Genomic DNA, 57671 nt, shown 5'->3' with positions numbered 1-57671 from the left:
TTGCAAAGGCATTAATAGGAAAAGAAGTAGGGGATGAGGTTGAAGTTAATCTTCCGGGAGGAATTAAAGCATATGAAATAGATAAAATATGTTATGAAGATATCTGCTTTAGTTAATGAAAAATTGAAAATGTAAAATGAGGGAAAAATATGGTTTTAAAAGTTAAGAAATTGAGTAATGAAGCAATAATTCCTGAATACAAAAGCGAAGAGGCAGCCGGATTTGATTTGCATTCTGTTGAAGATATTATAATAAAGCCTGGAGAGAGAAGATTAATAAAAACCGCTCTGGCGTTTGAAATAGAAAGAGGATATGAAATTCAAATCAGGCCAAGGAGCGGGCTGGCGTATAAGCACGGAATTACGGTTTTAAATACACCTGGCACCATCGATTCTGATTACAGAGGAGAGATAAAAGTTTTGCTTATAAATTTAAGTGATGAAGAATTTAAAATAAAAAAAGGTGAAAGAATGGCACAGGCTGTAGTTGCACCGGTGGTTCAGGCTAAAATAGTTGAAGTTGATGATTTAAATGATACAAAAAGAGGCAGTGGCGGATTTGGAAGCACGGGAAAATAAAATGGAGAATGAATAATGGATAATGCAAAATTAAGTAAAGAATATATTTTAAGAAAGCTTGATAAAATTAAACCTGTTTTAAGAAAGAAATATTCAGTAAAAAAAATAGGTATTTTTGGAAGTTTTGCAAATGAAAATTTTAGAAAAGATAGTGATATAGATTTTTATGTTGAATTTGAAGAAAAAAACTTTGATAATGTAACTGGAGTTCTTTTGTTTTTAGAAAAGTTTTTCAAAAAAAAGATTGATATAGTTTATCCTCATAAAAACGCTAAATTTTTAGAAAATATTAAAAAAGAAGTAATTTATGGATAAATCTGATACAAATAAACTTTTAGATTTTATTCTTGAGAGTATTAGGCATATTAGATTTAGATTTCAGCCTATTTCTTGTAGTGATGATTTTTTAAAAAATGAAGAAAATTTAATGAGATTAGACAGTATTTCTATGAGACTTCAAGCAATAGGAGAAGCAGTTAAAAATATTTATAAAAAAAATGATAAGCTGTTATTAAAAGTAAATGATAAAAAATATTGGTCAAAAATTATTAGAACAAGAGAAATACTTTCACATCATTATATTGATGTTGATTCAGAAATAATTTATGAAATATGTGCTAATAAATTAGCTGAACTTGAAAAGTTAATAAGAAAATTAAAGGAACTAAATGATTAAAACGGCTATTGTAGGGGCGAGCGGATATACAGGAATTGAACTTATAAAAATTTTACTTAATCATCCTCATTTTGAAATAAAAGGCCTTTTTGGAAGTGAAGGGGGAGATAGAATAGAAGATATTTATCCTGCTCTAAAAGGTGTGTTTGAATCTGAAATTGAAAAATTAGATATTGAAAAATTAAAAAGTTTTGATTTGGTGTTTTTAGCGGTACCTCATAAAACAGCTATGGCAATTGTTAAAGAAATTTATGGATATACAAAAATTGTTGATTTTTCAGCTGATTACAGACTTAATCAAAAAAATTATGAAGATTTTTACTGTTCTCACATAAACCCAGAGAATTTAGAAAATTCGGCTTATGGACTTCCTGAAATATTTAGGGATTATATTAAAAAAGTGTCTCTTGTGGCAAATCCGGGATGTTATCCCACAGCAACCATTCTGGGGCTTTATCCGTTTTTGGATTATATTGAAAAAGATGTGTTTGTAGATGCTAAAAGCGGGGTCAGCGGGGCCGGAAAAGGGCTAAAATCTACAACCCATTTTGTAAAAGACAATGAAAATTTTTTCGCTTATAATCCGGTTAAACACCGCCACAGTATAGAAATAGCTGAAAAAACCGGCCTTAATGTAACATTTGTGCCTCAGCTTTTGCCTATTACAAGGGGTATGCAAATCAGTATTTATGCCAAACTGAAAAAAGATATAAACCCGATGGAAGTTTTAAAAGAAGTTTATAAAAATGAAGAATTTATAAGAGTAAGAAACAACCCGGTGGAAATAAAAAATGTGGCTGGAACCCATTTTTGCGATATTTTTGCCATGAAAAACAAAAATATGCTTTTTATCAACAGTGTAATTGACAATTTATTAAGAGGAGCCTCTTCCCAGGCTGTTGCAAATGCAAATCTGCTTTTTGATTTGCCTGAAAATACGGCACTTCCCAAAATAGCTTATGTACCATAAATATAGTGAGTAGTGAGTGGTGAGTAGTGAGAATAAAAGAGATTGATATAAAAAACGGGGCTGTTTTTATAGCCGATTCGCATTATAAAAAAGGTGATAAGAGCTTTTTAAATTTTTTAAATTTTTTAGTTAAAAAAAATCCTCCTCAGGTTTTTTTTATGGGGGATATTTTTCATCTTCTTTTGCCTTTTGAATATTTAAAAAAATACAATCAAGAAGCGATTGAACTTATTAATAAATTATCTAAAAAAACAGAAGTTTATTATATCTACGGAAATCACGATTTTTGTATTGATGAATTTTTCCCCGCGGTTACTTTTGCAGATGCGTTTACAGACATTGAAAAATCTGTTTATTTATCTCACGGGGATTTGGATAACGAAAGCTTTTTTTATAAATTGTATTCAATGATAATAAGAAATAAAATAACGCTTAATTTGATTCATATACTGAGTTTTAATTTTATAAATAACTGGCTGTTTAAAAAATTTTTGAATAAGAAAATAAAATGTCAAAAAATAGATTTAAATTTAAATATTGCTAAAAAATATGATTATATAATCATAGGGCATTATCATATTTCCAAAAGTATCTCTTCAATAAAGATTCTTCCGTCTTTTTTTTGCAGCGGAAAATATAATATAATACAATTAGATAACAAAATAACATTTAAGGAATTAAATTATGGCCGATGACAAAATATTAAAAGCCGGCTCAAACGAACTGGAGCTTGTCGATTTCAGACTGTTTAAAAAAGATGCAGACGGTAAAATATATGAAGGAATTTACGGTATAAATGTCGCTAAAGTCAGAGAAATAATTAAAATGCCCGAACTTACCGAATTGCCCGGCAGTGAAGATTTTGTTGAGGGAATTTTTGATTTGAGGGGAGTGGTTGTCCCTGTAGTCAATCTTGCCAAATGGATGGGGATAAAAGAGCCTAATGAAAACGAAGCTCCTATAAAAAAAAGAGTAATTATTGCTGAATTTAACAATATGCTTATAGGTTTTATTGTTCATGATGCAAAAAGGATAAGAAGAATTTCATGGGCGGATATAGAACCTGCAAGTTTTGGAGTTGGGCAGGGAAAACTTGATAAAAGTAAAATAACAGGAATTACAAAACTTGAAAACGGTGAAATAATGCTTATTTTGGATTTGGAAAGCATTGTTGAAGAAATGGGGCTTTTTGAAGCAAATCTGGAATTTGAAACAGATAAAATAGAAAAATTTTCCGGTCTTGTGCTTTTAGTAGACGATTCTCTTACCGCAAGAAAAATGGAAAAAGAAGCATTGGAAAAAATGGGATTTGATGTTATTGAAGCTAAAAACGGTGAGGAAGGGCTTCAGAAATTAGAAGAGCTTTATTCTGTATACGGCGATAATTTAAAAGAAAAATTAAAACTTATTTTAAGTGATGTTGAAATGCCGAAAATGGACGGGTATCATATGGCTGCTAAAATTCATAACGATTCAAGATTTAAAAATATCCCTTTAATATTCTCTTCTTCAATTTCGGACGCATTTTCAGACGAGAGGGGGAAAGCCGTCGGTGCTGAAGGCTATCTTGTCAAATTCGATCCGAGTAAATTTTATAAATCTATAGCAGATGTGCTTAAAAATTCAAATAAGGAATAAAAATGGATGATATTCAGGAATTATTGGAAGATTTTTTAATAGAAGCTTTCGAAATGATAGAAGAGATGGACCAGGATTTGATTGAGCTTGAAAATAATCCGGATGATTTGGATTTACTTAATAAAATATTCAGGGTTGCCCATACCATTAAAGGAAGCAGCGGTTTTTTAAATTTTGAAAAACTGGCTCATTTAACCCATCATATGGAAGCTGTTCTTGATAAGGCGAGAAAAGGGGAACTTAAGATAACGCCGGATATTATGGATGTTATTTTGGAATCAGTTGATTTGATGAAAGCAATTCTTGAATATATAAGGGACAACGGGGATGACAGTTCACCTGAAATAGATATTGACGAAGTGGTTAAAAAACTTGATGCAATTGCAAATGGAAAAAGTTTAGGCGGTGAAAACAGTGAAAATGTAAGTAGTGAAAGCAGTGAAAATGGTAAAAATGAAAAAAAAGAAGGAAATGCTGTAGGTAATATTAATCTGGACGAAATTACACTTGAAAATGCGGATGAACTTGATTTGGATTCTCTCTCTCCGGAAGAGCTTGACGCAGTGTTAGAGCATTTGGTGAAACTTAGAAACTCTGAAGGAAATAAAGAAGAAAAAACCGAAGAAAAAAAAGAGGAAAAAAATATTCCGGCTCAAAAACAGGAAACAAAACCTGCAAAGCCACAGGAAACCAAACCTTCAGTTTCAAAGAAAAAAGAGATTAAAAAAATTTCTACCGCCGAACAGACAATCAGAGTTGATGTAAAAAGGCTTGACCAGCTTATGAATTTAATCGGAGAACTTGTTTTAGCAAAAAACAGGCTTATTAAAATTTATAACGACGTGGAAGAAAGATATGAAGGCGAAAAATTTTTAGAAGAACTTAATCAAGTGGTCTCAAGTATATCAATTGTTACAACCGATTTACAAATAGCAGTTATGAAGACAAGAATGCTTCCTATTGGAAAAGTGTTTAATAAATTTCCCCGCCTGGTAAGAGACCTTTCCCGTGAGCTTGGTAAAAAAGTGAGGTTAATTATTGAAGGTGAAGAAACAGAGCTTGATAAATCCATTATAGAAGAAATCGGTGACCCTCTGGTGCATATGATTAGAAATTCCATTGACCATGGAATTGAAGAGCCTGAAAAAAGAAAAGCAAAAGGAAAACCCGAAGAAGGCACAGTTTGGCTTAAAGCATATAACGAAGGTAATATGATTGTAATTGAAATAAAAGATGACGGTGCCGGAATGGACCCTGATGCTTTAAAACAAAAAGCTATAGAAAAAGGGCTTATTACTTCCCAGGAAGCTGAAAATATGAGCGATAAAGAAGCGTTTATGCTTATTTTTAAACCCGGCTTTTCAACTGCTGCTAAAGTTACATCAGTTTCCGGCCGCGGTGTGGGAATGGATGTTGTAAAAACAAATATTGAAAAATTAAACGGTATTATAGAAGTGGATTCAATCCCAGGTAAAGGCACAACCTTTAAACTTAAAATTCCTCTAACCCTTGCTATTATTCAGGCATTGCTGGTAGCCAGTCAGGAAGAGCTTTTCGCCGTACCTCTTTCAAATGTAATCGAAACCGTTAGAATTGTCGAAGAAGATATTTATACAATTGAAGGAAAAAGTGTATTGAAACTGCGAGATGAAATACTGCCTCTTGTTAATATGGCTGATGTTTTTAAAATAGAAAAAGTTCTTGAACCGGATAAATATTTATATGTGGTAATTTTGGGTCTTGGAGCGACAAAAATAGGTTTGATAGTTGACAGTTTTATTGGCCAGGAAGAAATAGTTATTAAATCACTGGGGGAATTTTTAAAAGGAATTCCGGGAATTGCAGGTGCGACAATCAGAGGTGACGGCAAGGTTACATTGATTCTTGATGTGGGCAGTTTAATGAAACTTGCAAAAGAAACACATAACAGGGTTAATGCCACAGCGGCTATCGGAGAAAGTAAAAAGAAAAAGGAAAAACCCGAAGATTATGTTGTAATGATAATAGATGATTCACCGATGGACAGAAAAATAATGAAACAATCACTTGAGCCTCTCGGAGTACAGGTTATAGAAGCCAAAGACGGTATGGAAGCTCTTGAAAAACTCAAAAAAAACGATATCGATGCTATGCTTATAGATATAGAAATGCCGAGAATGGACGGATATACACTGGCTCAGGAAATCAGAAAATACAATAAATACAGAAAACTGCCTTTAATAGCGGTGACAAGCAGAACTACAAAATCGGACAGGGTCAGAGGGGTTGAGGTGGGAATGAATGAATATATCACCAAACCGTACACACCGGAATATTTGCAAAATGTAGTCAGAAGAAATTTGGGATTATAAGGATAATAAATGGGCAGATTAAACGAAATATTAAAACAGCAGAAAAAAGCTTTAGGGAGCGATGAAGAAAAAAATGTATTGGATGATTATATTCAGGTTGTGGGATTTATAGTTGGAGAAGAGGAATTTGCAGTACCTATTTTATCCATTCAGGAAATTATCAAACCTATAGAATGGACCAAAGTCCCTTTTACTCCCCCTTATGTTTTAGGGGTGTTTAATTTAAGAGGCAATGTTTTGCCTCTGATAGATTTGAGAATAAAATTCAATACCGCCGCTGAGCCGGAAATAGATCCGGATGCCACAAGATTTATTGTAATGAAAATAAAAAACGAAGATGTCGCTTTTATAATAGACAGGCTTACCTCAGCCCTGAGAATTCCCAAAAAAAATATTGCGCCGCCTCCGAGCACCTATGAAAATGATGATGAAATCATAGAAGGTATCGGCAGAATGGATGACGGAAGAATTGTTACAATATTAAAAGTTGATAATTTAGTAAAAAAAGAGGAAATAGTGGGAAATAACGGTTAATCTTTTAAATAAACCGTATCGTTTAATAAAATAAAAAGCTCTCCTAAAAGTTCTTTTTGCTCTTCTCCGTTTAAACTGCTTTTTTTAATTTTGCTTTTTAACAGATGCTCTATTTCATCTATTTCATAATCCAAATCTATTAAAATATCCCTTATTTTTTGAGTTCTTTCAAGAAAATCTATTTTGTAATTTCCGTTTTCATCAAAAGTTATAACCGCTTCGTTGGTATAGCTGAACAGATTATGTTTCATTCCTAAAATTTCCTGATAAGCTCCAACCAAAAAGAATGCAAGATAATAATTTTCTTTGTTTAAATCTACATCATGCAGATAAAGAGGCGTTTCTTTATTAAAAGGTATTTCACCGTCACTGTCGCAGGTGATATCCCAAATTGTGGCACTTCTGTTTGGATTTATATTAAGTTTTGTTATAGGCATTAAAGGAAAGCGCTGTTTTAATCCCCAAAAATCGGGAAGGCTTTGAAAAATGGAAAAGTTTGCTAAATATTTTTCCTGTATTTTTTCATTTATCGCTTTTAATTCTTTATTTTTAAATCCCCTGTATGTCGCAAAAACAATTGCTTTTTTTATTATTAAATTAACCAGAATTTCCGCATTGCTTCTGTCTGTTAAATCTATTATTCCCAAATCAAAGAGTGTTAAGAGGCTTTCAAAATGATCAAGTGCATCATGAAAATATTCTATATAATTAGTTTCATTTATCAGTTTGAATAAATCGAGAAGTTCTTCAATCAAATCCGGATTTTTTTCTTTGAGTCTAAGGGCTTTTTCATTATACTCCTGGGAAAAAAGTTCAATTACAGGCGCTATAAGCACTGTTGAGGGGGAAGCGATAAAACGGCCGCTTTCTGTATAAATGTCCGGCATAGGGACATTTTTTTTAGAAGCAATTTCTTTTAACAGATATATTACATCATTGCTGAATTCTCTGATGGAATAATTTCTGTCCCTTTTATGTTCCCACTGGGAATATTCTATTGCCAAACCTCCGCCTATATTAATGGCGCTTAAATTAACTGAGCCCATTTTTCTGAGGTCTGCATAAATATTTCCGGCTTCCCTTATTGCCTTTTTAAGGGGTCCTATGTCATTTATCTGGCTTCCTATATGAAAATGAATCATTTTAATTTTGTCGATAAGATTTTCTTTTTTCAGTATTTCAACAGCTTCAATAATTTCAGTGGAATTAAGCCCGAATTTTGATTCATATCCCCCTGATTTTGCCCATATTCCCACTCCGCTTGTATGAAGCCTTATTCTGATTCCTATAAATACCGGTACTTTTTTATATTCACGGCTTACTTCCAAAATGGAATTGAGCTCGTTAAGCCCTTCTATGGTAATAGTTACGTTATAACCCATAAATCCGGCAATAAACGCAAGTCGTATCATTTCTCTGTCTTTAAAACCGTTTATGGTAATGGGATAATTTTTATTATTGTAAGTCATTGCCAGAATAAGCTCCGCCTTACTTCCGGCTTCAAGGCCGTAATTATAATTTTTGGCTATTTTAATTAAAGGTTTTACAAATGTAGGAAACTGATTGACTTTTAGGGGAAATACAGCTTTAAATTCACCTTTGTAATCAAATTCTTTTATGGCCTGATTGAAATTTTGGTAAAGTGAATTTATCTGTTTTCTTATTAAATGCGGAAAACGAAGTAAAATAGGGCCTTTTATACCCTGAGCTTCAAGGTCTTTTACTATATCAATAAGTGCCGGCTGGTTTGCATAATTTATTCTCAGTCTGTCATTGTCTATAAAAAAATTATTTTCACCCCAAATATTTAGGCCGTAATCCATAAAAAATCCTTTTAATTAAAAGTTAAAAGTTTACTTGGCAACTTGACTACTCACCACTAACCACCCCGCCGTTTTTCAAACGGCCGGGCAGGCTCACAACTCACTACTCACTATTTTATAGTTCTTTTTCAAAAAATTTTCCGCTTTTTAATTCGTCTTCCCCCACAATCAGGGCTTTTTTATAGTTTCCTTTATCCGCAGCTTTTAAATGCGCTTTAAGTGATTTTATTTTAACTTCTGCAAATACTTTTTCTTCTCTTCTAAGTTCGTTTGCTTTTTTTAATATAAAAGGGAGAGCCTCCTGAATTAATGCACCCATATAGATACCGTTTCTTTCGCTGTTTATATAAATCAAATCCATAATCCTTTCAATTCCTATCGCAAATCCGACACCGGGAGTCGGTTTTCCTCCAAGCATTTCAACCAGTCTGTCATATCTTCCGCCGCCGCAAATTGCACTTTGAGCACCGATACTGTTACTTATAAATTCAAATGTTGTTTTTGTGTAATAATCAAGACCTCTTACTAAGTGTTTATCTATTTCAAAAGGTATTTTTAAAGCGTTTAGCCCTTCTTTTAATTTTTCAAAATCACTCAAACAGTTTTCGCACAGATTGTCTGTAATTTTCGGAGCGTTTTTTAAAATCGTCTGGCATGAAGAGTTTTTACAATCAAGTGTACGAATCGGATTTTGGTTTATTCTTCTTTGGCAGTCTTCGCATAATTTGTCTTTGTTTTTTTCAAGAAATGAAACTAATTTGTTTTTATATTCAGGCATGCATTTTTCACAGCCAAGAGAATTTATTTTTAATGTAAAATCGATGTTTAATTTTTTAAAAATATCGGCTGCAACGGCGATTATTAAAACATCTTCATATACGCTTGATTCTCCGAAACTTTCGATTCCGAACTGGTGAAATTCTCTGAGTCTTCCTTTTTGGGGCCTTTCGTATCTAAACATAGGGCCGAAATACCAAAATCTTTTAGGAGTTTGCACTCTGTCAAATTTATGCTCGATAAAACTTCTTACAACCCCTGCGGTGCCTTCGGGACGGAGACATACATCATTTCCGCCCCTGTCTTTAAACTCGTACATTTCTTTGTTTACAATATCACTGCTTTCCCCGACACTTCTTTTAAAAAGTCCGGTTTCTTCCAAAATAGGCGTTTCTATATATCCGTATCCGTAACTTTCGGCGACTTCTCTTGCTGTGTCGTAAATTTTTAAAAATCTTTTATCTTCGATAATATCTTTCATGCCTCTTAGAGCTTTAATCATCAATAGCCTTTTTATTGAAATTTTATCTAAAATTTTATATTTATAGATGAAGAAACAGCCGGTTTTAATTTGAAGTCATAATCTTTTGAAATTAAAAAATAAGGCATTAATTCCAGATATATATATTTTTTATTAAAAAGTGTTTTTCTGAAATTTATAAATAACTTATGATAATAAATAAAAGGATTATTATCAGTGCTTCCCCCGATTTCATATCCATAAGAAGAGATAAATTTTCTTTTGAAATTAGAAACAGAAAAATTTAAAGAATAATATTTTGTCGGGAAATTTTCTTTATCTGTAGAAATATTTAAATTGGCTCCAAAAATGTTTTTTAAATATTTGAAATAGGCAAAATTGATATTTTCTTCCCAATAATTTTCAAACGGATAATAATTTATTTTATTTGATATTCCAAATTCATTGTTTAAATAAGTTTTTTTATATTCGATTATGTTTTGAAAGAAAAAAATTCTGTGTTTTTTTATTCTTATAAACGGCCTTAATTTAAAAATGATTGACGAATACTCTTTTTTTTTGGCATTGTTTACATTTTTATTTTTTGTTTTAATTTTTTTTACAAAAAATTCGGGCAGTTTAATATTTATACCCACAGAAGCCGAAGGTGTTTTTTGAGTTAATGTATCTTCATAAATTCTTATATTTACAAATGATGTCTCCGTTGAAATTTTTAAAAAGTCCGGTACAAAATAATTTATTTTGTCAATAAAATTTTTTTTATAGCCTACTATTATTTTATGGGTTGAATTAGTGTCATTGATACTGCCGGCGAATAAATTGACTATAATTACAAACAATATAAACTTTTTCATAATCAAATTATATCAAAGGTGATAAATGAATATACTTTTTATAGGTGATATTGTGGGAAAGCCGGGCAGAAAAACGGTAAAAAAATATCTGCCGCTTATAAAAGAAACAGAAAATATTGACTATGTAATAGGAAATTATGAAAATATTACCCATGGATTTGGAATTACAGTTAAAACATATGAAGAGATGAAAAAAGCAGGTATTGATGTTTTCACGGGCGGAAACCATACGTTTGATAAGAAAAAAGATGCACTTACACTTCTTAGTGAAGAAAAAATCCTAAGGCCGCTTAATTATTTTGAAGCACCGGGCAGATGGTATTATGAAGATGAAAATATAATTGTCATAAGTGCTATGGGGAATTTTACGATGCCTTACGGAAAAAACCCTTTTATTGAGATTAAAAATTTTGTAGATAATTTAAAAGAAGAAAAATTTGTTTTTATAGATTTTCATGCAGAAGCCACTGCTGAAAAAAGAACTCTTTTTCATCTGCTAAAAGGAAAAGTTGGAGCGATTATCGGAACCCATACACATATAGGAACCGATGATTTACAAATAAATGATGGGACTTGTTATTTAACGGATATAGGGCTTAGCGGATGCAGGGATAATGTAATAGGCATAAAAGAAAACGCCCCTATTATGAACTCTCTCACAGGGCTTAAGCATAATTTTGACGTGCCTAAGAAATGCAAAACAATTTTTCAGGCGGTTGTTATTAATACGGATGCTAAAAAATCGATTTCAGCCAAAAAATATAAAGCTTTTGATGATGGAGAACTTATTGTAACGCAGGAAGCGAAAGTAGTGAGTAGTGAGTTGGGAGTTGTGAGTTGTGAGTAGTGAGTTGGGAGTTGACAAGTTGCCAAGTTCCAAGTAGCCAAGTTTCAAGTGAAAAGTGAAAAATGAGCGCAAATGAGTAAAGCGAATTAAGCTCATCTGGCTGCTTGAAAAGCGGCCATGATGAAAAGTGAAAAGTGAAAAATGAGCGAAAATGAGCAAAGCGAATTAAGCTCACCTGGCTGCTTGAAAAGCGGCCATGGTGGAAAATGGAGGAGAGATGGAATTTAGCAATTCATATGAACTGTTAGAAGAACTTAGAAAAAAAGAGCTGTTAAAAAATAAGCCAAAATACTGGTGGCCTAATGTAGGTACTTTTGAAGTGGTGGTAGGGGCGGTTTTAACGCAAAATACTAAATGGGAGAATGTTGAAAAAGCGTTAAATCAGTTAAAAATGAAAAGTGAGCTTTGCTCATCTGGCCGCTTTTCAAGCGGCCGTGATGGAGAATGGAGAATTGAAGAAGTGGCAAGTTTTGAGCCTTCTTATTTGGCTGAGCTTATTAAATCTGCCGGATTTTACAATCAAAAAGCAAAAAGACTGATAGCACTTTCAAGAAATATTTTAAGAGATTTTGGTGATTTTGAAAATTTTAAAGAAAATGTAACCCGTGAGTGGCTTTTAAGCCAAAAAGGAATAGGATTCGAAACGGCTGACAGTATATTATGCTATGCCTGTTTCAAAGAAACTATGGTTATGGATGCATACACAAAAAGACTCCTTAAGAAAAAAGGCTTTGAGTTTGAAAGTTATGATGATATGAAAGAGTGGTTTGAGCGGGGAGTGGAAGAAAACTGGGGTAAATTGGCTGAAATTTATGAAAACGATTTGAATTTGTGTTATGCAAGGTTTCATGGTAAAATAGTGGAGTTTATGAAAAATGGATAAACTTTTTTTTAACGGGGTTGAAATAAAATATAAAATAATAAAAAAGCCTATAAAGCATATTTATTTAAGAATTTATGATTCTCATGTGGAGGTTAGTGCAAACAGATTTGTGTCAAATGATTTTGTAAAAAAGTCCATTTTAAAGCATATTGACCACATAATTGAAAAACAAAAAAATGTGAATTATTATTATCTTTTTGGAAAAAAATATATAAAAAACGGAATTGACGAAAAAGAAATCTATAAAAATAAACTGCCTGAAGTTATTTTGCCGATTGTTTATAAGTATGCTAATAAAATGAATCTGCATCCTGCTAAAATATCTTTTAGATTCAATAAAACAAGATGGGGAAGCTGCAGTTATAAAAATTCCGTCAGTTTTAATTATTTTCTTGCAAAACTTCCTATAGAGCTGATTGAATATGTTGTTGTGCATGAACTAGCCCATATTAAACATAAAAATCACGGCAGGAATTTTTGGACTTTGGTTGAAAAGTATCTGCCGGGCGTCAAAATCAGACGTAAAAATTTGAGAAAATTTGAAAAAATAATTTAAGGAGACGGGATGAAAGAAATTTATTTAATTGTTATTTTAATTGTTGTTTTAGCTTTTGTGGCTATAGGCTTTATGTATTATGTGATGAATAAAACAAAATCGGAAAATGAAAAAGTCAAAGCCGAGTTTGAAGAATTGAATAAAATATACGGACAAACAAAAGAGAATTTTCAAAATCATATGGCTCAGGCAGCCGTTATGCAAAAAGAGATTGAAAATTTAGAAGAAAAAATAAAAGAATATGAAAATCTAAAAACAGAATATGAAAAATTAAGAAACGAAAAAAACAGACTTTCTGAAGAAAAATCGGCTTTCAGTGAAAAACTTTCGTTTTTGGAAGAGATAAAAGAAAAATATGACGCTCTTTTGAAAGAAAACCAAAAAGACAAAGCGTTAATAAAAGAACTTCAGACAAAGCTAAATGAAGAGCAAAAAGCTTACGAAGAAAAACTCTCAATTATCAAAAAAAGCGAAGAAGAGTTAAAAACGGCTTTTGAAAATGTTGCAAATAAAATTTTAGAAGAAAATGCCAAAAAACTTTCAAACGACGGTATTAAAAATTTTGAAAATATATTAAATCCTCTTAACAATAATTTAAAAGATTTTAAAGAAAGAGTAAATAAACTGTATGAAAGTGAAATTAAAAACATATCTTCACTTTTTAATGAACTTAAGAATTTGAAAGAATTAAACCAGCAGCTAAGCCAGGATGCAAATAATCTGACAAAAGCCTTAAAAGGGGATGTTAAAAAGGTTGGAAACTGGGGTGAGGTTGTGCTTGAGAGAATACTTGAAATGAGCGGTTTAAGGGAAGGGGAAGAGTTTAAAAGGGAAGTGGTGTTTAAAGACGGAAATAAAATATTAAGACCGGATGTGGTGGTATATCTTCCAAATGAAAGAATTGTCATAATAGATTCAAAAGTCTCTTTAAATGCATATGACGAATATGTTGGGGGAAAAGAAGAAGCGCTTAAAAATCATCTGATTTCGGTAAAAAGACACATTGACACACTGGCCGAAAAAAAATATGAATCCCTAAATCATAATTCACTTGATTTTATTTTAATGTTTGTACCGATTGAAGGGGCTTTGATGCTGGCACTTGAAAATGAGCCGGGTTTATTTGAATATGCATTTAAAAAAAGGATAATTTTAACATCTCCTACTACCCTTTTGGCTGCTCTTAGAAGTATTGAAGTTTCCTGGAGATACGAAAAACAGGCAAAAAACATTGCCGAAGTTGTTAAATCTGCCGAAAACTTATACGATAAAATAAGAGGTTTTATAGAAGATTTTGAAAAAGTGGGAGACTCAATAGACAAAGCCGGCAAATCTTTTGAAAGCGCAAAAAACAAACTGATTACCGGAAGGGGAAATGTAATTTCACAAATCAGCAGATTAAAAGACAAAGCGGGGATTAAACCTAAAAAAGAGTTGCCGAAAGATTATGTTGAAATTGCAAAAATAGAAAGTGAAAAATGAAAAAAAGATTTACATACTGGATAGTTTTGTTTTTAGCCGATTTAGGAGTTTGCTTTTTTGCCCCGAGATTAATTGAAAAAAATCTGTTTTTAGAAATTTTAGGGGTTTTGTTTATAATTTATGCCGTTGTCTTAAATTCGATTGCAGGAAGAACACTAAAACTTTACGGGCATAAGGAAAAATCAGAAAAATTTTCCCCTCCGGATAAATTTGTTAATATTGGAATTTTCAGCTGTATGAGACATCCCGGGCAGTTCGGAAATATGTTTTTGATGGTAGGAGTTGCTTTTTTAAGCTCTAAATTAATTGCTATTTTATTTTCAGGCTGGCTTGTATTTTTAGGGGCTATGTTTATTTTGTTTGTGGAAGAGAGCGAAGCTATTAAAAAATTTGGCGAAAATTATTGCAAATATATTGCAAAAACACCTCCATTTAGATTTTCACTTAAGTGCTTGAAAATGGGGATTGAGGTTATCAGAAATAAACCTTTTGTAAAATATTGAATAATCTATCCCTTTCTTTTTGAATATCTTCATTGCAATTATTTAGATTTATTAATAAATTTTTTGCTTTTTTGAAATTTTTTATTTTCAAATACATAACGGCCAAATCGTATTTTATAACACAGCTTTTTGGGTATTTAATTGAAAGTTTTTGCATTTTATTTAATAAATTTTTTGTTTCGGACGGGTTTTTGTTTATTGTATCTATAATATTTTCAAATGTTTTTTTATCAAAATGTTTCATACTTATATCCGCATTGTCAAATAATTTTGCACTGAAAGTAATATAATGGGGGGCTATATCTTCTATAAAATTAGAGGCTGTATCATATGCAAGGGTGATGGCTTTTTGATTAAAATCTAAATATGCTTTATATTCTTTTGTTTCATTTGGGTAAATTTCTTTTATATTTTGACACGCGTCGTCTATTGATAATTTTTTATAGGTTTTTGAAAAAAGTAAATTACTGTTTTTATCTTTTATGTTTAATTTGGTTTTAAGAGTAATTTCTTTTTTTTCGCATTTTATTGTGGTAAATTCAGATTTACAATATATCCGTTCTTTATAAATAAAGTTATTAATTAAAATATAATTACCGTTTTGATAGCTGTTTTTTCTGATATTTTTAAAATTTTTTAAAGAATAATGAATCGGGTTTGAATAGTTGCAGAAAAATCTGCCTCCTATTTCCCTACAGGGATAAAGGGTTACTTTACATCTGTTGTTTTTATAGATTATTTTTACTTTTTTGTAATAAAAAATATCATTTTTGTTTATTTTTTCTGTTCCGCTCAAAACAGATTTGTAATTTGTTGGATTTATATGAAAATAGTCTGGTTTTATATTATTAACAACTTTTATTTTTTGAATAATTTTGTCTTTAAGGTCTGTTTTGTCATTTTGAATTTTATCTATTTTTATAAATCTTATTTTTTCGTTTTGTATTTCATTGGGTTTTGCAACTGCATAAATATTTATCTGCTTTTCGCTACAAGCGGTAAAAAATATTAAAAACAGTAAAAATATTAATTTCCCATTTTTCATTATCCATTTTACATTCATTTAAGCTCCCCCCACCTTTTTCCAAAACTAATTCCTACTTTTAAAGGTACTTTTAGTTTTACAACATTTTCCATTATTTTTTTATATTCTTCGGCTTCACTTTCATCTTCTATTTCAAAAATAAGTTCGTCGTGGATTTGAAGAATCATTTTTGCACTTGGGTTAAAATTTTTAATATCAAGCATTGCTTTTTTAATAATATCTGCCGCACTTCCCTGAAAAATTGTATTAACCGCTTCTCTTTCAAACATTGCCAATGTCCGCGCGTTTGCACTTGCAAAATCGAAAAATCTTCTTCTTTTAAAAAGTGTTTCCACGAATCCATTATCCCTTGCATTTATTTTGATTTTTTCCAGAAAATCTTTTACTGTAGGGAATGATGAAAAATATTTTTCTATAAATTCTTTTGCCTCTTTTATGGAAACATTTATGGTTTCACTGAGCTTTTTAGGCCCCATTCCGTAGATTAGACCGAAATTTATAGATTTTGCAATACTTCTTGTGGTTCCTATAATATCGGCTGTTTTCTGGTGTATGTCGGCATTTTCCAAAAAAGCTTTTATCATTGAAGAATCTTCACTGAAATGTGCAAGGAGTCTAAGTTCAATTTGGGAATAATCAAGGCTTACAAAAAGCTTATCTGTATAAAAAGCGTTTCTTATGTTTATTTCGGTTGATGTCGGGATGTTTTGAAGATTTGGATTTTTGCTTGAAAGTCTTCCCGTGGATGTTCCTGTCTGAAGAAAATTGGTGTAAATTTTATGGAATTTGTCTTTTTTTGCATGCTCGCTCAGCGGTATTATATATGTTGAAAGTAATTTGTCAAATTTTCTGTATTCAAGCAGTTTTTCTATTATAGGATGAGCGGATTTTAATGATTTTAACACTTTTTCATCGGTGGAAAATCCGGTTTTTGTTTTTCTTTTTGCAGGAAGTTTCAAGGTTTCAAAAAGTATGTATCCAAGCTGTTTAGGACTTTTTATATTAAATTCGCTTCCCGCAAGAGAATAAATCTCTTTGGTAAGGGAGTCTAATTTTTCGGTTATTTTTTTCTGGAGTTTATTCATATATTCTATATCAAGTTTTATCCCCTCGTTTTCCATATCAATTAACAAATTTATAAATTGCCACTCAATTTCTTCCAAATCCCATTTAACTTCTTTCCATAATTTTTCTTTTAGTTTATGATACAGTTTTAATGTTATAAAAGCATCTTCGGCGGCATATTTGCAGGCACTTTGGATGTCTATATTTGAGAAATTTTGATTTTTTCCCACAACTTCCTTAAATTTTATATTTGTATGCTCAAGATATCTTTTCGCAACACTGTCAAGCCCTACCGGAGAATCGGGGTCAATTATCCAGGCAAGAATCATTGTGTCGGCAAACGGGGCGGGGGTGTCAATTCCGTATTTTCTCAACATTTTAAAATCAAATTTTAAATTGTGCCCTATTATTTTTTTGGATAATAATTTTTTAATCGCTTCAATTGCTTTATTTTCGGGTATCTGTTTGGTAACCCCAAGATAATTATGATTCACAGGCACATAATAGGCCTCATTTTCCCTAAAGGCAAAACTGAATCCGACTATATTGGGATTTTCAAGAGAATCGGTTTCTGTATCGAATGCCACAATTTCATCTTTAATTGAATCAATCATCTCAAAGAGCTCTTTTTCATTTTCTATTAAAACGGCGTTAAATTCAATTCTTTTTATCTCGGGTGCTTTAGTTTTAACAAAAAGGCCGTCTTTTTTTACTCTGTCCACTATGCTTTGAATATCAAGATCTATAAGTTTGTCGGCCACTTTCAAAACAGGGTTTATTTCAGGGTATTTAAATTCTTCTAAATTTATATTTTCAAACAAATCTGTTTTTAAGGTTACAAGCTTTCTACTTAAAAATGCACTCTCTTTTCCATCAAGGAGTCTTTTTTTTACAGCCCCTTTTATTTCATCAATATAGGCGTATATATTTTCAAGCGTATGATATTCGTTTATGAGTTTTGAGGCTGTTTTTACTCCTATTCCTCTGACTCCGGGGACATTATCGCTTGAATCTCCGACTAATGCCTGAAAATCTTTAAAATCTTTTGGATAAACCCCGAATTTTTTAAAACATTCAACTTCGTTTATTTCTGTTTTTTTAATTGGGTCAAAAATCACTATTTTATCATCGTCAATCAACTGATACATATCCTTATCATGGCTTACTATTTTTACTTTTATCCCGTTTTTAGCTGCTGTTTTGGCTAAGCTTGCAATTAAATCGTCACTTTCAAATCCGGGTTTTTCTATCATCTTAAAACCCATTTCCTTAATTAAATCTATGGCAATCGGAAGCTGGGCTTTAAGTTCCTCAGGTGCTTCCGGACGGTTTGCCTTATAATCTTTATAAAGTTCTTTTCTAAAAGTTTCTTTTTCTTTTGAATCGAGTGTAAATACCACATAATCGGTTGGAAAATCACGCCCGAGGCTTGCTATAAAATTCATAAATCCTGTAATCATTCCTGTAGGAATGCCTTTTTTGCTTTTAAGCGGAGGCAGGGCGTAAAAATTTCTAAATAAAAATCCGAATGTGTCAATAATTGTAAGTGTGGTCATAAATTGCCTTTTTTGTTAAAATATTAGCATAATTTTAAAGGATGGGTTTTGGAAGCAATAAAAAGACTGGTTATAAAAACAGCTATAAATAAGATTAAATATATTGGAAACAGTAAATTCTGTGTGGTGGATGAAGAAAATACATTAAGAATATATTCTATTGAAGATTATAAACTTGTTGGAGGATTTAGGATAAAACTTCCTAAAAATAGACCTTTGGAAAACGGTGTGGATATTTCTGAGAATGGCAAATATTTGGCGATTGCCGTTGACGGAAAGAAAAAAACATCTGTCTGGGATATAGAGAATAAAAAACAGCTTTTTTTGCTTGGATGGCATAAAGGAAATGTATTAAGCGTAAGTTTTGATAAAGAGGAAAAATATATTTTAACAGGCGGAGAAGACGGCAGGGCATATTTATGGTCAATATCTACCGGAAAAATGGTAGGGGCACTTCCTCCGCATGCCGATTATATACTTTCAACCGATTTCAGCCTGAATTCTTTGTGGGCTGCCACAGGAAGTTATGACAGAAGCATAACTATTACAAACATTGCGTCAATGGATTTGTCTTTCAGAAAAAAATCACACAGAGGCGCTGTTACAAAGCTTAAATTTATCCCCAATCAACAGATGATAAGCGGAGATAAAACAGGGGAATTGATTGTATGGAATTATGCAAAAGGAAAAGTCTTAAAAAGGCTGCCCAATATGACCGATCAGATTGTTGATTTATGCATAGATAAAAATGGCAGGTTTCTTTTTGTTGTTTCCACTGATAAAAAAGTGGCTTTATATTCTCTGGAAAACTATGAACTGATAACAAATGAATTTATTAAACTCCCTTCATCTCCAAGTTCTATAGAATATATTAAAGATAAAAATTATCTGCTTGTAGGAACACTCGATGGGGATATATACATTTATGATTTACTTTCAGAAGAGAGGGAACTAAGGTCGTTAATTTCTTCCAAAAAATATTCTATGGCTTATGAGCTTATAAACAAAAATCCTTTTTTACAGTCTACAAACGCATATAAGCTGCTTGAAAACGAATGGAATAAAACATTAAATATAGCTCATAAATTTTTGGAAAAAGGTGATATCGAAAGTGCAAAAGAGCTTTTTAAACCTTTTGCGGATATCCCTGTAAAAAGAGCTATCATACAAAATTTGCTTAGGGATTTCAGGGAATTTGACAAATTTAAAAATGCGGTGTTTACCTTAAAATATCCTTTGGCATATTCTCTGGCCAATCAGTATCCTTCATTTAAAGATACAATTTATTATAAAAAAATGGAAGACGACTGGAAAAAAGTTTTTGATTTGGCAAAAGAGGCAATGTTAAAAGAAAACAATATTGAAAAAGCAAGAGATTTATTAAAACCTTTTAGGGGAGTTTCTCAAAAAACACCGTTAATTCAGGCTCTTTTTAATGAAAAGCAGCTCTATAATTTATTAAAAGAAAAACTGGCAAAAAAAGATTTTAAAGAGTTTTTTATTTTAGTTAAAAGATTTCCGTTTTTAACAGAAACAGAAGAGTATAAAAGAGCAATAAATTTTGCTAAAACACTTGATCGGAATATTCAGATTTTATTAAAAGACGGAGATTATAAAAAAGTTTTATCTTACGCCGGGATTTTGGAAAATTTCCCCGGATATGAAGAAAAAGCAGATGAATATAAAGATAAAGCAAAAATTTTGATGGATTTTCAAAGACTGCTTGCATCAAAAGATTATCACGCAATTTTTGAATATGTAAAAATGTATCCGTTTTTGGAAGATGTAAATGATTTTAAAGAGATTCAAAACGAAATAAAAGAAAAACTGGCAATTGCGGAAAAATTTGCCGCAAAAGGCGATATCGAAGCTATTTTAAATACCGTGGGGAATTTATTTAAAATTAAAGAATATTCCCTCAGAATCGCCAATTTAATAAAAAGTGCGTATTTACAGCAGATTATTTATCTTTTGGCTTTAAAATTAAAAGGTGAAAAAGTTGACGAAAAAATAATCAGGGCTTTTAAAAGATATATAAATTTGTTCGGTTTTGATTTGGAAATAGGGGATATGATAGAAAAAGCCAAAAAATTGAAAATAAATGTTGATTTAAGCGGAGTAAGTGAAGGGAATATAAATAATTTAATATATAAAAATCTGCCTTTTAGAATTTACGAATAAGTTTTAAATCGCTTTTTTTATTTATATTAATTAATTCTTTATTGTTAATTTTTATTTTTTTGGGATTTATTTTAAAAAGTCTCAAATCTGTTTTAATCGATTCTTTTATTTTCGGCAGCATTGTATAATCATAATATCCGATTAAGGGATTTTGTGAAGCTGTAGCGTGTGAAAAAAGGAGCTTTTTTATTGATTTTTCAGATATTAAAGGGGTGTCAACACTTAAAACAAAAACTTTTTTTTCTTTTTTTATAATTTCTTCCAAAGCAAAAATTGGAGCGTATATTTTAGATTTTTCTATAAAAAAAGGGTAATTTTTAAATTTTTTGTTTTTTGCCACAAAACAGACCTTTTTAAATATTTTTTTACATTTATCAAATTGAATTTTATAAAAAAGTTTTGATTTATCCTCACCGAACCTGCTCGATTTTCCACCCACTAAAATAAAACATGTAATATATATTTCTCTTTTCACTACTCACTACTCACTATTCACTTCTTTTAAATTCCCCCGATTTTCCACCGGCTTTATAATCTAAATGAATATTTGTTATTTCCATACTTCTGTCTATTGCTTTTGCCATATCATAAATAGCAAGAAGCCCGATACTTACGGCAGTTAGGGCTTCCATTTCAATACCGGTTTTTGAAGTGGTTTTTGCGGTTGCAATTAGTTTAAACCCGTTTTCAATTTCTTCTACATCCACATCTATTCCGTCTATTAAAATATTATGACACATCGGAATTAATTCGCTTGTTTTTTTACCGCCCATAATTGCAGCTATTATTGCTGTTTGCAAAACCGCACCTTTTTTTGTTTTTTCTTCCAAAATAGCTTTTTTTGTTTCTTTTTGCATATGTATTTCACCGCTTGCCGTAGCCACTCTTTTTGTAACTTTTTTTTCTCCCACATCCACCATTTTGGGATTATGTTTTTCGTTTATATGTGTCAGTTTCATAATTTTCCTTTTAAAAATTTTTTAATATTATAATGTAAAATCGACCATGTTATGCTTCCCAGAATAAAACCCGGGACAAAAGAGAGTTTTAAAATATTTAAAATTATTAAAGTTATTAATAAAGAAACTATCAGGGGAATTAAATCTTTCATTTTGGCCTTTTTGAGAATTATAATATATTTATTTTCTTTTGTATTGTTTTTTTATTAAATTTAAAAAATCAGCATACTTCCACCAGTTCATTTGCCAAAGCTTCGGCCTGTTCTAAAACGGTCTTTGTTGCAAGTTTTTGCATATCTGGTGGATATCCATATTTTCTCAAAGTTCTTTTGATAATAACTTTTAGTTTTGCTCTTGCACTTTCTCTTATAGCCCAGTCTATTGTAGTGTTTTGTTTTACTTTTTGAAATAAAACCACAGCAAGCTCTTTTAGTTTTTCTTTTCCCATAAGCTCTCTTGCACTCTCATTTTCCGCAACCGCACAGTAAAATGCATACTCATAAGGAGTTAATCCCATCTCCTGCGGTTCTTTATCGCTTTGTTTTATTTCTTTTGCCAAATGTATGAGCTCATCAATAACCTCAGCGGCGGTTAGGAGTCTGTTGTTATATTTTCTTACCAGCTCTTCTAAAGATTCTTTCAAAGTTTTACTTTTTACAATATTGGCTTTTATCCTGCCTTTAATTTCATCATTAATAAGTTTTTTTAATGTTTCAATGGCTAAATTTTTATGCTTCATTCCTTTTATTTCTTCTAAAAACTCGTCGGATAAAATTGAAATATCCGGCTTTTTAAGTCCCGCTGCATCAAATATATCAATAACTCCGTTTGAAGATACCGCTTTATCTACTATCTGTTTGATTGCCGTTTCATAGTCAAAACCATTATTATTGTCAGTATTAAATTTAACAAGTCTTGACTTTACAGCCTGAAAAAATGCCACTTCATCTTTTATGTTCATCGCTTCCTTATGCGGCACGGCTATTGCAAATGCTTTTGATAATGCGCTAACTGCATCAACAAATCTTTTTTTGCCGTTTTCAAGCCCAAGTATAAAATCTTCAGCTTCAAGGATAATATTTAATCTCTCTTTCGTATCAGTACTAAAATATCTTTGATATTCAAACCCATACAGCATATCCCTTACAACTTCTAATTTTTCAAGCATCACTTTTACGGCTTCCTCTTGTAGTTTTGCAGGCTCTCCTTTGCCACCGCTGTCACTGTAAAAAGACAAAGCTTCCTTTAAATCGCTTGCAATTCCTATATAATCAACTATAAGTCCGCCTGTTTTATCTTTATAAACTCTGTTTACCCTTGCAATAGCCTGCATAAGAGTATGGCCTTTCATAGGTTTGTCTATATACATTGTATGAAGGCAAGGCACATCAAAGCCTGTAAGCCACATATCTACAACAATTACAAGTTTTAGCTCATCCTCTGGATCTTTAAATCTCTCAGCGAGCGTTCTTCTTTCTTCTTTTGTTAAATAAAATCTTGCAATTTTCGGCTCATCTGACGATGAAGTAGTCATTACAACTTTTATTTTTCCTTTTTTTAGCTCATCACTGTGCCACTCGGGGCGCAGTTTGATGATTTCATCATAAAGGTTTGCCGCAATTTGCCGAGTCATGGTAACTATCATACCTTTTCCATCCATTACTTCAAGACGGCTTTCAAAATGATTCACAATATCTTTAGCTATTTCTTTTATTCTTGGCTTAGCCCCGACCAACGCTTCAAGTTTAGAATATTTTGCTTTTGCTTTTTCAACTTCGCTAAGTCCGTTTTCCAGCTCTTGCTCATACTCTTCTATCAGTTTTTTACCTTCATCTGTTAAATCTATCTTGACAAGCCTGCTTTCATAATATATAGGCACCGTTGCTCCATCTTCAACAGCATTTGCAATATCATAAATATCTATATAGTTTCCAAATACAGCTGGTGTGTTTTTGTCTGTTTTTTCAATCGGTGTTCCCGTAAAGGCGATATAAGTTGCATTTGGGAGGGCATCTCTTAGATATTTTGCAAATCCGTATTTTATCTCACCGCTTTTTTTATCCACTTTACCTCTAAAACCATATTGAGTTCTGTGTGCTTCATCAACAATTACGATGATATTGTCTCTATTAGACAAAGTTTCATAAACATTTCCCTCTTCAGGCCAGAATTTATGAATTGTTGTAAATACAACGCCGCCGCTTTCTACTTTTAACAGCTTCTTTAACTCCTCTCTGCTTTTTGCCTGCACAGGCTCTTGCCTTAGGAGTTTTGAAGCTGAAGCAAAAGTGTTAAAAAGCTGATCGTCAAGGTCGTTTCTGTCTGTAATAACCACAATTGTCGGGTTATTAATAGTCTGAATGATTTTTCCGGCATAAAAAAGCATAGAAAGAGATTTGCCAGAGCCCTGGGTATGCCAGACAACACCCGCTTTTTTGTCTCCTTCTTTTTGTTCTTTTACATCGGGCAATCCATACATTGCAGGCGGCTCTTTTACTATAAAACATTGATTTTGACCAATCGCTCTAAGGGTTGATTTAATGGCTTTATTTACTGCATAATATTGATGATATGCCGCAATTTTTTTTACAGTCTGGATGGTAATTTGTCCGTTAGTTTCTTTTTTTGATTTTTCAAAAAGTATAAAATACCTTATGTAATCAATAAGAGTTTCTTTATTCAAAAGTCCATATATCAGTGTTTCAAGCTGGCTTATCAAATGTGAAGCTTCTTTTTTACCATCAGCACTTTTCCATGTCATAAATCTATCATACCCAGCAGATAAACTCCCCATTTTTGCTTCAAGTCCATCAGATATTATTAAAATTTCATTGTATGTAAAAAGTGAGGGAATGGTTTTTTTATAAGTTTGAAGCTGGTTATAGGCTGATTTTATAGTGGCGTTTTCATCTGTTGGATTTTTTAGCTCCATCACAATAAGCGGCAGTCCGTTTATAAATATTACAATATCAGGCCTTTTGTTTTTATGGTTTTCTATAACTGTAAATTGATTTACTACTAAAAAATCGTTATTTTCTGGATTTTTAAAATCAATAAGCCAAACAATATCGCCTTTTTCAATACCGTCTTTTTGATATGTAACTTTTATACCATCTGTTAGCATTCTGTGGAAAATTTCATTATTTGTTATTAAATCTGGTGTATGAATTTCCGTTAGCTGTTTTATGGCATCATCAATGGCACTTTGAGGCAATTCCGGATTAAATCTTCTTATGGCATTTCTTAATCTTTCAAACAAAATCACATTTTCAAAAGATTCTCTCAGTGGATTTTCACCATCTGGAGCAATATCCCCGCCGTAAAGATAGTCATATCCCTGGGATTTTAGAAGGTCTATGGTGAAGTTTTCAATTTCTGTTTCAGAAATTGAATTATGAAGGCTGAATTTTGAAGTATGAAAATTATTGTTTTTTATCATTTTTAAAACCTTTTTTAGTGTTAACGATAATTTTTGTAATTACAGATATTACTTCATTTGTTTCTTTTATAAGATATTCCAAATCTTTATTATGTAAAATTTTGGAAGTTTTTAATAATCTGAGCCAATATAAACTCTCTCTTGCTTCTTTTTGTGCAATGCTATATTTATGTATAAAATCGGCTTTACTTTCTCCTGACTGGGCTTCTTGAATGTTCGCACCTATACTTGTTGCAGACCTTAAATACTGTTTTCCAATAATCCAACCTGCACTATTTTTTTGAGATTGTAATTTGTTGTAAATTTCAATTGCTTTTAGAGCATATTGGAAAGTTCTATCTTTTATATCAAAAACTTTTTTCATATTCCCTTTCATTCTTCATCCTTCATCCTTCATCCTTCCATTCTTCATCCTTCATCCTTCATCCTTCATCCTTCATCCTCACTTCCCCGCTTATGAGTTTTGGTAAAAGTATGTCTCGCAATTTTTCAAGGGTGCGGATTTGGTTATTATTAATTTCAATTTTATTATACAATTTTTCAATAATTTTTCCTTTTTCAATTTGGAGAGGTAAAGGTGGTATGATTATATCAATATTTCTAATTGATTGAATTGTCAAATTGACTTGAACTCCGCTATTAGCTTTAGTACGAAGTATTGCTATATTTTCTTTATCTTTTAGTTGTAAATATAATAAATAATTATTTATTAATTTTTTATTATCTTTTAAGGATATTCTTGCTACACGCTGATTAAGAACATAATGATTATTTTTATCAACCATTGCTGGTACTCCTAAAATGACAACATTATCTTTCATATCAGTCATTGCTATTACAATATCTCCTTTATTAAGAATATATTTTTCAAATTTTTTATCTCTTGGAATATAATTATGTTTTGGATTTGTTTTTAATCCGCCATTTTTATCAATATGTCCCATTTTTAATACTTCTAAATGTTCAGGTTGATATTCAACATAGTCTTTACTTTTAAAAGCAAACCCATTTTTTACTTCTGCAATTTCTTCTAATGAAACTATTTCCCAATCCTCTTTTGCGTCTTCTATAAACCATTTTCTAAAAAGTGTCTCGGTCATTTTTTCAAGTGTTTGGTTTTGGCGGTTAAGTAGGTCAATTTTATCGTCAAGAGATGAAAGCACAGAGGCTATGGCTTTTTGTTCGGGGAGAGGTGGGAGAAGAATTTCCTGAGAATAAGCTGTGTTTCTGTTTAGACCAGGAACAGCACTGTCTTCATTTAATTCATCTAACTTCAAATAAATGAGCAAATAATACATAAAATCAAAATCGTAATTTTCATTTGGTAAAATATAATAACAAGTATCAATTGGATAAAAAGGAACTTTTGCTTTATAAACTTTCCCTATTGTTCCTTTTCTACCAACAATAATTCCTTTTGATTTTACTAAAGCTTCATTATGCCATCCAGTAATACCAGCAGAACTGTAAACAGGTATATTTCCTTTAATTCGATTTTTTTCAGGAAGAGATTTTCCGTAATTAAATACAGCAACCTCTCCCAACTTAACCCTTTTCCACCCATTAGGCAATTTTTCACTCATCCCTTAAATCTCCTTTTTATCCTTCATCCTTCATCCTTCATCCTTCATCCTTCATCCTTCATCCTTCATCCTTCATCCTTCATCCTTCATCCTTCATCCTTCATCCTTCACCCTTCACAATTCATCCTTCTTTAAAACATAATAAGTGCTTCTACCTTTCCCTTGCCTTTGAATAAGATTTTTTTCGACTAATGATGTTAATGTTTCATATGCTTTAGTGTTTTGAACATTAAGAATTTCAGTTGCTTTCTTTCTCGTGATTTTTCCATTATCTAAAAGATAAAGTAATATCTTCTTTTCTTCCAATGTTAATCGTTCGTAATCGTTCGTAATCGTTCGTAATCGTTCGTAATTGTCCGCAATCGGTCGTAATCGGTCGTAATTGGTCGCGGATTCTGTTGAAACACTCTTTTGGGTTTCTGGACGGTAGTTTACTTTTCTAAATGTTATTCTAAATGAAATTCCGGGCTCGCTCCACTCAAACCTAATTTCAGGATATTTTTTTAACTCTTTGGCAATCAATCTTAATCCATTTCCCCACTGCTCTATTATTCCAAGTTTTTTAAAGACTAAAGCAAGCACTCTGTTTCTAATATCAGACTGGCCAGATTCCATATCATCAAAATCGATAGTGGGCATTAGTTTACCCGGACTAGTAATTTCAATCTTATCATCAAATATGGCAATTTTTATATCTTTTCCTGTTAAAGAATAATCACGATGAATAACTGCATTTCTTATTGCTTCACGAATTGCAATAACTGGATATTCCCATCTGTCTTTTCTATAAACTCCCTCATATGTTGAGCCTTGAGAAATGTGTCTAAGAACAAATTTATATGCTTCTTCTGCCTGAAAACTTATAGGCTCATTAATGCTCTTCTGGTCTATAAAATCTCCGGGTATTGTTCCTTTAAATCTTGCGCATTCTATTTTTGCGTAGGGAAAACGTACATTTCTTATTTCATCATTAGAAAGCAGTAAAAATGCATTTGTGGGAAATTCTCTGTTTTGGTCTGAAATTATAAGATTTAATTTTTTTAAAATGGTTTTGGTGAGCTTTTCACCTGTGATTTGTTCAAACTGTTTTGAAAACAGAGAAAAATTCAATTCATCAATAGTTTTTGAATATACCGGAAGCGAATCAAAAGAAATGCCCTGTTTTTCTCTTTCTAACTCTTCTATCATATCGTTATTAGCAAGCCTGTTTGAAGAACCGACTCTAATATATGTTCCTTTTTCTTTTCCTTTGCTTTTAAGATAATAAGGCGGGTTATTACCTTTGTAAATTTTAATTTTAACAACATATTTTCCATTATGATTTACAAATGAAATTTCAGGCAAAATAAGAGGATAGCAGTTATCATGGATAACATTGCTTATTATTTCTTCTATTTTTAATAAATCTTCTTCAGGCACTCCAATTACCTCTCTTGGATTATCTTTTATACCTATATATATTTCACCTCCGGCATCATTGGCAAAAGATACAACAGTTTTGCATAAATCAGATTTATTAGGAAGAGTTTCTTTAAATTCAAGTTTTCTATTTTCCGGCTGTTTTAAAATTTTTTCTAATTTCACTTTTACCCTTCATATCTATCTTTGCCAAATTCTCTAATATCAATTTATTGAGCTTCTCTTCTTCAGCTAACTGCTCTAAAAACTGGGCTTTTAATTTATTAAACCTTTCTTCAAAATCAAAATCATCCTCTTCTTGGGCAAGTCCCACATAACGCCCGGGTGTTAATACATAATCAAGCTCTCTTACCTCTTCAATGGTAGCGGATTTGCAAAATCCTTTTATATCTTCATAGTTTTTATCTTCTTTTTGCCATTTATGGTAAGTGTCTGCTATTTTTTTAATATCTTCCTTGGTTAAAATTCTCTGTCTTCTGTTGATAAGCTTGCCCATATCCCTTGCATCAATAAATAGTATCTGTTTTTTTCTTGTAGTTTTATTTTTTCTCAAAAACCATAAAGATGCCGGAATTTGCGTATTTAAAAATAGTTTTGCAGGTAAATTTACAATACAATCTACAATATCATCTTCAATCATATTTTTTCTTATCTCATATTCTGCACTCTGTTTTGTAGTAAGTGCTCCTTTTGCTAAGACAAAGCCAGCTTTTCCATGAGGTGCAAGGTGAAAGATGAAGTGTTGAATCCATGCATAGTTTGCGTTGCCAGCAGGCGGCACGCCATATTTCCATCTTGCATCTTTTCTTAAAAGCTCTCCGCTCCAGTCGCTGTCGTTAAAGGGAGGATTTGCTATGACAAAATCGGACTTTAAGTCTTTGTGGGCATCGTTTAGAAAAGAGCCTTCTGGATTCCATTTTACCTGTGAGCTGTCAATACCTCTAATTGCAAGATTCATTTTACAAAGCCGCCAGGTTGTCTGGTTGCTCTCCTGCCCGTAAATGGATATATCGTTGATTTTTCCTTGATGTTCCTGCACAAATTTTTCTGATTGCACAAACATCCCGCCACTTCCACAGCATGGGTCAAACACTCTTCCACGGTATGGTTCAAGCATCTCAACTAAAAGCTCAACAACACTTCTTGGAGTATAGAATTGACCGCCTTTTTTTCCTTCAGCAAGCGCAAATTCCCCTAAAAAATATTCAAACACATGCCCTAAAATATCTGAAGTTTTTTCTTTTGCCTCGTTTATTGCAATATTGCTAAATAAATCAATTAATCCCCCAAGAGCAATAGGGTCAATATTCCCCCTTGCATAAACCTTTGGTAAAACACCTTTAAGAGAAGGGTTAATTTTTTCTATAAGTTCCATTGCATTATCTATTATCTTTCCTATTTCCGGATTTTTTGCTCTTTCTTTTAAATAGCTCCATCTGGCTTCAGGAGGAATAAAAAAGACATTTTCGGCTTTGTATTCGTCTATATCTTCGGGGTCTGCTCCTTCGTATTCACCTTCTCCTTTTTTGAGTTTTTCATACAAATCCTCAAATGCTTCTGATATGTAGCGTAAAAATATAAGCCCTAAAACCACATGCTTATATTCTGCCGCATCAATATTTTTCCTCAGTTTATCGGCCGCTTTCCATAAGCTTTGCTCAAAAGTTTCACTGTTTTTTTTCTTTGCCATTATAAAATTCCTTTTTGTTGCAAACTTATAAATCCATTTTTACTAAAAATTATATGGTCTAACAGTTCAATTCCGAGAATTTTGCCGCTTTGTTTTAATTTTTGAGTAATAAATATGTCTTCTTTGCTTGGAGTAAGATTTCCTGATGGATGGTTATGCGCTACAATAATACTTGCACATCTATTTTCAACTGCAGGTGCAAACACCTCTCTTGGATGTATAAGAGTTTGATTTAACGTGCCTATGGTTATAACTCTTTTTTCACAAATCCTGTTTGCCCCGTCAAGATAGATCGCTATAAAATATTCCTGTTTTTTATCATAGAATTCTTTCAGTTCTTCATAAATATCTTTAGCTGAGGTGACAGTTTTATATTGTTTTAAAAGATATCTTTTTGAGAGTTCTATTGCACTTATTATCTGAGAGGCTTTTGCAATACCAAGCCCGTGGATTTGAAGAAGTTTTTCTATGTTGATTTCATCAAAGTCATTTTTTAAAATTTTTACAATTTCCCGTGAAAGTTTAATAACATCTTTTCCTTTAACACCGCTTCCAAGCAATACGGCAACCAGCTCATAATCTTTAAGAGCCTTTGCCCCTTTTTCCAAAAGTTTTTCTCTTGGCTTTTCAAATTTTTCAAGCTCTTTAATTTTTTTCATTGTATACCCAATATGCCTTTTTTGTAATATTTTATAAGTATAGCAAAAAAGGGCTTGGCGGTAATATTTTTATCAATGTAGTTTTAGATATTTATATTTAATCATTGTCTTATTTTTTAATTTCACATTTTTTTCTCTTAAATGTTTAATATGCTCAACTTTTTTAATTAATTCTTTTATCATATCATATTCTTCCGAATCTTTTCCGGCTTCTTTTAGAATATGCTCTCTTCTTTTTTTTAAAATTTCAAGCCATTCGTCTATTATTTCATCCGGAATATCACATTTTTCAGCATCTTTTTCTTCTTTTTCTATCAGCCAGTCTGCAAGTTTTGCTAAAAGTGTATGCATTTTTTCTCCTTAAACCAAATGATAATAATGTAAAATGGAATAAATAATTTTTATATCCAGCAAAATTAAAATAATAGCAATCAGTTTTTTAACCTGCTGCGGAGTTAAGCGGTAATGCATTATTTTATCACCTAAATATCCTCCTAAAATTGCGGCTGCACTTACATTTAAAAGCATAATCCAGTCTATATGTGTAATGCTTAAGTACATAAAAAATCCGCTGAGCGTTGAAAACGGAAGGACAAAACTTACCATATAAGCGGACACTTTTGCATCAAATCCGAGTAAAATCAAAGCAGGTAAAATTAAACTCCCTCCACCTACTCCCATAAGTCCGGATAAAAACCCGACACTTAAACCCAAAGCAACCATTACCCACTGTTTGGTATAATGAAATTTGGCCACTTTTTTCTTTTTAAACATTAAAAATACAGCTAATATAATAAATAAAGCCAGAAGAATTTTTACATAAACAGGCGGGATAAATTTGCTTGAATATGCGCCGATAGGCGCCCCTATAATTGAAGAAATTGCAAGAGGAAGAGTGGCTCTTATATCAAGAACTCCCCTTAAAAAGTTCATAATACTGGCAGTAATTGTGCTCATTGAATTTATAAAAAGCCCGAAAGCCTTTGCCACATTTAAAGGAAGTCCAAGTGAATTAAAAAGGGGTACTAAAACAATGGCCGAACCGACCCCTCCCGTTGCAAATATTGTGGAAAATATTAAAGTTAAAATAAAATAAGTTCCATAATAGATTAATTCATTCATTTCTTTCCTTTAACAGTTTTTCAAAAATTTCTTTTATTTCTTCTGCCTGAATTAAACCTTCAAACAGAATTTTTCCATTCATTTTAATGCAGGGGTCATTTCCTCATCCTTCTTCAATTGCTTGCATAGTATCGTGATGGTAAAAAACCTGTAAACGCAAAGGCAGATGTTTTAAAGTACACATAATTCTTTTTGAAATTTTAAGAGTTTCTAATTTACTTCCGTAAATATGCAAAACAAAAAGAGGCCACTCTTTATGAACCTCGTGTAATATTTCTCCTTCATTTAGAGGATAACAAGCATTTTGCATTAATCAACTTTAAGCTCTTTTGCCTTTCCGCCTTTAAAAGCTTTCATAAGTTCAAGCAGACCTTCTTCTAAAAATTTTGCATTGTATCCTTTTTCCTTTAGAAAAGCCGCTGCAAAAGCAGCTCTGCTGTTTTCAGGACATGCTGTTACAATAAGTTTATCTTTTGGAAGTTCGTTTAGTCTGTTTTCAAGCTCATTTGCCGGAATATCAATTGCAAATGGTAAATTCCAAACTTTTTTCTCAAAAGGCATTCTTATATCAATTAATACAGCATTTTCTTCATTGAATTCTTTTTTAAACTTTTCAAGTGAAATTCTAATTTCTTTTTGACCTTTTGGTGTAGCGTATTTTGTCATTTTGTTCTCCTTACTTACTAGTTAGTAAGCGAATTATAACTCATTTTTTTTAATTCTGCAAGAAAAAGAAGAATTATTTTTCTAATTCTTCTTCTATTTTTTCAAATATATTTGTTTTTTTATTATCGGGGTCTGTTGCGTATGAAATCATTGGAACATATACAAGTGTAAGAAGAGTTCCTATTAAAAGTCCGCCAATTGCAACATCTGCAAGAGGTGAGAGTCTCTCAAGCCCTACGGCTTGTTCAAGAGCAATAGGGATCATTCCGGCAATTGTACCAAAAGCAGTCATCATAACTGGTCTAAATCTAACTCTAATAGCTTGAAGTGCAGCTTCAAATGGGCGATTTCCTTCTTTTTTATACTCTTTGTAAAAATCAATTAGTAATACCGCATTTTTAATAATAATACCAAATAAAAGTAAAATACCAACAAGACTTGGCATACAGGATGGTTTATGCATAATCAGCATTCCCCAAGCAGCTCCAATCATAGAAAGAGGTAATACTAAAATCATAATAAATGCAAGTCTAAATGATTCATAAACTACGCTTAAAGTTAGAATTAATACAATTATACCAATAGCAATTGCTTTAATCATTCTTGAAAATGAATCTTTCATCTCTTTTATGTCACCGGTCTGTTCGTAATTTTTGATTCCCGCTTTATGTAATATATTATCAGCGTTAGCTGTAATTTTACTGACAGGTCTTTTAGCTCTGTATCCTTCCACATCAATTGAGTAGAGTAATCCGTCTCTTGTAATTTTATTGTATGTAAAATTAGGTTTAATTTCGGCTATTTCTTTTAGAGGAATAACCCCTTTTGGTGTACTGATTAGTAAATATTTTAAACTTTCAGGATTTTCATAATTTTTATTAAATCTAATTCTTACAAACTGTACATTCATACTGCTGAGATCTGAGTTTATGGTTACCACTTTATCATTTAGAGCAATTTGTGAAATTACCTGAAGGGGCGTTATTCCGTAACTTAAAGCTTTGTTTTTGTCAATTTTAATGACAGCCTCCTGCATATCCCTGTCCCAGCTTGTTTTTATAGTTGTAAGACCTTTTATTTGATAAAACAGTTTTTCTACCTTGTGTGCAATTTCTGGTAAGTTTTCGTAATTTTCACTTCTAATTTCTACATCAAGTGGTGCGTTAATAGTTGAAAGTGCTGTTGCTCCAAAATCAAATACCGCTAATTTTTTAATACCTTGAAGCTGTGCTAAATGTTTTCTAATTTTATCTTCAAGCTGCCAGATTGTTTTTTTTCTCTCAAATCTGTTAACTGCGGTAATAGTCATACTTACACTATTACCAGCTCCTCCTCCGCCAAGAGATAAAACACCTTTTTCAGTTCCGATTGAAACTGAACTTCTCTCAAGCCAAGGTTGTTTATCTAGCCAAGCAAAAAATGGTGCCAATCTTTTTTTTGTTTCATCTGCATTTATATTATTTGAAAATTCAAGGCTAACTTTCATAATACCTGTATCCATTGGAGGCATAACATCTCTTCCGATTGTTGGCATAATGTTTTTAAGGCTTATCATTAATGTGAGTACTGCCGCCGCCATAATAAGCATTCTTCTAAGAGGATAAAATTTTCCGTTTGAAAATTTAATAATTCCAAGATAAGGAATTATAAGTTTACCTATTGTTTTTTGATAGAGCATTTCAAAAAATTGTTCTATTTTTGTTTTAGAAAATCCGTTTTTATATAAAAGAATTGATAGTTTTGGAATAAATGTAACAGATAAAAACCAGCTGATAAGAAGCGCTATAATCAATGTTTCAATTAACGGTCTGAATATTTTTTGTGGGAAACCTCCAACAAACATTAATGGAAATGTAATTGCAATTGTAGAAATTGTTCCTGCAAAAATTGGCTTTAAAACTTCTTTTGTTCCGTGATAAATGGCATCTTTTAAATTTTCTTTCTCTTCAAGGTGTCTTTCTATATTTTCAAGCACAACAACCGCATCGTCTGTTAGCATTCCGAGGGCCAATATAATAGCGGTGTAAATTACGATGTTTAATCCCTGACCCGTTAGGTAAAGAAAAGCAATTGTTCCAAAAAATACCATCGGAATTGAAAAACCGGCTGCAATAATTGCCCTGAAATTTCCAAGGAAAAAGAGTAATACTAAAAGTGTGTAAATAATTGCATCACGTAAAGCTTCTAGCATATTAGTATTTGCGGTTTCAACAAGCTCTACCTGTGTATCTGCTATTTTTACACCGATATTTGGATATTCTTTTTCAATTTGTTTCATTATTTTCCTTGCGGCCATTGCTGTATCAAGAACACTGCCGCCAGGAGCCCTCTGAACTGAAATTGCAATTGATGGTTTGTCATCCCCTATATATCCGCTGTTATTTGTTTGATACGTCCATTTAATATCGGCTATATCTTTTAATTTAATATTTGGTAAAATAAAGCTATCTTTTAGCTCTTTTACATCATCTTTTTCACCGTAAAAACTTAAAGTTAAAAATCCGTCTTTGCTTTTTATAAAACCGATAGGCAAATCTTTATTTGTAGCTCTAATAATATTTATTATTTTATCAAGTGTTAGGTTATATTTTTTCATTTTTTTAGGGTCAAGTTTTATCATAATAGAGCTTTGAAATCCACCAAAAACTTCTACATTTCCAATATTAGGAGAAGATAATAGTTTTGGTTTTATGTAGCTTTCAGCTATTTTTCTAATTTCAGCTAAATTAATAGAATTGTTTTTTGGATACAAAGCAAATACATCAACAGGAAGTGTAAAATCTCCTACTAAATATATTGCAGGTGTAGCATTTGGTGGTAATTTATCTTTTATACGGTTTAGTGCATTATTTACATCAACTGCTGCTGCCTGGAGTCCTTTTTTATAATCAAATACAACATGAACTATTGAGAAATTTGGAACATTTGTGGATTTAATTTCATATACATTACTAAGCGTTCCCATCTCTTCTTCAATAGGTTTTGATACCATTGTTGCAACTACGCTTGGAGTTGCACCGGGGACGGTTGTGAATATTACAACTTCAGGTCTGTTTGCATCAGGAAAAAGATTTTTTGGCATTTTAATAAGCCCTAAAACCCCAAATACAAACATTCCTATAATTATCGCGGTTAATAGGTAACCTCTTTTATAAAAAAATTCAAACATTTCCTATCCTTTACACTTTATACTTTTCATCATGGCCGCTTTTCAAGCAGCCAGGTGAGCAAAGCTCACTTTTCACTTTGAACTTGGTTTCTTGACAATTTTCACTACTCACTGCTCACCACTCACCACTCACCACTCACCACTCACTACTCACTACTCACTATTTTTATAGGGTATCCTGCTTTAATTCTCAATAAAATATCAGGTTTTGCTTCTATTACAGATGAAGAAATATTTTCTTTTATTGCCACACCTTCAGTCCCTTGGGCTAAAATATGAATTTCTTTAATTTGAGCTTTATTTCCATTTGGAATAAATACATAATTTTTACCGTTAATACTAAGTATTGCATCATAAGGCAATATTGTTGCATTTCCATTGAAGCTTACAAGTTTAATTTTTACTTTTTCTCCCAAGATTAAATCAGGGTCGTTTACATCAATTTTATAAGCAGGAACTCCGTTAAATGTGGAATGAAGTGGAATTAAATTATACATTTTATTTTTATAAATAGCTTTTTTGAAATTGTCCGGTACCGCTATAAACAGATAATTTCCTTTGGCTGAAGCGATTGTTAAAAGCGGTTTTCCGGGGAAAGCATTATCACCTTTATTTACAAATTTTTGAGCAATAATACCATTAATTGGGGATTTTATTTCGGTATACTCTAAATCATTTAAAATTGCTTTTTTTTGAGCTTTTAAAGAATGTAAAGTGTTTTTATCTGCTGCAATCTGAGCTTTTAAACCTGCAATTTTACTCTCTTCTGCTTGATATTGTTCAATACTTGCCATTTTTACATTTAAAAGAGCTTTTGTTCTTTTATGAGTAGCAATTAAATTTTTAAGCGTTACATATTCTGCATTTAGTTTATCTTTAATTGATTTGATTTTTTCATTTGTGGCTTTAAGAGAAGCTTTTAAATGTGAATCATCTATTTTTGCAACTGTTTGACCTTTTGTTACATATCCTCCAAGATTTGCAATACATTTAATTTTCCCTGCAAATTTTGTTGTAACTGTAACTTGCGAATTATTTTTAACTAATGCTAAATACGGATATGTTAATGTAGCCTGATTCTTAGGATTAACAGTTTTTACAACGATTGGATAAATTTTTGCTGCTGCTAATTTCGCATCCTCGGCTTTTCTTTTTTTAACCAGTTTTACTCCACCTATTACCAAACCTATTGTAATTAATATTACAACACTCCAAGCAATTATTTTTTTCATTTGAATATCCTTTCTAAGTTATTTCCGTAAATAAATGCTAAGTTAGCAATTAATGAATTTTTTGTAGCAATTAAGTTTGCTAAATTTGCTTTTGCCAAGGCCAGATTGTTTTCATATTTTAAATAATCATCTACTGTCATTCTATTTAATTTAAAAGCAACTTTTGCTCCTTTTAATAGCTCTTCCCTTATTTCAATTGAATCTTGTGCTAAAGAAATTGATTTTTTAATCTCTTTAAGAGATGATGTTATTTTTAAAACATTTGCATTTAAATCTTTTATTGTTTTTTGAATTGTTAGGGCATTTTTTAGTTTTTCTATTTTAGCTTTTTGTACCTCGGCACTGTTTTTTCTGTTAAAAATATTCCAGTTTATATAAATTCCTGCACTTGCATAGTTTAGTGCTAAATGCTCGTCATTATTATATGCATTTGCAAATGCTCTAAATCCTTTGATTTGAAGCATAAGTTTTGGCCAGAATGAATCTTTTGCTGTTTTTACATCATATTCACTTGCTTTTAAATTTTCTTTTAAAGGTTTTAGCGCTAAAAAGCTTTGTTTATTTATATTTGAGTCTATTTCAATTGGTAACGGTTTATTTAATTTAATTTTTGTTAACTGATAAATTTCAGAAATTATTTCATCAATTTGCATATTAAGGCCTGAAATTTTGATGTTTATCTGATTTAGGGCATCTTTTAATCTTAGAGCGTTAAATGCCGGAATTCTGCCTACATTGACGCCCACTTTAATTGCGTCTAAAGTTGTTTGTATTGAATTTTTTTCATCATTTAGGGCATTTTTTAATTTTATTAAATAATTATATTTGCTAAGCACAGTTATTAAAAGACTTTCTCTTTTTAAAAGATTAATTTTTGCTTTGTATTTGGTTGCAATTAAAAGATGGGAAATTTTATCTTTTGTATCATAGATGCTTTTTACAAAAATTGGCATATTTGCAATAAATCCTATTTTTTGAATGTTTTGAGAAAACCAGTAACCTCCATGCTGCATTCCAATTTCTTGTGATTTAGTTGGAGGAAGCGGCTTTATATTGGTTGGAGATGAAAAATGCTCACTACTTGCAAAAAGAGAAATGTTCGGATATAAACTGCTTGTAATTTCTTTTTTGATAACTTTTGTTTGTCTTGTCAGTAAATTGTCAATTTTTGTATCCGGTGTTTTTTTGATTGCATTAAAAAGTTCGTTTAAGTTAGCTGCGTTTAAGGAAATTGCCAAAATTAATCCGAAAGATAATTTTTTCATTGTTTAGCCTTTATGTAGTTTGTTATTGTTAAAATTAATTCATTTTTTAAATTAAATTCAGGAGAAATTTCACAACACGTTATAAGAGATGTTATTTTTTTTCTTATTTCTATAGTATTTAAATATGTTGTAAAAGATGAAATAATTAAATTTTGAATAAAAAAAGGATTTATATTTGTGCCTTTTAATATTTTGTTTAAAGCCTGTATCATTTTGCTTATTATAGAAACTGATTCTTCGTTTAAATTTCTAAATTCACATGATATTTCTTTTGAAAGCAGCTTTGCCAGGAGAGGCTCTTTTTTAAAAAAATTATCCAATGTGTCAATATAATGTTCTAAGTCTTTAAAAATATCGCCCGAGATGTTAAATTCCAATTTTGAAAAATAATAAATAAAAATTGCATTATATAAATCATTTTTATTTTTAAAATGATAATAAAGTGCAGGTTTTGTAATATTAAGCTCTTCAGCTATGTCCTGCATAGACGTGTTTTTATATCCGTTAAGGGCAAAATGTTTAAGTCCAGTTTTAATAATTTTTTGTTTCATTTGTTTCCTTACTTACTAATAAGTAAATTGAATTATAAAATTTTTTTGCTAAAATGTCAATAAAAAAGGAATAAAATGAAAAAAATAATTTCTGTTTTGGCAATTGTCTCAGTTATGTTTGCGGCAAACAGCGATGATATAAATAAAAAACTTGATTTAATACTTCAAAAGATGAATATGCTTGAAAAAAAAGTTGACCAGAGGGATAAAGAAATTGAAAGTTTAAAAAAAGAGTTAAATCAATCTCAACAAAAAATTCAAGAGCAGGTTCAAAAACAGCAGGAAACTCAAAAAAAAGAGCTTGAAAATAAATTGGTGCTTAACAGCTGTAAAAATATAAAAGTAAGTAATTTCTCTTACAAATATAATGGCGATGTAATTCCTTATTATACTCTTACATATACGCTTACGAATAAATATCCTAAAAAAATTGTTCATTTAAAAGGTGATTTAATTATTGAAGATAAAGACGAGGTTAAAATTCTGCAGGATTATATAGACAGAGATGTGGATTTAGCCCCCGGACAAAGCATTACAATAAAAAAAGTCCATACGGTTACAAATGATATGGAAAAAAATCTTGCAGGGGAAAAACCTGAAAATTTAAAACTTATTTTTGAAGTAATAAGGGCTGATTTGGCTGACGGAGGAAGGGTTGAGTGCGGAATTTTTTAACAGACTTTTTCTCCGCTTAAAATATTAAGCTCATCACAGCTGAAACCGGCTTTTAGCCTTGCGGCCACATTTAAATCTTTTTTCTTCCAGTCTTTAAAAAAGTTATCCACTATTTGAAAATATGTTTGTACGGGTTTTAAATTTTCTTTTTCACAAGAGAATTTAAACCATTTATCGCCTTTTTTTACATGTGGGATTTCCTCTTTTAAAATAATTTTAAGCACTGCAATTACTTCTTGTGCAAAAGGGTCGTTATATTTTTGCACTCTACGGATTATCTTTTCATTAGCATCAAGCCCGTTTGCCTCATACCATCTCGGAATTACGGCCATACGTGAAATCAAATCCTGGGTTTTCTGAGCGGCTTCGAACAGTGAATTGTGAACGGGAAAATCCCCGTATTTATGCCCTGTTTTTTCTAATAAATTATTTATGAGTCTAAAATGCCTTATTTCATCAGCGGCAACTTCCAGCCAGTCTTTATAAAATTCAACCGGTAAATTTCTAAACCTGTAACAGGCGTCAAGTGCCAGATCAATGGCTGAATATTCAATATGAATTAAAGCATGAAGCAATACCGCTTTTTTTTCATCTGTTTCAAATCCTCTTCTTCTTGGCACATTGGCGGGAGGGACAATTTTGCAGAGTGTTGCGTAACTTGGTTTTTCAAAAAATTTCGGTTTTTCTTTTGATTCGGGATTAACGTTAATTTCTTTTATTAATTTTTCTTTTTCATTGGCATCAGTTGAAATTATAGCTTTTTCCAAAATGGAATACATTTAAAAACCTTTTTATAAATTATAGCATTTTTTTATTTTTTATGTTACAATCCGCTATATAATATTATATATAAGGCTAATTATGTTAATAGATTCGTTTAACAGGACAATAGACTATATACGGGTTTCGGTTACAAGCAGGTGTAATTTCAGGTGTCTTTACTGTATGCCGAATACCCCTTTTGAATGGATACCACATGAAAATGTTATGAGGTATGAAGAAATGTTTGAATTTTTACGCCTTGCCATTGATGAAGGTGTTAAAAAAATAAGAATAACAGGCGGTGAGCCTTTGGTCAGGAAAGATTTGGATAAATTTGTAAAAATGCTCCATGATTATAAACCGGAGCTTGATTTGGCCATAACCACGAACGGATATTATCTGAAAAAATATGCTAAAAGATTAAAAGATGCCGGGCTTAAAAGAGTTAATATTTCAATAGATTCCCTAAAACCTGAAGTTGCCAAAAAAATAGCTCAAAGAGACTGCTTGAATAATGTTTTAGAAGGAATTGACGAGGCAATAAAGGTTGGCTTTCAAGTGAAATTAAATACAGTGGTTATGAAGGGAATTAACGATAATGAAATTTTAGATTTGCTGGAATTTGCAAAAAATAAAAATGTGATAATCAGATTTATTGAGTTTATGGAAAACGAAAGGGCATATCCCGGAATTAAAAGGGTGGATTCAAAAGAGGTTTTGGAAAAAATAAGAAGCAGATATTCTTTTAAAGAACTTCCGAAAAAAAACGAGGCGAGTAAAAATTTTATGTTGGAGGATGGTAATATATTCGGTATTATAGAGCCTCACAATGAAGAATTTTGTAAAAGCTGTAACAGAATTAGGCTTACTGCTGAAGGATATTTGATACCATGTCTTTTCTTTACTGAAAGTTATAATATTAAAGAAGCCATAAGAGAGGGAAACATACAAAAAGCGGCCGAAATTTTAAGGGATGTTGTAAAAAATAAGCCGGAAAAAAATGACTGGCAGGAAGAAAAAATAAGTGACAGGGCGTTTTGGGAGACAGGAGGGTGATTAAATAGTGATTGGTGAAAATAGTGAGTGGTGAAAATGGTGAGTAGTGAAAATGGTGAGTGGTGAATTGTGAGTCTGCCCGGCCGCTTATAAAGCGGCGTGGTGGTGAGTTGTTAGTAGTCAAGTACCAAGTTGCCAAGAAGCCAATAAAGTTAAAAATGGAAAATTAAGGGGGAAAATGGAAAATATAAAAAAAGCCGCAGAAGCTATAAAAAAATCAAGCCATATATTAATAACAGCCGGGGCCGGGATGGGGGTTGATAGTGGTTTGCCTGATTTTAGAGGAAAAGAAGGATTTTGGAGAGCTTATCCTATAGCAAAAAATCTTGGACTTTCATTTGAAGCTTTGGCAAATCCAAAATGGTTTGATATTAATCCAAAACTAGCATGGGCTTTTTATGGTCATAGACTCAAAATGTATAGAGAAACCACGCCGCATGAAGGCTTTAATATTTTACTAAATCTTCCGCAGGATAAATTTGTTTTTACTTCAAATGTTGACTCTCAGTTTCAAAAAGCCGGATTTAGCGAACTTAAAATTGTAGAAATTCACGGCAGTATTCATTATTTGCAATGCACTAAACCGTGCAGCAGTGAAATTTGGGAAAACAATGAAAATATTGAAATTGATGAAGAAAAGTTTGAAGCTTTAAACTTTCCTAAATGCAAAAATTGTGGCATAATAGCAAGACCGAATATTTTAATGTTTGGAGATTTCAGATTTATTGAAAAAAGAGTAAATCTTCAGATTGCCAGATTTGAATATTGGCTTCAAAGGGTTGATAATCTGGTTATTATTGAAATAGGGGCCGGAAGTGAAGTGCCTACCGTTAGAAATATGAGCGAAAAAGTAAAAAACAGCTTTGGCGCTACTCTTATCAGAATAAATCCGCTTGAGAGTCACGGGGCTGATATTGAGATTAAAAAAGGCGCTCTTGATGCGCTAAAAAAAATCAGAAAATATTTATAAAGGAAAATTTATGAAAAAAATTTTTTTATTTTTAATTGCAGTATTTTCTTTTGGTTTTAACCTGAATCAAAATTACAGTTGTGAAACACTCGGTTTTGCGTTTAAAAAAAACGGGAAAATATTTAATGTGCCCAATGATGTAAAAACAAATAAACAGATTAGAAAAGATTTGAAGAACTTATACAAAATAGATATAAAACCCTTAAATAATTCTTTGTTTTTAAAAATAGGTGATAAAAACGACACACTGCCTTATATACAGACTATAAAAAACCAGTTTGACGTTTATGTAACAAAAGATAAACAGGTAATTGTTTTCGCAGATAAAAACGTTTCACAAATCGCATTAAAAATACCTTCCCAGCAGATAGTCATATATTATCAGTGTAAATAAAAATTGTTACTTTTTAGATAAAAAATAAAGTTTTTTTTAAAACTTTATTAAATTTATTTTTAATTTTTGTATAATATCCCAAGGGGATAAAAATGAAAGAAAAATTGGAAAATTTTTTTGCCAAACTAATTCTTGGAAAAAACGAGCATTTGGATTTCATTGATTACATAAAAAAAACATATAAAAATATCATACATTCCCAGGTTATGAAAGTGGATATGCTTTCAATTTTGTTTTTTGTCGGTAAATGGCTCCCGTTTGCCATTGCTATCGGTATTACTACAGGTGTAATAGCCTCTTTTATGGATTTGTTGATAGTTCATATAAACAAATATCTTAATACCAATATAATTTATTTATTTATTTATCCTTTTTTGGTTTCTGTTATTACCGGATTTGCCCTAAACCAGGATTCAAAAATAGGGGGACCTGGAATAGGTTTTGCCGTTTTACATCTAAAAACCCCTCTTTATTTAAAGGTTAAAACTCTTTTATTAAAACTTATAGTTTCTATTTTCACCTTATCCGGAGGGTTTATCGCGGGAAGGGAAGGGCCTTCTTTTTTCCTGGGGGTAGGTTTAGGAGAGTGGCTTGGCAAAGCATACGGATTTTCAAGAAAATTTAAAAATATGCTTGGTTTAATCGGAGGGGGCGCCTTTACAGGGGCATTACTGAAAGCGCCCCTTGGAAGTTCAATTTTTGCAATGGAGCTTGAAAATACTTATGATTTTGATTACAGGCCTTTTGTGCCTATGATTGTTGCATCCATTACGAGTTATCTGACTTTTTCATTTTTCAGGGGTAATCACGCATTTATCAATTTGGTTAAAAAGCCTATTTGGTATTTAAATGATATTCCGTATATTATATTAATGGGAATTGTAATTTCAATAATTATTTATGTTTATACAATAACTTTTCATTTTCTTCAAAAAACATCAAGGATAATTCCTGTCAACAGAAGACCGTTAATCGGAACGCTTATTTCAATTCCTTTTTTGATAGGAATTTATTATTCCACCAATAATATCGATATACTCTCTGCTCCTGCGAATATGGAAATTCTCTCAAATTTAGCCCAGAATCATTTTACAATAAAAATGGACATTGCCTTTATTTTATATACAATAGTTATAACATCTTTTACTCTGGCTTTTGGAATTCCCGGCGGTCTTGTTTTGCCTGTTTTGATAATAGGTGCTGCAGTGGGTAATATTTTCGGAAATTATTTTCCAGATGAAATTGCTATGTTTACACTGGCCGGTATGGGGGCTGCTTTGAGTGCGGCTGCAAAAACACCGCTTGCCGCAATTGTAATGATTACGGAAATGAGTCATGATGATGTTGTGATACCTATGACGGCGGCTGTTATTACAAGTTATCTTACAAGTTTCGGTTACAGTCTCTATCTTGGACTTGAAAATCCTTTCAGAGGGGATTTGAAATCACTACATTCTCATATGAAAAACAAAAATGCTTAAAAATACGGGGCATTTTTTTATAATTCCTCTTCTTTTGGGGGCAATAGGCGGTTTTTCAGCTATTTTATTCAGGTGGCTGATAAAAATTTTTACATTTTTAAATGATAAACTGAACATTTTTCAAACCCATTATTTTTATTTGATTTCTGTTCCTTTTTTGTTTTTTATATCAGATTATTTGGTAAAAAAATTTAAAATATCTTCTGAAAATGTCACGCTTGAGCTTATTGCAAAAAAGGTGATTCTTTTAAAAGGTAAATTTTCCAAAATAAAAGGCTTTTTGGTTCTGTTTTTAACAAGCGTAAGCATAGGATTCGGTGTGCCTGTCGGAAGGGAAGGCCCTATAGCAAAAATGGGAGGACTTTTGAGCGAAGTTTTTTTGGAAAAACTGAAAATAGAGAAAATAAATTTTCCTATTTATCTGGGAGCCGCCATTGCTTCCGCCATTGCCGCAACATTTAATGCACCGATAGCCGGGGCGCTTTTGGGGCTTGAAATAATAATCGGTAAAATAAATTCATATGTTATTATCCCCCTTATTGTTTCGGTTGTAACCGCAACCTTTATTTCAAGGGAGTTTATAGGTAATTTTGCGGCTTTTATTGTCCCTCATTTACATTGGAATGAGGAATATGTCATATTTGTGCCTTTTGAGGCGGTTTTTATTGCTTTGTTGTGTCTTGTAATTATAAAGGGTCTTGAATATTTAAGAATTTTTAAGTTAAAAAACAGGCATTACTGGCACAGATATATTGTTTTTTCAGGTTTTGCTGTAGGGATGATTGTTGCATTTGTCCCGGAAAGTGCCGGAGTGGGATATGAACATATTACCGCACTTTTAAATAATAATAATTATTCACTTGATTATATCTTAATAATTTTTCTCGCAAAAACGGCAGGGCTTATTTTAAGTATAGGAAGCGGGCTTTTTGGAGGAATAATGTCTCCGAGTATTTTTATAGGTTCATTCGGAGGCTTCTGGTTTGGAGATATTTTTACAAAATACGGGATAGATCCGAGAATTTTTGCGGTGGTGGGGGCTTCTTCAATGCTTGCCGGAATTACAAAAACACCTCTTAGAAGTTCAATTATTATAACCGAACTTACCCATTCTTATCAGTTGATTTTGCCTATTTTGGTGGCTTCAAGCATCAGCGTTTATTTAATTTCATGTTTTCAGGGAGATTCTTTTTTTAAAAGGGCATTGCTTCAAAAAGGTATAGATATTGATAATAAAGATATTTATAACTTTTTAAAAAACTGTAAACTGGAAAAATATTTAGTGAAAATAAATCCCCTAAAAGAAAATCTCTCAGTATATATGGCTTCAAAAATTTTAAAAAAAAGCAGGTATGCAATTTTGCCTATAGTAGATGAAGAGGAAAAATTAATAGGCATAGTTACCCTTACAGATATAAGAAAAAGTGTCCTGCTGCATAAAAAAAACATAAAAATAAAAGACATAATGACCAGGGAACCTTTTTGTATAAAAGAAAATCCGTCTATGGAAGAGTTGATTAAAGCGATAAGCCTTATAGGAAACAGATTTGTTCCGTTTGTTGATAAAAATGGGAAATATCTTGGGTTTATTGATTTAAGAAAACTTGTAAAAGAGCTCTCGACCGCTAATTCGGCATACTATTTGAAATAAAAATTTATTTTTAGTATAATTTCGTTTCAATGCCTCCTTGCTCCAAGCTAAGGGGCTAAATTAGCCAGAAGGAGAATTAATGCTCAGACATTATGAAACAATGTTTATTTTAAAACCGACATTAACGGACGAAGACAAGGAAAAAAACCTTCAAAATATTCAGGATGTAATTTCTAAAGAAGGTGGAGAAGTTGTTGCTATGGATAAAATAGGAATCAGACAGTTGGCATATCCTATTAAAAAGTTTGAAAGAGGAGATTATTATATAATTTATTACAAAGCTCCATCAGGCGCAATGCTTGAACTTGAAAGACAAATGAGATATAACGAAGATTTGTTAAGATTTATGACAGTTAAATATGAAAATAAAAAAGAAATAAAACGTTTCGAAGAAATGGCAAAAAATGTACAATAAAATTATCCTTGTAGGGAATTTGACAAGAGACGTTGAACTCAGATATTCCCCTGCAGGGACGGCAATAGCGAAATTCGGAATTGCAACAAACAGAACATATAAAGACAGTGTGAGCGGAGAAAACAAAAAAGAAGTTATGTTTATAGATGTCACTGTTTTTGGTAGAAGCGCGGAAATAGCCAATCAATATTTAAGAAAAGGCTCTAAAGTATTAGTTGAGGGAAGATTGGTATTAGACCAGTGGGTTGACAGCAGCGGACAAAAAAGAAGCAAACATTCTGTAGTTGCTGAAAAAATACAGTTTATGGAAACAAAAGCGGAAGCTGAGAGAAACAGAAATTATGAAAATTCTTATCAAGCTCCTCAGCCGCAAGCACCTAAAGAACATTCACAGCCTAAACAAAACAAAGATATACCGTCAATAGATATTGACGAAGACGAAATACCATTTTAAAGGATAGATAATGGCACAGGATCCAAAGAAAAAATACGGAAAAAAAAGATGTAAATATTGTGAAATGAAAGTAGATTATATCGGATACAAAGATATTGACTTAATTAAATATTCTTTGTCTGAAAGATATAAAATTATGCCAAGAAGATTAACAGGTACCTGTAAAAAACATCAGGATATGGTTCAAAAAGCCATTAAAAGAGCAAGACAAGTGGCGTTAATCCCTTATGTAGTTGACAGAAAAAGAGTTGTCGAAAATCCGTTTGAGGCCATCAAACCTCTTAAAGCCAAATAATTCCCCCTTTTTCGGGGCTTATTTATGGCTACAGTTTATTTAAACAAAAAAAATCTTTTTTTTAACCTCGATAAAATTTCAAAAATAAATCCTAATATACTTGCCGTAATTAAAGACAATGCTTACGGACACGGAATAATTACTTTTTCAAAAATGCTAAATGAATACGGTATTAAAAAAGTCTGTGTTAAAAACAATTCTGAAGCCGAAATGGTAAAAAGCTTTTTTGAAGAAGTAATTGTATTTTACCCCGGTACTAACAGAAATGCGAAAAATATTTCTTACGGAATTAATTCAGTAATTCAGCTTAAAAAAAACCGTCACCCTTATATTCATTTAAAAATTGATACAGGAATGCACAGAAACGGAATTTTAACGGATGAGTTAAATGAGGCTTTAAATATTATAAAAGAAAAAAATTTTGAATTAAGAGGCGTTTTTTCCCATTTTTGCTGTGCGGATGAAATTGGGAACGATACATTTATACAACTTAAGAGATTTGAAGAAATAAGAAAAAAAGTTATTAATTTTTGTGAAAAAAACAGTTTAAAAATACCGTATTTTCATTTAGCAAATTCAGCCGCTTTAGACAAACTGCCTTATACTTTTGATTATGTACGTCCCGGAATTGCAATGTACGGTGGAATTGAAGGGTTTAAACCAGTTATGAAATTAGTTGCAAAAACAATTTCAAAAAGAAAAATTTTTTCGCTTCAGGGTGTGGGATATAATAAAAAATTTATGAGTGATAAAAATATAACGGTTTCAACCGTTGATGTGGGATACGGTGACGGACTGCCTTGTTTCACAGAGGGGTGCAAATTAAAAAACACAAATGCACTTGGAAAAATTTCTATGGATTCCATGATAGTTGAAGGTGATTTTGACGAAGTGGTTGTGTTTGATGATGTGAAAGAGTTTGTTAAAAATTTTGACACTATAACTTATGATATTTTAGTGAAAATTTCCCCGAGAATAAAAAGAGAAGTTATAAATAGTGAGTTGTGAGTGGTGAGTAGTGAGTGGTGAGAAGAGTAAAAGGCAATAAATGAAAGCAATAAGTGTAACCCAGCTTAACAATCAGATAAAATCCGTTGTTGATTCTCATTTTGAAATAGTTTATGTCGAAGGGGAAGTGAGCAAAGCTGTTTATCATAATTCAGGGCATCTCTATTTTACACTAAAAGATGAAAATTCTTCTATAAACTGTGCAATGTGGAGAAGTAATCTTTCAAGAATGAAATTTAAACTCACTGAGGGTGAAAAAGTCCTGGTTTACGGAGCTGTAAATATTTATGTTCCCAGAGGGGAATACAAACTAATAGCTCAAAGTATTACCCCAAGCGGAATAGGGGCGCTGCAAAAAGCTTATGAACAGTTAAAAGAAGAATTAAAAAACCTCGGATATTTTGATGAAAAAAATAAAAAACCGCTTCCGAAATTTCCAAAAAGAATAGCAATTGTTACTTCAAGAACGGCGGCGGCTTTGCAGGATATGCTGAGGATTGCAAAAAAAAGATGGCTTTTAAGTGAATTTTATCTTTTTAATACTTTGGTTCAGGGGGATGGCGCCCCTGGCGATATTGCAATGAAAATAAAAATGGCGGATGAATATATTTTTGATGACGGAAAAGGTTTTGATTTAATAATACTCGGAAGAGGAGGCGGAAGCCGTGAAGATTTATGGGCTTTTAATGAAAGAATTGTGGCTGATGCGATATTTAAGGCAAAAACACCGGTAATTTCAGGGGTAGGACATGAGATTGATTATTTAATAAGTGATTTTGTGGCGGACAAAAGAGCCGCAACTCCTTCGAACGCCATGGAAATTGCACTTCCTGATAAAAATGAAATTTTACTTTCAATTGATGAAATGATGGAAAGTTTTAATTATAAAATAAATCAGATTCTGCAAAAAAAAGAAAAAATACTTATTCATACAAAAGAGCTTTTTATATCAAATTCACCTGTTAAAAAATTTGATATGAGGCTTGATGAAATAAGGGTTTTACAAAAAAATTTTTATATTTTAACGGATGGAATTTTAAGAAAAAAAGAGAATGATTTTATAAATCTTCAAAAAAGTATGATTCTTTCTTCTCCGCTTAGAAAAATAGAAGAATTTGAAAAAGAAATAAATTTGTTGAAAAATCAGTTAAAAAACAAAATGAATGAAATAATTTATTTTAAAGAAAAAGAATTAAACTCCGTTAAAAACGCATATGAAAGAATGAATCCGAAAAACAGAGAAAAAGAAGGTTTTGCACAGGTTAGGATAGGGGATAAAAAAGTTTCTTTAAACTGTATAAAAAAAGATGATGAATTTTATGTTGAAAATGCCACAACTTCAATTCTTTCAAAAGCGCTTAAGATAGTAAGCGGTGGGCAGTAAAACTGTATAAATAAAAAAATTTATTCATAAATGTATAAATTTTATTCAATAATATGATTATTAAATGGAACTATTTTTGATAAAATCTTTAAAAAAAGGAATAAAATGTTAAAGATTTTAGAAGAAGTTTCAAACAGACACAAAAAAATTAATAAAATTGAAAAAATAAAAGAAACCTCAACTCCTTTTGAAGCTCTTGAAAGACTGAAAAATAACAAATTATTACCGGAAGACAGAAATTTTTTTCTAAAATGTTTTGGGGCTTTTTATAAAAAAAATACAGATGATTATATGCTAAGAGTAAGAATCCAAGACGGAGAATTAACTCCGATAAAAGCTCTTAAAATTGGAGAAATTGCTAAAAAATACGGAAATAATTATATAGACCTTACTACAAGAGCCCAGCTTGAGCTTAGATATATTAAAGAAGAAAATCTTTATAAAGTATTGAATGAACTTGAAAGTGTGGGAGTAATAACCTATCAGACAGGAGTTGATAATTTCAGGGGTATTTTAACCGACCCAATGGCAGGAATTTCTAAAAGCTCGGTAATAGATGATAGGATTTTAAGAGAAAAATTAGAAGAAGAGTTTTTAAAAAAAGAAGTATGCACGCTTCCTAGAAAATTCAATATTGGTATTTGTGGAAATTTTAAGAACACTTCAAACGTATTTACCCAGGATTTGGGATTTGCACTTGCTAAAAGCGGAGGAAAATACGGATTTAGGGTTTTTATGGGCGGTAGAGTCGGTATGATGGGAATTGATTCTAAAATTTTTGTAGATATTAACGAGGCTGTTTTGTTATTTAGGGGAATTAAAGAAATTTATAAAAAATATGGATTTAGAGACAACAGAAATAAAAACCGCTTTGCATTTTTAATTAGAGAAGTCGGAATTGAAAATTTCATAAAAGCATTAGAAGAATATTTAGATTATAAATTTGTTAAGACAAGTGAGCTTTTAACAGATATTAAAATAAATTATTTCCTAAAAGAAGAACTTGTTTCAGGAAAATATGCATATAAATTTATAGTTCCTTCTGGAATTTTTAGCGGAAGTGATATGATTGAAGCAGCAAGAATTGCAAAAGGTGTCAGAGGTGTGATTAAATTAACATTTGACCAAAACTTTTATATTACTGAAGTATCCGGTATTGTTGAAAAAAGTTCATTATATAAAAAATATGCTCCAAATCCATATTTTAACAATCTCGTAGCATGTGCAGGTATAAAAACATGCTCTTTTGGGGTAATTGAAAATAAACACGATGCTATAAATTTGGCAAACAGGCTTAATGATTTAGTGCCGATTGATGGAATTGTTAAATTTCACTGGTCTGCATGTGTTAAAGGTTGCGGGATTCACGGGGTTGGAGATTTTGGATTTGTAGGCGCAAAAGTTAAAAAAGATTCCGGTATAGTCCCGGGTGTAGAAATTTATGTGGGAGGAAATTCTAAAAAAGAAGGCAAAAAAGTTTTAAAAGTTGCATTGGATGAACTTGAAAAATATATTATTCCTATGATGAAACTTTATAAAGGTAGTGAACTGCCTTATGAAGAGTGGTATAAAGAAACTAATATGAGCGAGTGGGCAGTAGGATTTATTATGAAATTCAATGCTAAACATTTTGAGTTTTTACCAACCCTGCCTCTCAAATCAAATAAAATTGAATATTTTGAAATAAAAGAAATTGGAGATAAGCTATTTTATCAAATAACAAAAACACACGCATTTGACAATCTATTCAATCCGCTACAAGTTAAAAGCTTAAAAGAATTTGGATATAAAGGCGGAATTTATGAAATTATTGATAATATGGTAAGCGGGAAATATCAGGTATGGAGTGAGGTGATAGATGAAATTTAAAAGTGTTTGCAGTTATTGTGGCGTTGGATGCGGATTTGAGATTAAAAACAGAATAAAACCTCTAAAAGATTATCCTGCAAATAGAGGGCTTATATGCAAAAAAGGAAGTCTTGAAGATAAAGTTGTAAATAATAGAATCTTAAAACCACTATTTCGTAAAAATAAAAATGAAGAGTTTAAAGAAATAAGCTATGAAGAAGCAATAAAAATCATTACAGATAAAATAAAAGCTTCAACTCCTGAGAAAATCGGATTTTATCTCTCAGGCCAGCTTTTAAATGAAGATTATTATATAGCAAACAAACTTGGTAAAGGATTTATAAATACAGCAAATGTTGATACTAATTCAAGAACATGTATGGCAAGCGCTGTTGTAGGATATAAAAAAACAATAGGAAGCGATTATGTGCCTTTAACTATGGAAGATGCTATTAATTCAGATTTATATATTGTAGCCGGAGGCAATATTGCAGAAGCGCATGTTGTATTTTTCAATAGAATTAAAAGAGCTAAAAAAAATGGATTAAAAGTAGTAGTAATTGATCCAAGATTTACAAAAACGGCAAAAATAGCTGATTTGTATATTGATATAAATGTGGGTGGGGATATTTATCTATTTTTAGCTCTTGCTAAAAAGTTTTTAGATGAAGGAATGGTTGATTTTGAGTTTTTAAAAGAAAAAGTTAATTTTAATGATGAATATTTTGAAGAACTAAAAAAAGTAGATATTGATAAATATTTAAAACTTGCCGGGGTTAGCAAAGATAAGTTTGAAAAATTAGCTGAGATGTGGAGAGAAAATGAAAATATTGTCGGAAGCTGGACAATGGGGCTTAATCAAAGCAGCGAGGGGGTTGAAAAAAATATTGCTTTTATAAATCTTTTTATATTAACAGGTAAAATGTTTAAAGATTTAAACGGTCCTTTATCTCTAACCGGTCAGCCTAATGCTATGGGAGGAAGAGAAGTCGGGGGACTTGCTACAACCTTAGCTGTTCATTTAGATTATACTCCTGAGAATGTAAAAAAAGTAGAAGAATTTTGGAAAACTGAAAATATTCCAAATAAACCTGGTCTAACTGCTGATGAAATGGTAAAAAAAGGCAAATTAAAAGTCTTAATTGTAGCTCATACAGACCCTGTGTATCACTTGCCAAATAGAAGCGAAACTGAGAAAGCTTTTAGTGAAATTGATTTAGTAGTTGAACTAAATGCATATAAAGGAAGTGAAACGAGCAAATTTGCTAATTTGATAATTCCGGTTGCTCCTTGGGGAGAAAAGGAAGGTACTCAGACTAATTTGGATAGATTAATTACTTTGCAAATGCCTTTTAGAAAAAAACAGACAAAACAGGACTGGGAAGTTTTTGCTAATATAGCAAAAGCTCTTGGATTTAGCGGATTTGATTTTAATTCAGGTAAAGAAGTGTTTAACGAGTATAAAGAGATGACAAGACTAAGCCCTGATATGAACGTTTATGAGTGTGATTATGAAAAATTAAAAGAAAAGCCTTTTAGATGGGGAGAAAATTTAAAAGAAGCTTTAACACCTAATAAAAAAGCAAATCTTTTATGGGTTGAAAAACAAAACAGAAGCTTAAAACCTGATAGTAAATATCCGTTTTTACTAATTACTACACGCCATGAAAACCACTGGCATAGTATGACAAAAACAGGACAGGTTATAAAAGATGAAGTTGAATTTGTAGAAATTAATGAAGAGGATATGAAAGATTTAGGAATTGCAGAAGGTGATTTAGTTAATATTGAATCTAAATTTGGAAAAGTTACATTGAAAGTCAAAAAAAGTAAAATAAAAAAAGGAGTTGTGGCAATTCTAATGCATTATAGAAAAGTTAATTTCCTAACTAACCCTATTTTAGATCCGGTCAGTAAAGAGCCGGACTACAACCATACTCCTGTAAATATAAGAAAAATTTAAATTTTTTAAGGAGGGCAAAAAGGAGGAATAGAATGGATATTATTCGTCTTCTTTTGCAAATTTTTGATATAAGAATTCGAGTATGGCTTCTCTGCATCTGATATATTCAGGGTCTTCCTGAAGAGCAACCCTGTCTCTTGGGCGAGGGAGATTTACTTCAAGGATTTCACCAATAGTGGCAGCAGGTCCGTTTGTCATCATAACAACCCTGTCACTTAAAAGTACAGCTTCATCAACATCGTGTGTAATGATAATAACTGTATTTTTAACGTTTTGCTGAATTCTCATTAAATGATCTTGTAAATTTGCTCTTGTTAATGAATCAAGTGCACCAAAAGGCTCATCCATAAGCAATACTTTCGGTCTTACTGCAATTGCTCTTGCAATACCGACCCTTTGTTTCATACCGCCTGAAATTTCATCGGGATATTTGTCTTTTGCCTGAGTTAAATGTACCATGTCAATAAATTTTTCCACTCTTTCTTTTAATTCATTTTTTGATAAATCAGGCATTACTTTTTTTACCGCCATTTCAATATTTTTATAAACACTAAGCCAAGGAAGAAGAGAATGGTTTTGAAAAACCACCGCCCTGTCAGGTCCCGGGCCTTTTATTTCTTTGTTTTCTAAAATTACATTACCTTTTGTCTGAGGCTCAAGCTGTGAAATTACATTAAGCAATGTTGATTTACCACAGCCGCTGTGCCCAATGATTGAGACTATTTCATTTTTTTTGATAGTTAAGTTTATATCAGTTATGGCCACATAATCTTCTTTTCCCGGAATAGGAAATCTTTTTTCAATATTTTCTAAAATTAAATAATTTTCAATACTCATTACGCTCTCCCTCTTTTTCTGTAATCAAAAAAGTCTGCTATTTTACCCATGATGGTATCTAATATCCATCCAACAATCCCAACTATGATAATTCCAATAATAATATGCGGATAATTTAGATTATTGTATTCATCCCAAATCCAAAAACCGATACCAGTTCCACCTGTTAGCATTTCGGCAGCGACAATTACAATCCATGCTATACCAAGGGATAGTCTCATTCCCGTAAAAATATAAGGTACCGATACAGGAAGCATAATTTTATACACCATTTCTATCGGTGAAAATTTAAGTACTCTTGCAACATTGATATAATCTTTATTTACACTCTGAACCCCCAAAACCGTATTGGAAATAATCGGCCATATTGATGTAATAAAAATTGTTGCAATTGCCGTTGGGTTAATTGCCTGAAAAATTAATAAAAACAGTGGAAGCCAGGCAAGCGGAGACACCGGCTTTAATATTTGAATATAAGGATTTAGGGCATAATAAAATTTTTTACTCATTCCAATCATAAAACCGATTGGAACACCTATTATTATCGCCAGGATAAATCCTCCAAACACTCTTTCCAAAGAGGCTAACACCTGCCAAAAAATACCCTTATCCTCATCAGAATTTATATAAAAAGGATCAGTTAAAACCCCTTTTACAACTTCTCCGTCAACATTTCCCCCAAATGCTGCAATCCAGACATCTTTTGGGCCCGGTAAATTCTCAATATTGGCTGAAAGGGCATCCCAAACCCCTATTATTGCAATAAATGTAAGTATTGGCAAAATTATTTTTACAACCCAATTCACTTTTTTCATCTAAAACCTTTATTTTTTTGTTACATATTTAGGGTCTGCACATCCGGCTACACCATATGGGCATTCATATTTTGGCTGAACTGTTTTAAGGCTTCCTTCCCAAGTATTTACTTTTTTAAGCTCATTTTCACTAACTGCCGGATGTTTTACTTTGAAGCTGTAAATATATTCAACAGCTTTGTTCGGGTCAAATACTTTTCCATCCATACCATAAATTTATTATATTTATCAATTCCGTCTACTTTCCATGGACTTGGTGGCAGTTTATAACCAACTTCTTTTGCAACTTCTGAGAACAGTTTCGGTTTATAAACTGATTCAATTACTTTTTTCATATCAACAGGTCTTTTTAACTGTCCCCATCTATACATTTGAGTTATAAACCACATTCCGTGTGAATAAAACGGATATGCGGCATAATAATTTGCAAATACGTTAAACATTGGATTTGGCTCTGACTTATGCCCGGCTACATATTGGAATGTTCCTGTCATTGATTTTTCAAGAACTTTTACAGGTGCATAAACATATTGTTTTTTACTTAAAATTTTTGCAGCTTCTTTTCTGTGTTTCCAACTTTCATCAAGCCACATTTGGGCTTCAATAATAGCTTTCATTACAGCTTTTGTAGTTTTTGGATATTTTTTTACAAAATCTGCTCTAGCTTGCAAAACTTTTTCAGGATTGTTATTCCAGATATCATAGTTTGTAACTAAGGCACTGCCTTTTCTTGCCATAACTATTCTTTCATTCCAAGGTTCACCAACACAATAACCTTGAATATTTCCTGCAATTAAGTTTTGAGGCATTGTTGGAGGCGGGAATGGTTTTAATTTTGTATCGCTGTCTGGGTCTATTCCGCTTGTTCCCATCCAGTATCTAATTTCATAATTATGAGTTGAGTATGGTCCTACCATACCAAATACAAGTGGTTTATAATTTTTCCCTTCTTTTTGTTTTAAGTAATCAATATATTTTTTAAGTGGTTCGCTTCCTACCGGTCTTTTATATTTATCAAGACCAAATTTAACCATTTCTTTTACCAGTTTATTACCAAAAGTAATAGCATTTCCATTATAATCTAAGCTTAAAAGTGCAACTAAATGGGCATGTCCCATAAGTCCAAGAGTTGCAGCAATTGGCATACCAGCAAGAGCATGTGAAAAATCATATTGTCCATTAATTACTTTTTGCTGAATTCCAGGCCATCCTGCGCCCTCTTTTACTAATTTAACTTTTAGTCCTTCTTTTTTAAAGAAACCTTTCTCTTTTGCAATTACAATTGGTGCACAGTCAGTTAGTGCAATAAATCCAATTGTTACTTTTTTCTTTTCCACATCTGCAAGCAGTGTTGAAGCGAATACCGACACCCCAAGTCCGATTGTTAATAATTTTTTAAGTTTCATAAAATCTCCTTTTAAATTTATACAGACGAATTTTAACAATAAAAAGATAAAAATAGTATTAATATATTGTATAAAAATTAATCAGTAAAATTAAAAAATTTATACATTTTATAAATAAACTTAAAAAAACATTCCGATATAATCCATTAAAATTAAAGGAAGAAAATGCTTATCAATTTAAAAATTAAAAAAGCTTTAATTATAGGTGCAGGAAAAGTTGCTAAACAAAAGGCTGATGTTTTAAATAAGTGTTACGTAGAGTTTGATGTAATAGCAAAAGAAAAAATAGATGAATTTAATTATCCTGTAAAAATAAAAGAATTTGAAATAAGCGATTTAAATAATTATGATATAGTTATTGATGCAACGGGTAATGAAGAAATAACTAAAAAATTAGTTAAAAATAAAAAATTTTTATTAAATGTGGTTGATAAGCCGAAATTTTGTGATTTTTATTTCGGAAGTATCGCTAAAAAGGATGATTTAGAAGTCTGTGTAAGTTCAAATGGCAAAAGTCCGAGACTGACTCAGGTAATAAGAGACAGGGTTGAGAGGATTTTACCCGATAGTTTTGAAATAGACAGAAGTAAAGATTATGAAACAATAAAAAACGAAACTTCAAAAGTATTTTTAATAGGATGCGGAAGCGGCGATACAGATTTACTGACCATCAGAGCCTATAACACTTTAAAAACACTTGATGTGGCTTTGTATGACCATTTAATAAATCCTGAAATTTTGGACTTACTGCCTAAAGCTTGCGAAAAAATCTATGTAGGAAAAATTAAAGGAAAACACTCAAGAAAACAAGAAGAAATAAACGAATTTATTTTAAAGTACGCTAAAAATGGAAAAATAGTAGGAAGATTAAAATCGGGTCATCCTTTTATTTACGGTAGAGGTGCTGAAGAATTAGAAGCAATTACTAAAGAAGGTATAAATGTTGAAGTGGTAGAGGGTCTGAGCAGTGCAATATCAGCTCCCACTTTTGCAGGAATTCCGCTAACAATCAGAGGAAAAAAAGATACTGTTTTAATAGTGTCAGCTCATTTAAGAGGAAAAAGAATAAATCTTGAGTGGATTGAGGAACTTAGAAAAGATAATTTAAGAATAGTGGTTTTAATGGGTCTAAGCCGTTCGAGACACATTCAAAAAAAAGCTCTTGAGATTGGAATAGACCCGTTAAAAAAAGTTGCAATAATAAATTCGCTTAAAAAACAGGTTGTAAAAACAACCCTTGAAAATCTTGTTAAAAAAGCAAAAGAAATAGAAAAACCGGCCGTTATTGTATTCTAAGGGTTTAAACTTACATCTTTTTTGCCGATATGGAATAAAGATTGCTTGATAATATAAAAAAAATGAGACCTTGGAAGGTTAAAAATGAGAGTTACCCAGTTTACAATGTATAATAATTTTTTAATTAATCAGCAAAGAACATTAAGTGAGCTTAATAAAACCACTACGGAATTATCAACCGGTAAAAAAATTCAAAATATGGATGACAATCCAACTGTTTTTGTAAATGATTTAAAATTTCAGGAGAGACTTAACACATTTACCCAGATTAAAAATTCCGCCAATTTTGCCAAGACATTTGCAAATGAAACAGACACTACAATGAACGATATTGTAACAACACTCGATTCGTTTAAAACAAAACTGTTAAATGCGGCAAACGATACAAATGACAAAACAAGCCGTGA

At 31.7% G+C, this 57671-nt stretch carries 57 protein-coding genes (2 of these 57 running past the window's edge); 30 read left to right on the top strand and 27 right to left on the bottom strand.

Features of this window, described 5'->3' with window-relative positions:
• The 9 genes in view from greA to DZ68_RS0102320 are tightly spaced (at most 33 nt apart) and all read left to right on the top strand, a layout consistent with a single transcriptional unit that may run on beyond the window.
• Positions 1–116, top strand: partial view of a transcription elongation factor GreA gene (gene greA / locus DZ68_RS0102360; RefSeq protein ID WP_024787076.1) — the end only. 370 nt of this gene lie to the left of the window's left edge; 116 of the gene's 486 nt are visible here — the last part of the coding sequence; the start codon falls outside the window, past its left edge; it ends in the stop codon at positions 114–116.
• 33 nt (positions 117–149) lie between these two features.
• Entirely contained in the window at positions 150–578 is a 429-nt protein-coding gene (dut, locus tag DZ68_RS0102355) for a dUTP diphosphatase (RefSeq protein ID WP_024790658.1), read from the top strand.
• A gap of 15 nt (positions 579–593) precedes the next feature.
• Positions 594–893 (top strand): nucleotidyltransferase family protein, encoded by a 300-nt coding sequence (locus tag DZ68_RS0102350; RefSeq protein ID WP_024790657.1) that lies wholly within the window; start codon positions 594–596, stop codon positions 891–893.
• Positions 886–1254 carry a DUF86 domain-containing protein gene (locus DZ68_RS0102345; protein ID WP_024787073.1) on the top strand — a complete coding sequence of 123 codons (369 nt, stop codon included), beginning with the start codon at positions 886–888 and terminating at the stop codon, positions 1252–1254. The genes DZ68_RS0102350 and DZ68_RS0102345 overlap by 8 nt, the downstream gene beginning before the upstream one ends.
• Entirely contained in the window at positions 1247–2224 is a 978-nt protein-coding gene (gene argC, locus DZ68_RS0102340) for an N-acetyl-gamma-glutamyl-phosphate reductase (RefSeq protein ID WP_024790656.1), read from the top strand. Before DZ68_RS0102345 ends, argC begins: the two co-directional genes overlap by 8 nt.
• Positions 2225–2250: 26 nt before the next feature.
• Positions 2251–2919, top strand: a complete 669-nt coding sequence (locus DZ68_RS0102335; protein ID WP_024787071.1) for a UDP-2,3-diacylglucosamine diphosphatase — start codon at positions 2251–2253, stop codon at positions 2917–2919.
• Entirely contained in the window at positions 2909–3862 is a 954-nt protein-coding gene (locus DZ68_RS0102330; protein WP_024787070.1) for a chemotaxis protein, read from the top strand. The genes DZ68_RS0102335 and DZ68_RS0102330 overlap by 11 nt, the downstream gene beginning before the upstream one ends.
• 2 nt (positions 3863–3864) lie before the next feature.
• Complete coding sequence (locus DZ68_RS0102325) at positions 3865–6213, top strand: response regulator (protein ID WP_024787069.1); 2349 nt, start codon at positions 3865–3867, stop codon at positions 6211–6213.
• A 9-nt stretch (positions 6214–6222) separates the two neighbouring features.
• Complete coding sequence (locus tag DZ68_RS0102320) at positions 6223–6747, top strand: chemotaxis protein CheW (protein ID WP_024790655.1); 525 nt, start codon at positions 6223–6225, stop codon at positions 6745–6747.
• Here DZ68_RS0102320 and speA read toward each other — a convergent pair.
• The 3 genes from speA to DZ68_RS0102305 all read right to left on the bottom strand — a co-directional run bounded on the left by speA (position 6744) and on the right by DZ68_RS0102305 (position 10682).
• Positions 6744–8570, bottom strand: coding sequence for a biosynthetic arginine decarboxylase (gene speA / locus DZ68_RS0102315; RefSeq protein WP_024790654.1), 1827 nt, complete (start codon positions 8568–8570; stop codon positions 6744–6746). The two genes, DZ68_RS0102320 and speA, sit on opposite strands and share 4 nt — an antisense overlap.
• A gap of 115 nt (positions 8571–8685) precedes the next feature.
• On the bottom strand, positions 8686–9849 hold the full coding sequence (gene hisS / locus DZ68_RS0102310; RefSeq protein ID WP_024790653.1) for a histidine--tRNA ligase: 1164 nt from the start codon (positions 9847–9849) through the stop codon (positions 8686–8688).
• Positions 9850–9875: 26 nt separating this feature from the next.
• Complete coding sequence (locus tag DZ68_RS0102305; RefSeq protein WP_156920208.1) at positions 9876–10682, bottom strand: hypothetical protein; 807 nt, start codon at positions 10680–10682, stop codon at positions 9876–9878.
• 25 nt (positions 10683–10707) lie between these two features.
• Here DZ68_RS0102305 and DZ68_RS0102300 point away from each other — a divergent pair, with 25 nt between their 5' ends.
• From DZ68_RS0102300 to DZ68_RS0102270, 5 genes are all read left to right on the top strand, one after another.
• Positions 10708–11529, top strand: a complete 822-nt coding sequence (locus tag DZ68_RS0102300) for a TIGR00282 family metallophosphoesterase (RefSeq protein ID WP_024790652.1) — start codon at positions 10708–10710, stop codon at positions 11527–11529.
• A 217-nt stretch (positions 11530–11746) separates the two neighbouring features.
• Positions 11747–12412 carry a 3-methyladenine DNA glycosylase gene (locus DZ68_RS0102290; RefSeq protein ID WP_024787064.1) on the top strand — a complete coding sequence of 222 codons (666 nt, stop codon included), beginning with the start codon at positions 11747–11749 and terminating at the stop codon, positions 12410–12412.
• Positions 12405–12968, top strand: coding sequence for a M48 family metallopeptidase (locus DZ68_RS0102285; protein WP_024787063.1), 564 nt, complete (start codon positions 12405–12407; stop codon positions 12966–12968). Before DZ68_RS0102290 ends, DZ68_RS0102285 begins: the two co-directional genes overlap by 8 nt.
• Before the next feature lie 9 nt (positions 12969–12977).
• Positions 12978–14450: a DNA recombination protein RmuC gene (gene rmuC, locus DZ68_RS09885; protein ID WP_051428162.1), complete on the top strand. Its 1473-nt coding sequence runs from the start codon at positions 12978–12980 to the stop codon at positions 14448–14450.
• Positions 14447–14953 (top strand): isoprenylcysteine carboxylmethyltransferase family protein, encoded by a 507-nt coding sequence (locus DZ68_RS0102270; RefSeq protein ID WP_024787062.1) that lies wholly within the window; start codon positions 14447–14449, stop codon positions 14951–14953. Before rmuC ends, DZ68_RS0102270 begins: the two co-directional genes overlap by 4 nt.
• On the opposite strand, the gene DZ68_RS0102265 is transcribed toward DZ68_RS0102270, so the two are convergent.
• Both DZ68_RS0102265 and polA read right to left on the bottom strand, forming a co-directional pair.
• The gene (locus tag DZ68_RS0102265) at positions 14925–16016 is read right to left on the bottom strand and encodes a hypothetical protein (protein ID WP_024787061.1); all 1092 of its coding nucleotides are present in this window, start codon (positions 16014–16016) and stop codon (positions 14925–14927) included. The genes DZ68_RS0102270 and DZ68_RS0102265 overlap by 29 nt on opposite strands.
• A complete protein-coding gene (gene polA, locus DZ68_RS0102260; RefSeq protein ID WP_024787060.1) occupies positions 16013–18619 on the bottom strand; it encodes a DNA polymerase I in 2607 nt (868 codons plus the stop codon). Before polA ends, DZ68_RS0102265 begins: the two co-directional genes overlap by 4 nt.
• 48 nt (positions 18620–18667) lie before the next feature.
• Here polA and DZ68_RS0102255 point away from each other — a divergent pair, with 48 nt between their 5' ends.
• On the top strand, positions 18668–20800 hold the full coding sequence (locus tag DZ68_RS0102255) for a WD40 repeat domain-containing protein (protein ID WP_024790651.1): 2133 nt from the start codon (positions 18668–18670) through the stop codon (positions 20798–20800).
• On the opposite strand, the gene DZ68_RS0102250 is transcribed toward DZ68_RS0102255, so the two are convergent.
• The 17 genes from DZ68_RS0102250 to DZ68_RS10410 form a co-directional block, all read right to left on the bottom strand.
• Positions 20784–21275, bottom strand: a complete 492-nt coding sequence (locus tag DZ68_RS0102250; protein ID WP_024787058.1) for an NTP transferase domain-containing protein — start codon at positions 21273–21275, stop codon at positions 20784–20786. The genes DZ68_RS0102255 and DZ68_RS0102250 overlap by 17 nt on opposite strands.
• Positions 21276–21288: 13 nt before the next feature.
• Positions 21289–21759 (bottom strand): cyclic pyranopterin monophosphate synthase MoaC, encoded by a 471-nt coding sequence (moaC, locus tag DZ68_RS0102245; RefSeq protein WP_024787057.1) that lies wholly within the window; start codon positions 21757–21759, stop codon positions 21289–21291.
• Complete coding sequence (locus DZ68_RS10710) at positions 21756–21911, bottom strand: hypothetical protein (protein ID WP_156919562.1); 156 nt, start codon at positions 21909–21911, stop codon at positions 21756–21758. The genes moaC and DZ68_RS10710 overlap by 4 nt, the downstream gene beginning before the upstream one ends.
• Positions 21912–21979: 68 nt before the next feature.
• A complete protein-coding gene (locus tag DZ68_RS0102235; RefSeq protein WP_051428159.1) occupies positions 21980–25198 on the bottom strand; it encodes a type I restriction endonuclease subunit R in 3219 nt (1072 codons plus the stop codon).
• On the bottom strand, positions 25182–25574 hold the full coding sequence (locus tag DZ68_RS0102230) for a four helix bundle protein (protein ID WP_201767405.1): 393 nt from the start codon (positions 25572–25574) through the stop codon (positions 25182–25184). Before DZ68_RS0102230 ends, DZ68_RS0102235 begins: the two co-directional genes overlap by 17 nt.
• Positions 25575–25620: 46 nt before the next feature.
• On the bottom strand, positions 25621–26781 hold the full coding sequence (locus DZ68_RS0102225) for a restriction endonuclease subunit S (protein ID WP_024790649.1): 1161 nt from the start codon (positions 26779–26781) through the stop codon (positions 25621–25623).
• Positions 26782–26895: 114 nt separating this feature from the next.
• Entirely contained in the window at positions 26896–28365 is a 1470-nt protein-coding gene (locus DZ68_RS0102220) for an RNA-binding domain-containing protein (RefSeq protein ID WP_024790648.1), read from the bottom strand.
• Positions 28328–29890, bottom strand: a complete 1563-nt coding sequence (locus DZ68_RS0102215; protein ID WP_024790647.1) for a class I SAM-dependent DNA methyltransferase — start codon at positions 29888–29890, stop codon at positions 28328–28330. The genes DZ68_RS0102220 and DZ68_RS0102215 overlap by 38 nt, the downstream gene beginning before the upstream one ends.
• Positions 29890–30549 carry a DNA repair protein RadC gene (gene radC / locus DZ68_RS0102210; RefSeq protein WP_024787052.1) on the bottom strand — a complete coding sequence of 220 codons (660 nt, stop codon included), beginning with the start codon at positions 30547–30549 and terminating at the stop codon, positions 29890–29892. Before radC ends, DZ68_RS0102215 begins: the two co-directional genes overlap by 1 nt.
• Positions 30550–30621: 72 nt before the next feature.
• On the bottom strand, positions 30622–30900 hold the full coding sequence (locus DZ68_RS0102205; protein WP_024790646.1) for a hypothetical protein: 279 nt from the start codon (positions 30898–30900) through the stop codon (positions 30622–30624).
• A 9-nt stretch (positions 30901–30909) separates the two neighbouring features.
• The gene (locus DZ68_RS0102200) at positions 30910–31671 is read right to left on the bottom strand and encodes a sulfite exporter TauE/SafE family protein (protein ID WP_024790645.1); all 762 of its coding nucleotides are present in this window, start codon (positions 31669–31671) and stop codon (positions 30910–30912) included.
• A 103-nt stretch (positions 31672–31774) separates the two neighbouring features.
• Complete coding sequence (locus DZ68_RS09880) at positions 31775–31981, bottom strand: hypothetical protein (protein ID WP_051428156.1); 207 nt, start codon at positions 31979–31981, stop codon at positions 31775–31777.
• On the bottom strand, positions 31981–32337 hold the full coding sequence (locus DZ68_RS0102190; RefSeq protein ID WP_024790644.1) for a rhodanese-like domain-containing protein: 357 nt from the start codon (positions 32335–32337) through the stop codon (positions 31981–31983). The genes DZ68_RS09880 and DZ68_RS0102190 overlap by 1 nt, the downstream gene beginning before the upstream one ends.
• A gap of 73 nt (positions 32338–32410) precedes the next feature.
• A complete protein-coding gene (locus DZ68_RS0102185; RefSeq protein WP_024790643.1) occupies positions 32411–35506 on the bottom strand; it encodes an efflux RND transporter permease subunit in 3096 nt (1031 codons plus the stop codon).
• A gap of 146 nt (positions 35507–35652) precedes the next feature.
• On the bottom strand, positions 35653–36738 hold the full coding sequence (locus tag DZ68_RS0102180; RefSeq protein WP_024790642.1) for an efflux RND transporter periplasmic adaptor subunit: 1086 nt from the start codon (positions 36736–36738) through the stop codon (positions 35653–35655).
• A complete protein-coding gene (locus tag DZ68_RS0102175) occupies positions 36735–38003 on the bottom strand; it encodes a TolC family protein (protein WP_024790641.1) in 1269 nt (422 codons plus the stop codon). The genes DZ68_RS0102180 and DZ68_RS0102175 overlap by 4 nt, the downstream gene beginning before the upstream one ends.
• Positions 38000–38554, bottom strand: a complete 555-nt coding sequence (locus tag DZ68_RS10410; RefSeq protein WP_024790640.1) for a TetR/AcrR family transcriptional regulator — start codon at positions 38552–38554, stop codon at positions 38000–38002. The genes DZ68_RS0102175 and DZ68_RS10410 overlap by 4 nt, the downstream gene beginning before the upstream one ends.
• 75 nt (positions 38555–38629) lie before the next feature.
• Between DZ68_RS10410 and DZ68_RS0102160 the strand changes: the two genes are divergently transcribed.
• On the top strand, positions 38630–39229 hold the full coding sequence (locus tag DZ68_RS0102160) for a hypothetical protein (RefSeq protein WP_024790639.1): 600 nt from the start codon (positions 38630–38632) through the stop codon (positions 39227–39229).
• Here DZ68_RS0102160 and DZ68_RS0102155 read toward each other — a convergent pair.
• Positions 39226–40008, bottom strand: coding sequence for a ferritin-like domain-containing protein (locus DZ68_RS0102155; RefSeq protein ID WP_024787043.1), 783 nt, complete (start codon positions 40006–40008; stop codon positions 39226–39228). The genes DZ68_RS0102160 and DZ68_RS0102155 overlap by 4 nt on opposite strands.
• Positions 40009–40090: 82 nt before the next feature.
• Here DZ68_RS0102155 and moaA point away from each other — a divergent pair, with 82 nt between their 5' ends.
• The 12 genes from moaA to DZ68_RS0102095 all read left to right on the top strand — a co-directional run bounded on the left by moaA (position 40091) and on the right by DZ68_RS0102095 (position 52910).
• Positions 40091–41047, top strand: coding sequence for a GTP 3',8-cyclase MoaA (gene moaA, locus DZ68_RS0102150; RefSeq protein ID WP_024790638.1), 957 nt, complete (start codon positions 40091–40093; stop codon positions 41045–41047).
• A gap of 178 nt (positions 41048–41225) precedes the next feature.
• Positions 41226–42017, top strand: coding sequence for a Sir2 family NAD-dependent protein deacetylase (locus DZ68_RS0102145; RefSeq protein WP_024790637.1), 792 nt, complete (start codon positions 41226–41228; stop codon positions 42015–42017).
• Between the two features lie 10 nt (positions 42018–42027).
• Positions 42028–42411 (top strand): hypothetical protein, encoded by a 384-nt coding sequence (locus tag DZ68_RS0102140; RefSeq protein WP_024789265.1) that lies wholly within the window; start codon positions 42028–42030, stop codon positions 42409–42411.
• A gap of 92 nt (positions 42412–42503) precedes the next feature.
• Positions 42504–43892 (top strand): chloride channel protein, encoded by a 1389-nt coding sequence (locus DZ68_RS0102135; protein ID WP_024787040.1) that lies wholly within the window; start codon positions 42504–42506, stop codon positions 43890–43892.
• Positions 43885–45543 (top strand): chloride channel protein, encoded by a 1659-nt coding sequence (locus DZ68_RS0102130; protein WP_024787039.1) that lies wholly within the window; start codon positions 43885–43887, stop codon positions 45541–45543. The genes DZ68_RS0102135 and DZ68_RS0102130 overlap by 8 nt, the downstream gene beginning before the upstream one ends.
• A gap of 79 nt (positions 45544–45622) precedes the next feature.
• The gene (rpsF, locus tag DZ68_RS0102125) at positions 45623–45958 is read left to right on the top strand and encodes a 30S ribosomal protein S6 (protein ID WP_024787038.1); all 336 of its coding nucleotides are present in this window, start codon (positions 45623–45625) and stop codon (positions 45956–45958) included.
• Positions 45948–46412 carry a single-stranded DNA-binding protein gene (ssb, locus tag DZ68_RS0102120; protein WP_024787037.1) on the top strand — a complete coding sequence of 155 codons (465 nt, stop codon included), beginning with the start codon at positions 45948–45950 and terminating at the stop codon, positions 46410–46412. Before rpsF ends, ssb begins: the two co-directional genes overlap by 11 nt.
• 10 nt (positions 46413–46422) lie before the next feature.
• Positions 46423–46707 (top strand): 30S ribosomal protein S18, encoded by a 285-nt coding sequence (rpsR, locus tag DZ68_RS0102115; protein WP_024787036.1) that lies wholly within the window; start codon positions 46423–46425, stop codon positions 46705–46707.
• Between the two features lie 24 nt (positions 46708–46731).
• Positions 46732–47715 carry an alanine racemase gene (locus DZ68_RS0102110; protein WP_024787035.1) on the top strand — a complete coding sequence of 328 codons (984 nt, stop codon included), beginning with the start codon at positions 46732–46734 and terminating at the stop codon, positions 47713–47715.
• A 40-nt stretch (positions 47716–47755) separates the two neighbouring features.
• Positions 47756–49099: an exodeoxyribonuclease VII large subunit gene (gene xseA, locus DZ68_RS0102105; protein ID WP_024789264.1), complete on the top strand. Its 1344-nt coding sequence runs from the start codon at positions 47756–47758 to the stop codon at positions 49097–49099.
• 105 nt (positions 49100–49204) lie between these two features.
• On the top strand, positions 49205–50968 hold the full coding sequence (locus tag DZ68_RS0102100) for a hypothetical protein (protein WP_024789263.1): 1764 nt from the start codon (positions 49205–49207) through the stop codon (positions 50966–50968).
• Positions 50958–52910, top strand: coding sequence for a molybdopterin oxidoreductase family protein (locus DZ68_RS0102095; RefSeq protein WP_024789262.1), 1953 nt, complete (start codon positions 50958–50960; stop codon positions 52908–52910). Before DZ68_RS0102100 ends, DZ68_RS0102095 begins: the two co-directional genes overlap by 11 nt.
• A gap of 39 nt (positions 52911–52949) precedes the next feature.
• Here DZ68_RS0102095 and DZ68_RS0102090 read toward each other — a convergent pair whose 3' ends face one another.
• From DZ68_RS0102090 to DZ68_RS09870, 4 genes are read right to left on the bottom strand one after another with little or no spacing between them, the layout of a single operon-like run.
• The gene (locus tag DZ68_RS0102090) at positions 52950–53747 is read right to left on the bottom strand and encodes an ABC transporter ATP-binding protein (protein ID WP_035003050.1); all 798 of its coding nucleotides are present in this window, start codon (positions 53745–53747) and stop codon (positions 52950–52952) included.
• Positions 53747–54562, bottom strand: a complete 816-nt coding sequence (gene ntrB, locus DZ68_RS0102085) for a nitrate ABC transporter permease (protein WP_024787031.1) — start codon at positions 54560–54562, stop codon at positions 53747–53749. Before ntrB ends, DZ68_RS0102090 begins: the two co-directional genes overlap by 1 nt.
• A gap of 9 nt (positions 54563–54571) precedes the next feature.
• Positions 54572–54769, bottom strand: coding sequence for a hypothetical protein (locus tag DZ68_RS10810; RefSeq protein WP_201767786.1), 198 nt, complete (start codon positions 54767–54769; stop codon positions 54572–54574).
• Positions 54709–55968, bottom strand: a complete 1260-nt coding sequence (locus tag DZ68_RS09870; protein WP_201767785.1) for a CmpA/NrtA family ABC transporter substrate-binding protein — start codon at positions 55966–55968, stop codon at positions 54709–54711. Before DZ68_RS09870 ends, DZ68_RS10810 begins: the two co-directional genes overlap by 61 nt.
• Positions 55969–56133: 165 nt before the next feature.
• Here DZ68_RS09870 and cobA point away from each other — a divergent pair, with 165 nt between their 5' ends.
• Entirely contained in the window at positions 56134–57264 is a 1131-nt protein-coding gene (gene cobA, locus DZ68_RS10595) for a uroporphyrinogen-III C-methyltransferase (protein ID WP_024790636.1), read from the top strand.
• Between the two features lie 84 nt (positions 57265–57348).
• A protein-coding gene (flgL, locus tag DZ68_RS0102070; RefSeq protein WP_024790635.1) for a flagellar hook-associated protein FlgL crosses the window boundary here: on the top strand, positions 57349–57671 show its 5' end (the start). The gene runs 2266 nt beyond the window's last position; only the first 323 of its 2589 coding nucleotides appear in the window; its start codon is at positions 57349–57351; its stop codon lies beyond the right edge, outside the window.

The organism is Lebetimonas sp. JS085 (assembly GCF_000523295.1).
Classification (GTDB): Bacteria; Campylobacterota; Campylobacteria; order Campylobacterales; family Nautiliaceae; genus Lebetimonas.
Note: the sequence above shows the minus strand (reverse complement) of the source record. Positions and strands in the feature narration are given on the sequence as shown.

What these genes read in the sequence shown, in the direction of transcription:
- dut (WP_024790658.1), top strand. Translation starts at nt 150, where the DNA reads ATGGTTTTAAAAGTTAAGAAATTGAGTAATGAAGCAATAATTCCTGAA.
- DZ68_RS0102350 (WP_024790657.1), top strand. Translation starts at nt 594, where the DNA reads ATGGATAATGCAAAATTAAGTAAAGAATATATTTTAAGAAAGCTTGAT.
- DZ68_RS0102345 (WP_024787073.1), top strand. Translation starts at nt 886, where the DNA reads ATGGATAAATCTGATACAAATAAACTTTTAGATTTTATTCTTGAGAGT.
- argC (WP_024790656.1), top strand. Translation starts at nt 1,247, where the DNA reads ATGATTAAAACGGCTATTGTAGGGGCGAGCGGATATACAGGAATTGAA.
- DZ68_RS0102330 (WP_024787070.1), top strand. Translation starts at nt 2,909, where the DNA reads ATGGCCGATGACAAAATATTAAAAGCCGGCTCAAACGAACTGGAGCTT.
- DZ68_RS0102325 (WP_024787069.1), top strand. Translation starts at nt 3,865, where the DNA reads ATGGATGATATTCAGGAATTATTGGAAGATTTTTTAATAGAAGCTTTC.
- DZ68_RS0102320 (WP_024790655.1), top strand. Translation starts at nt 6,223, where the DNA reads ATGGGCAGATTAAACGAAATATTAAAACAGCAGAAAAAAGCTTTAGGG.
- speA (WP_024790654.1), bottom strand. Translation starts at nt 8,570, where the DNA reads ATGGATTACGGCCTAAATATTTGGGGTGAAAATAATTTTTTTATAGAC.
- hisS (WP_024790653.1), bottom strand. Translation starts at nt 9,849, where the DNA reads ATGATTAAAGCTCTAAGAGGCATGAAAGATATTATCGAAGATAAAAGA.
- DZ68_RS0102305 (WP_156920208.1), bottom strand. Translation starts at nt 10,682, where the DNA reads ATGAAAAAGTTTATATTGTTTGTAATTATAGTCAATTTATTCGCCGGC.
- DZ68_RS0102300 (WP_024790652.1), top strand. Translation starts at nt 10,708, where the DNA reads ATGAATATACTTTTTATAGGTGATATTGTGGGAAAGCCGGGCAGAAAA.
- DZ68_RS0102290 (WP_024787064.1), top strand. Translation starts at nt 11,747, where the DNA reads ATGGAATTTAGCAATTCATATGAACTGTTAGAAGAACTTAGAAAAAAA.
- DZ68_RS0102285 (WP_024787063.1), top strand. Translation starts at nt 12,405, where the DNA reads ATGGATAAACTTTTTTTTAACGGGGTTGAAATAAAATATAAAATAATA.
- rmuC (WP_051428162.1), top strand. Translation starts at nt 12,978, where the DNA reads ATGAAAGAAATTTATTTAATTGTTATTTTAATTGTTGTTTTAGCTTTT.
- DZ68_RS0102270 (WP_024787062.1), top strand. Translation starts at nt 14,447, where the DNA reads ATGAAAAAAAGATTTACATACTGGATAGTTTTGTTTTTAGCCGATTTA.
- DZ68_RS0102265 (WP_024787061.1), bottom strand. Translation starts at nt 16,016, where the DNA reads ATGAATGTAAAATGGATAATGAAAAATGGGAAATTAATATTTTTACTG.
- polA (WP_024787060.1), bottom strand. Translation starts at nt 18,619, where the DNA reads ATGACCACACTTACAATTATTGACACATTCGGATTTTTATTTAGAAAT.
- moaC (WP_024787057.1), bottom strand. Translation starts at nt 21,759, where the DNA reads ATGAAACTGACACATATAAACGAAAAACATAATCCCAAAATGGTGGAT.
- DZ68_RS10710 (WP_156919562.1), bottom strand. Translation starts at nt 21,911, where the DNA reads ATGAAAGATTTAATTCCCCTGATAGTTTCTTTATTAATAACTTTAATA.
- DZ68_RS0102235 (WP_051428159.1), bottom strand. Translation starts at nt 25,198, where the DNA reads ATGATAAAAAACAATAATTTTCATACTTCAAAATTCAGCCTTCATAAT.
- DZ68_RS0102230 (WP_201767405.1), bottom strand. Translation starts at nt 25,574, where the DNA reads ATGAAAGGGAATATGAAAAAAGTTTTTGATATAAAAGATAGAACTTTC.
- DZ68_RS0102225 (WP_024790649.1), bottom strand. Translation starts at nt 26,781, where the DNA reads ATGAGTGAAAAATTGCCTAATGGGTGGAAAAGGGTTAAGTTGGGAGAG.
- DZ68_RS0102215 (WP_024790647.1), bottom strand. Translation starts at nt 29,890, where the DNA reads ATGGCAAAGAAAAAAAACAGTGAAACTTTTGAGCAAAGCTTATGGAAA.
- radC (WP_024787052.1), bottom strand. Translation starts at nt 30,549, where the DNA reads ATGAAAAAAATTAAAGAGCTTGAAAAATTTGAAAAGCCAAGAGAAAAA.
- DZ68_RS0102205 (WP_024790646.1), bottom strand. Translation starts at nt 30,900, where the DNA reads ATGCATACACTTTTAGCAAAACTTGCAGACTGGCTGATAGAAAAAGAA.
- DZ68_RS0102200 (WP_024790645.1), bottom strand. Translation starts at nt 31,671, where the DNA reads ATGAATGAATTAATCTATTATGGAACTTATTTTATTTTAACTTTAATA.
- DZ68_RS09880 (WP_051428156.1), bottom strand. Translation starts at nt 31,981, where the DNA reads ATGCAAAATGCTTGTTATCCTCTAAATGAAGGAGAAATATTACACGAG.
- DZ68_RS0102190 (WP_024790644.1), bottom strand. Translation starts at nt 32,337, where the DNA reads ATGACAAAATACGCTACACCAAAAGGTCAAAAAGAAATTAGAATTTCA.
- DZ68_RS0102185 (WP_024790643.1), bottom strand. Translation starts at nt 35,506, where the DNA reads ATGTTTGAATTTTTTTATAAAAGAGGTTACCTATTAACCGCGATAATT.
- DZ68_RS0102180 (WP_024790642.1), bottom strand. Translation starts at nt 36,738, where the DNA reads ATGAAAAAAATAATTGCTTGGAGTGTTGTAATATTAATTACAATAGGT.
- DZ68_RS0102175 (WP_024790641.1), bottom strand. Translation starts at nt 38,003, where the DNA reads ATGAAAAAATTATCTTTCGGATTAATTTTGGCAATTTCCTTAAACGCA.
- DZ68_RS10410 (WP_024790640.1), bottom strand. Translation starts at nt 38,554, where the DNA reads ATGAAACAAAAAATTATTAAAACTGGACTTAAACATTTTGCCCTTAAC.
- DZ68_RS0102160 (WP_024790639.1), top strand. Translation starts at nt 38,630, where the DNA reads ATGAAAAAAATAATTTCTGTTTTGGCAATTGTCTCAGTTATGTTTGCG.
- DZ68_RS0102155 (WP_024787043.1), bottom strand. Translation starts at nt 40,008, where the DNA reads ATGTATTCCATTTTGGAAAAAGCTATAATTTCAACTGATGCCAATGAA.
- moaA (WP_024790638.1), top strand. Translation starts at nt 40,091, where the DNA reads ATGTTAATAGATTCGTTTAACAGGACAATAGACTATATACGGGTTTCG.
- DZ68_RS0102145 (WP_024790637.1), top strand. Translation starts at nt 41,226, where the DNA reads ATGGAAAATATAAAAAAAGCCGCAGAAGCTATAAAAAAATCAAGCCAT.
- DZ68_RS0102140 (WP_024789265.1), top strand. Translation starts at nt 42,028, where the DNA reads ATGAAAAAAATTTTTTTATTTTTAATTGCAGTATTTTCTTTTGGTTTT.
- DZ68_RS0102135 (WP_024787040.1), top strand. Translation starts at nt 42,504, where the DNA reads ATGAAAGAAAAATTGGAAAATTTTTTTGCCAAACTAATTCTTGGAAAA.
- DZ68_RS0102130 (WP_024787039.1), top strand. Translation starts at nt 43,885, where the DNA reads ATGCTTAAAAATACGGGGCATTTTTTTATAATTCCTCTTCTTTTGGGG.
- rpsF (WP_024787038.1), top strand. Translation starts at nt 45,623, where the DNA reads ATGCTCAGACATTATGAAACAATGTTTATTTTAAAACCGACATTAACG.
- ssb (WP_024787037.1), top strand. Translation starts at nt 45,948, where the DNA reads ATGTACAATAAAATTATCCTTGTAGGGAATTTGACAAGAGACGTTGAA.
- rpsR (WP_024787036.1), top strand. Translation starts at nt 46,423, where the DNA reads ATGGCACAGGATCCAAAGAAAAAATACGGAAAAAAAAGATGTAAATAT.
- DZ68_RS0102110 (WP_024787035.1), top strand. Translation starts at nt 46,732, where the DNA reads ATGGCTACAGTTTATTTAAACAAAAAAAATCTTTTTTTTAACCTCGAT.
- xseA (WP_024789264.1), top strand. Translation starts at nt 47,756, where the DNA reads ATGAAAGCAATAAGTGTAACCCAGCTTAACAATCAGATAAAATCCGTT.
- DZ68_RS0102100 (WP_024789263.1), top strand. Translation starts at nt 49,205, where the DNA reads ATGTTAAAGATTTTAGAAGAAGTTTCAAACAGACACAAAAAAATTAAT.
- DZ68_RS0102095 (WP_024789262.1), top strand. Translation starts at nt 50,958, where the DNA reads ATGAAATTTAAAAGTGTTTGCAGTTATTGTGGCGTTGGATGCGGATTT.
- DZ68_RS0102090 (WP_035003050.1), bottom strand. Translation starts at nt 53,747, where the DNA reads ATGAGTATTGAAAATTATTTAATTTTAGAAAATATTGAAAAAAGATTT.
- ntrB (WP_024787031.1), bottom strand. Translation starts at nt 54,562, where the DNA reads ATGAAAAAAGTGAATTGGGTTGTAAAAATAATTTTGCCAATACTTACA.
- DZ68_RS10810 (WP_201767786.1), bottom strand. Translation starts at nt 54,769, where the DNA reads ATGGATGGAAAAGTATTTGACCCGAACAAAGCTGTTGAATATATTTAC.
- DZ68_RS09870 (WP_201767785.1), bottom strand. Translation starts at nt 55,968, where the DNA reads ATGAAACTTAAAAAATTATTAACAATCGGACTTGGGGTGTCGGTATTC.
- cobA (WP_024790636.1), top strand. Translation starts at nt 56,134, where the DNA reads ATGCTTATCAATTTAAAAATTAAAAAAGCTTTAATTATAGGTGCAGGA.